This is a genomic window from Mesorhizobium sp. M0830, from assembly GCF_040319965.1.
Lineage (GTDB): Bacteria > Pseudomonadota > Alphaproteobacteria > Rhizobiales > Rhizobiaceae > Mesorhizobium.
This window is the reverse complement of sequence record NZ_JAMYOR010000004.1, coordinates 111691-167281: the sequence shown is the minus strand read 5'-3', so window position 1 is coordinate 167281 and position 55591 is coordinate 111691. Positions and strand designations below refer to the sequence as shown.

The window sequence follows — 55591 nt, the reverse complement described above, 5'->3', positions numbered from 1 at the left end:
ATCAGGCATCGGCCTGCCAGGCATGGGGGCCGGCATGTCGACGTCGCTCTCCGCGCAGGGTGATTATGGCAACGGGCTGCTGGTGCTGGACGAACTCAGCGGCGCCATCAACGAAGCGGCGGTGTCCGGCGACGTCAATGTCGACGTGAAGGACGGCGTGCCGCATCTGGCCGGAGCGCTGGTGCTCGACGAACTTGATCTCGATCCGATGGCGGTGGCGCTGTTTGGCGATTCCGCCTTTCTTGCCGACAAGGAAGGGGCCGATAAGGGTGGGGCGTGGCCGGCCACGCCGATCAGCCAGAAATCCAGCCTGCCGTTCACCGCCGATCTCGATCTGACGACGGCAGCCCTTGCCGCCGGTCGGTTCGCCACTGCGTATGATGCCGCCTTTTCGCTCAAGCTCGACCAGGAAGGTATTCGCGTTTCGGATCTCAAGGCGAAATTGCTGGGTGGCGCGCTGACCGGCCTGTTCGAGCTGAAGAACAATGACGGTACCGGACTTTTCACCGGGCAGATGAAATTGGCCGGCGCCGATCTTGCGACCATGCTGCCGGATGCCGGCATCAGCGGCAATGGTGATTTCTCGACGGCGCTGTCAAGCAGCGGCAAATCGGTCGAAGGGATGGTGGCCGCCTTGTCCGGCTCCGGTACGGCGGCGTTGAGGGGCTTGCAGGTCGCCGGCGTCAATCCCGATGCGTTCAGTGCATTCCTCGCCAAGGCGGATGCGATCGGTCGCGATATCGATGCGGCCAAGACCGCCGGCTTCGCGCCTGAAATCGCCGCCGACGGCAGTTTTGCCGCCAAGGACACCGATGTCGCCTTCACGGTTGCTGGCGGTATGCTCAGGGCGCCGCCGGTCAACCTCGAGAATCCGGCAGCGACCTTGTCCGCCGACATTGAGGCCGATCTCAATACCAGCAAGATTTCCGCCAAGGGGACGATCGCCTATCGGCCGGGCGATGAAGCCCTGGTCGGCTCCGAGCCGACGGTGAATTTCACCGCCGAGGGGCCCCTCGGCGCGGTGAAACGAGAGTTCGACAGCGAGCCGCTGGCGCAGTTCCTGACCCAGCGCGCGCTGGAAAGGGAGCAGCAGCGTGTCGAGGCGATGCAGGCCGAATTGCTCGAAAAGCAGCGGCTGCGGCGCGAGGTACGCTACTACGCGGCGCTGCAGGATGAGCGTGACAAGGCCGCCGAGGAATTGCGCAAGCAGGAGGAAGCAGCGCGGCTTAAGGCCGAGGCTGAGGCGAAGGCCGAAGCGGATGCGCAGGCGAAAGCCGAGGCCGACGCCAAGGCCCAGGCTGAAGCGGATGCGCAAGCGAAAGCCGAGGCCGACGCCAAGGCCCAGGCTGAAGCGGATGCGAAGGCGAAGGCGGATGCCGACGCGAAGGCCGCGGCCGAACAGCAGGCTGCCGACGAGGCCGCCAAGGCGCAGGCCGATCAGGAGCGGCAGAAGGCGGAAGAGGCGATGCGCATTGCCTCGCCGCAGGAGAAGGCAAGGCTCGAGGCTAAACGCAACGCCGCACAGGCTCCGAAGGTGGAGCGTGCGCCGCTGCCGGAGGCTCGCGACAACCCGCCGCCGGCCAAGCCGAAGTCCAATCCGTTCACCATCGACAATCTGCTGAAGTCGCTGCAGTAGGCAGCAGGAGGCTTTTCCCGTCCTGGGATAGTCTCAGAGAACGAGCAGTTCGGCGCAGTCGGTGACATAGCGGGCGTGGCGGAAATCTCGGACGGTCAAGAGTTTGCCGTCCTGCCAGGCCAGCAGGATGAAATAGGATGGCCGCGCCGCTGGATCATCGCTGTCGCGGACGAGGGCTGCCGGCCTGCCCTCGATAAAGCCCGCCACGAAACGCCAATCCTGCACCTGGGAATAGTTGTGGAAGTAGGTGCCGACCTCCTGGCGACCATTCAGCCGCGTCCTTGCCACCAGCTCCAGCCGCACCTCATCGGCCAGCATGTCGCGCACGGCGTCGAAATCGCGGGCGTTGAACCGATCGATGTAAGCATCGAGCAGCAGACGCTCTGCGCCGCTCAATCTCGGAACAGGGCGGTCGTCCGGTTCGTCCGCAAGATGGCGCAGCCGATGACGACCACGATGCAGCGCCGCCTTTATGGCGGGGATGCTGGTGTCGAGCGTGGCGCTGATCTCCTGCAGTGAATAGCCCAGAACGTCCATCATGATGACGCTGCTTCGCTGCGTGACGGGAAGGCGCATGAAGGTATGAAGGCCGGCCGCCGCGGCCTGACGGGCGGCAGTGGGGTTTGCCGGATCGACGATCATGTCCAGGTCCTCATCGGAAAAAGACTTTTCACGGGCTCGCCGGCGCAGGAAGTCGAGCGCCGTATTGTGGGCGATGCGGAACAGCCAGCCCTCCGGATTGGCGATCGGGCCGGTATTCGGCAGCGCCTCGAATGCCTTGGCCAGGGTTTCCTGCACCACGTCTTCACCGTCGATGACTGAGCCCGTCATGCGGGCGCAGTAGCGGTGCAGCTTTGGACGCAGTTCGCCGAACAGGCGGCTGAAGACTTCGCGTTGTTGGACGTCAATGGTGATGTTCATGCGTACCGTGTTCCACCTACTGGTCGAGCATACGGTAGCTGCCCACAACAGTCATTTCCTCGCTGTGTGGACGCTCGATGCAGCGATCCCTGATGCCAATCTGAAAGGCCTCGAATGCCGCCAGCCCGGTGATGATATCGGCATGGGCCTCGGTTTCCGTCTCGACCAGATGGACAAAGGTCCCGTCGTCGGAACGCCATGTCATGTAGCGAACGCCGTCCGGCGATTTTTCCCGCAGCTCATGGAATACGCCCTTGACCAGCCGTTCATTCTCGTCGGCCCGTTCCGGTTTCGTCTTGTAGCGTATCAGGAGGCGTTTCATCGCAGTTGTTCCTCTTCGTTGCCCCATGCTCATGTCCGAGACGTTGCGGCGAAGCCAAAGGATTCCGGGTGACGGGAAAATAGCTCTTTCCGTGCATCTGGGCTTCACGCCCGATCGAGCAGCCGCCTCAACATCGGTTCGATGCGCGACAGCTCGTCGAGATGTGCCGCCGATAGCTCGGCCAGACAATCGTCGGCGCGCTCGGTCAGCTGCAGCAGCACGCGGCGATGATCGTCCTTGTCCTGATTTCTAGCGACCAGCCCTGCCTCGCAAAGGCGGTTGACCAGCTCGACGGCGCTATGATGGCGAGTGCGCAAGCGTTCGGCCAGATCGCCAACCGTCACCGGCCCGCCGCCGGGGAAACCCTTGATTGCCAGCAGCGCCTGATGCTGGCGCGGAGTCAGGCCGGCGCCTTCCGCCTGGATTTGGCTGAATTCGAGAAAGCGGCGGATCAGGTATCGAAACTCGGAAAGCCGCTGGTAGTCGGCCTGGCTGATGGCGGGGCGTGGTTTTTGTGGCGGCGACATATTCAGACATGTGTTCGTTTTCCGACGAAAACTCAAACGGATTTCGGGCGAAACCGGCTTGAACAAATATATCGTGTTACGATACATAGCCACCGACAAACCCCGGCTGGCCTTTTCGACCGTGCCGCAACCACGTACGGCCCGCAGCCAGGAAGCAAAGCCCGCCATGAAGATCCACCACTCGAATCCGGAGCATCTGCGTGATTTCACGACTGATGCCAGGGTGCTGCTTGTTGCTGCCATTGCGGTGGTCGTGGCGACGGCCGGACTGGTTGCCGGTATCGCGCTTTTGAAGCTGATCCGGCTGGCCACCAACATCGCCTATTTCGGCCAGTTCACGCTCGCCGACCTGAAACTCGAAGACACGCCGCTGGGCTATGCCTCCATCATCGTCCCGGTGATCGGCGCGCTGATCATCGGCCTGATGGCGCGCTTCGGCAGCGAGAAAATCCGCGGTCACGGCATTCCCGAGGCTATCGAGGCGATCCTGCTCGGGCGTTCCAGGCTCGATGCCAAAGTGGCGATCCTGAAGCCATTGTCGTCGGCGATTTCGATCGGCTCCGGCGGGCCCTTTGGCGCCGAGGGTCCGATCATCATGACAGGCGGAGCGATCGGCTCGCTGATCGCGCAGATGCTGCCGGTAAGCGATACCGAACGCAAGACGCTGCTGGTTGCAGGTGCGGCGGCGGGAATGACCACGGTCTTCGGGACACCGATCGCCGCCATCATGCTGGCAGTTGAACTGCTGCTTTTCGAATGGACCCCGCGCAGCTTTATTCCGGTGGCGGTCGCGGCAATCATTGCCCAGGTCGAGCGCACCATGCTGCATCTGCCCGGACCGATCTTTCCATTTCAGGGCGGCATGGAGGTATCCTTTGTCGGCCTTGCCGGCTGGGTGGCGATCGGCATCGCGGCAGGCCTGCTGTCGGGACTGCTGACGCAGATGGTCTACGCTTGCGAGGACGGCTTCCAGAAGCTGCCCATCCACTGGATGTGGTGGCCGATGCTGGGTGGTCTGGTGGTCGGCATAGGCGGGCTGATCGAGCCGCACGCGCTCGGCGTCGGCTATGACAACATCACTGACATGCTGGACGGCCGCACGATCGCGACCGCGGCATTCCTCCTTCTGGTGGTGAAGGCCATCATCTGGTCGGTTGCGCTCGGCTCGGGAACGTCGGGAGGCGTGCTGGCGCCGCTGCTGATCATGGGCGGGGCGATGGGGGCGGTGCTGGCCGGCGTTCTGCCCGCGGCGGATCCGGGCTTCTGGGCACTGCTGGCGATGGCCGCCACCATGGGCGGCACGATGCGCGCGCCGTTGACAGCCACCTTCTTTGCCGTCGAACTGACCGGCAATACGCATATACTGGTGCCGCTGATCGCGGCTTGCGCCGCGGCGCACGCCGTCACCGTGCTTTTGATGAAGCGGTCGATCCTGACCGAGAAGATTGCCAGAAGGGGACACCATCTGGTTCGCGAATACCGTGTCGATCCGTTCGCCTTGACCAGAGTGCGCGAGGTGATGACATCTGAGGTCGAAAGCGTGCCGGCGACGATGACGCTGCATGGCGCCGCAGCCTTCCTGACCGCGCCGGAAACACGGCATCCGAGTTTTCCGGTGGTCGATGAGAACGGCCATGTGCTGGGTCTCATCGATCCGCCGGCGATCTTGCGCTGGAGACGCGCCGGCACGCACCGCACCACGACGCTTGGCGAGTTGTTGGCCGGCAGCAAGGTGACGCTGGCCTATCCGGACGAGTATCTCGAAGGCCTTTCCGACAAGCTGCTGATGGCCAATGTGTCCCATCTGCCGGTCGTTACCCGTGAAGGCCTGCGACTGGTCGGTTATGTCGGTTGGAAGGATCTGATGCGCGTGCGGTCGAGGAAGCAGGCTGAAGAGCGTGACCGCTCGACCTTGCTAGGCTTCGGCACAAAGCGCGGCAAAAAGGAAGCGACGATCGAGGGCCTCTAGGAACTCGTTCCGCGTTTCACCCACTCGAGCACATAAAGCCTCAGCGCCGAGGACAGGTTGGTGTCGCGAGGCCGCGTCTCGTCGACTTCGGCAACAAGAGCGGCGAGCGTCAATTGCCGCGTGGCCGCGATCGCGACGAGGTCGTCATAGAAGGGTTTTTCGAGCGAATAGCTGGTGCGGTGACCGCGAATGGTCACCGAGCGCTTTTCGACCGCGCTCACTGCGGAGCGCTCATTGCTCGCTTTCGCCGCCAGATGGCTCGCGGCGGTGACCAGCGACGAATTTCTCGGCCTGGTCGGCGACTAGGTGGTCGCGTTGCTTCTCACCTTTGGAGCGGCCGTATAACACCCGGTTCTGTTCGGCGATCCGCACCTTTTCGTCCCGCGCCCTCTGCTTGCGGGCCTGGCGGAGATTGACGATGTCGGCCATGGCGTTAACTGCGGGCTTATTTCTTGCGGAAGGCGTCGAGCGAGACCACTTCGGCGCCCTTGGTGGCGGCGTCCGCCGCCGCGGGCTTCTTCTCCGCCTCGGCGGCAGCCTTCTTTTCGGCCTTCGGCTTTTTCTCGGAGACGATGGTCAGCGGCTCGGGTGTCGGTGTTGCCGGTTCCTCGTCGGGCTGAGCATCAGTCTTGACGTCGAATTCGAGCTCGAAATTGACCGAGGGATCGTAGAAGCCGCGCACGGCCGAGAACGGGATTTCGAGTTTCTCAGGCACGTCGGAGAAGGACAGGCCGACCTCGAAGCCGGTGTCGGTCACCTTCAGGTCCCAATACTGGAACTGGATGACGATGGTCATCTGCTCGGGATAGCGCTCGCGCAGACGCGATGACACGCGCACGCCCGGCGCACCGGTCAGGAAGGTGATGAAGAAGTGGTGATTGCCGGGGAGGCCAGTACGCGCGACTTCGGCCAGGACCTTGCGCATGACGCCGCGCAACGCCTCCTGGGCCAGAATGTCATAGCGAATGTGGTCGTCGGCCATGTGACGGTCGGGTTCCGTTGAATCGTCCGCATAGCTGTAATCAAGCTTTAGGGCGGCGTAAACCTGATATAGACCGCCACCGCGCCGATAGGAGGACTATTGCCAACGATTTGATCGCTCAGGCGCTGGCGAGCGCGGTCTGCTTTTCAATCGATGTCGTGGCGCGGCGCTTGCCAAAGGCGCGCAGGAAGGTGCGCACGCCATTTGTCGCGGATTGCACCACTTCATCCTCGCGCGGCGAGCCGCCAAGCATGAAGGTCGTCTGCAGTTCGGCATTGACGAGGCCAAGGAACTGGCGTGCCGCCACATCGGGGTCCTCGATCGCGAGGTAACCGCCATAGGCGAGGCGGGCAAAGCGGGCGGCGATCGCCGGCCATGTCCTGCCCGGTCCCTGTTCGCGCCACTCTGCAAACAGTTCGGGATAGCGCTCACCTTCGGTCTGGATCAGCTTGCGCAGGAATTTTCCGTCACGGCTGCAGATGCAGTTCTGGTTCAAGCGAACGGCAAAGCCAATCAGATCCGCTTCGAGATCCTTGGGCTGATCGGGGAAGGTAGCGATGGTGGCGAAGATGCCGGCATTGCAGCGTTCGGTCAGATCACGAACCACCGCGACGAACAATTTCTCCTTGTCACCATGATGATTGTAGATGGTCTGGCGCGAGACGCCGGCTTCGGCTGCGATCAGATCGATGTTGGCGCCGGCGAACCCTTCGCGGCAAAACACGGCAGCCGCGGAATCGACGATCGACAGGCGCTTGGCCTCATGGCCGCGTGGCGGGAAAGTGTCAGGAGAGACGTGCAGCTTCATAAAAATCTATATAGAGGTGATTGACGAATTAGACAATACTGTCTAAATTTGTGGACATAAAATGAAGAGATTTCGCCCGCAGAGACGAACAAAATTCGCTCTTGAGGTGTCGGAATCTCATGGGGATGGAACGTCCTAGGTTAGACGTCGCCCGCGGCGGCAAGCAGTCTTGAAAGAAGCCCTTATCATGAGTCCCAAATTCCTCCGCATTGCGGTCGTGCTCGGCCTGTTGTCCGCCATCGGCCCGTTCGCCATCGACATGTATCTGCCCGCATTGCCGTCGATCGGCGCCGATCTCAACGCCGGCACCGCTGCCGTACAGATGAGCCTGTTGATCTTCTTCCTGTCGATGGGCTTCGGCCAGATTGTCGTCGGGCCAATCTCAGACATGGTCGGCCGCAAGCTGCCGCTTTATGGCGGCCTTGCGCTGTTCATCGTTGGCGGCATCGGATCGGCCATGGCGCCGAACATCGAATGGCTGATCGCTTTCCGCTTCCTGCAGGGGCTTGGCGCGAGTGCCGGCATGGCGGTGCCGCGCGCCATCGTGCGCGACCTGCATACCGGCAACGAGGCCGCCAAGCTGATGTCCTTGCTGATGCTGGTGTTTTCGGTGTCGCCGATCCTGGCGCCGCTGACCGGCAGCCAGATCATCGAGAATTTCGGCTGGCGCGCCGTGTTCTGGACGGTGACGGGTGCGGCACTGCTGGCCACCATCCTTTTGGCAACCTCGCTCAAGGAGACGCGGCCGGCGGAAGAACGCGTCGGTTCCTCCTTCGGCACCGCGCTTGCCGGCTACCGCTTCCTGATGGGCGACCGCAACTTCCTTGGCCTTGTGGCGATCGCCGGCTTCGGCATTGCGAGCTTCTTCGTCTATCTGTCGAGTTCGTCCTTCATCCTGATCGACCATTACGGGCTGTCGCCTTCGGTCTACAGCGTGTTCTTCTCGATCAATGCGGTCGCCTTCATCGGCATGTCGCAGCTGACGGGATTGCTGGCCCAGCGGTTCGGGCTGCGGCGCGTGGTGCGTGTCGCGGTGACCGGCTATGCCACGACGATGGTGGTGCTGTTTGCGGTGATGGCGACCGGCGTCGACCGGCTCGACGTGATGGCGGCACTGCTGTTCATCGGCTACGGCTTCCTCGGTCTGGTCATCCCGACCACCTCGGTGCTGGCCATGGAAGAACATGGCGAGATCGCCGGCACGGCTTCGGCGCTGATGGGCACGCTGCACTTCGCCATCGGCGCGCTCGCCATGGGCGTTGCCGGCGTGTTCTTCGACGGCACGCCGCTGCCGATGGTGGCCGGTATCACGCTATGCGCGGTGATCTCGTTCACACTGGCCAAAGTCACGCTCGGCCGTTCGCGCGAAGCAGCCCAGGCCCCGGCGGAATAGGCAAGCGCAAAAGCATGAAAAAGGCCGGGTTCGTCCGGCCTTTTTCATGCCCGCGGGCCAGCTACGCCGTGGATGAAGCGGACACGCTCCTCAACCGGAAGCTGCCGTTGCGCGTGACGCAGAATTGAAGGAGGAGGGGAGAAGTGGAGGTTTCTGTTGCCAGGTACCTCCGAACCCCGCCTAGAAGTGCGAACCCCTAGGGCTTGAATTGAAGCTATCGCACCGCTTACGCGGCGAGACGTGCTTCCGCATAGTTGTCATTTGCAACTACAGGTTTAGCCCGATAACGGTGGTACTATGCCGGGCAAAAGTACGATCTTTACACCTTCGTCGATCCTATTTCGCCCCCAGCAAAAACCGCTCTGTCGCCAACAGCGGCTTTTGGTGGAGGCGCCGGGTACCGCCCCCGGGTCCGAACGGCTTATTTCATCGCCCATTTATCGCCATAGTCGGTCAAGCCGACAAACTGAATATAGGGGCCCATCGCGAGAAATGAAAGGCCGCAATGGCACTTTGTCCCGTGTCAAACCGCGTCTCCAAAGGGTTGACTTGGGCGCGGTCTCCACCGAAGCTTTGCTATGGTGAGGAGTTATCGACCTAGCGCACACGTTGCAGCAGCGCGCCACAACCCTCATCGATCGGATCCGTGGCGCCGACGAGGGGAATTTTGATGGCCGACTATCTTGCAGACGTGAAGAAATACGACGTTGGCGCCAGTGCGGATGCGGTCGAAAAGATCGTAAAGCATCTGGGGATTGCGCTCAGGAACCGCGATTCCTCGCTGGTGTCCTGCACCGACCCGATGGAGCTTGGGCGCGTCAGGGACAACTGGGTCGCCAAGAAACTCGGCATCAGCGACGCGGCGAAGGCCGATGCGGCAATCGAAAAGACCTGCAAGGCAATGTCTGCCGACAACACCAAAAGCCGGGTGACTTTCTACTACCTGGTTGCGAAGGATTTGGGCAAGCTCGGCTCCCTCTGACGATCGCGCGTCAATTTGCGGAGGCTGGCGCGAGCCTTGCGCCAGCCGATGATGTTGTTGGGGACTGGCGACCTTCGGGCAGGATTTGCGCTGCTTTCTGGTGTTCGGCCGCCTGTCCATCAGCTATGATGGCTCGACAACCGAATCGAGCCGGAACCGATGCGCCAGTATCTCGACCTCCTGCAGCACGTGCTGGATAACGGTGCCGATCGAGGCGACCGTACCGGCACCGGAACGCGCTCCGTCTTCGGCTACCAGATGCGTTTCGATCTGGCGCGCGGTTTTCCCGTCACCACCACCAAGAAGCTGCATCTCAAGTCGATCATCCATGAACTTCTGTGGTTCCTGGCCGGCGACACCAACATCAAATACCTGACCGACCATGGCGTTTCGATCTGGGACGAGTGGGCCGACGAGAATGGCGACCTCGGCCCCGTCTACGGCAAGCAATGGCGCTCCTGGCCGGACGGCCATGGTGGCTCGATCGACCAGATTGCAAACCTTCTCAAGGAGATACGCAAAAACCCTCAATCGCGGCGGCTGATCGTTTCGGCATGGAATCCAGCCGAGGTGGAAGCGATGGCGCTGCCGCCCTGTCACTGCCTGTTCCAGTTCTACGTCTCGGAAGGGCGGCTTTCCTGCCAGCTTTATCAACGGTCGGCCGATATCTTCCTCGGCGTGCCGTTCAACATCGCTTCCTACGCCTTGCTGACGCTTATGGTGGCGCAAGTGACCGGGCTGAAACCCGGCGATTTCGTCCATACGCTTGGTGACGCGCACCTCTATTCCAACCATTTCGAGCAGGCGCGCGAACAGCTGCGGCGCACGCCGAGGGCGTTGCCGACGATGTGGATCAATCCAGAGGTGAAGGACCTCTTCGCCTTCCGCTTCGAGGATTTCCGGCTGGAAAACTACGTCGCCGACGCGTCGATCAAGGCGCCGATCGCGGTCTAAACCCCTGCGCTTTACTCAACCCTGAAATCAGGCGCCGATCAGTCGATGCTGGCCATCACGTCCGACGCGTTGTCCACCGACGGGCTCTTTGGTGATCGAGCGGTGACGATGGCGCCGCCAATGTCGATCCCGGGATGCGAAGTGGTGCTGCCGGGCCTTCCTTTGTTATATTCATGCGGATATATCGGTGGGCGGGCTTCGAGCAGATCGGATTCGAACCAGGGAGAACTTTCCATGACGCGCAAAGGTTTTGGACTGAGGGCGATCGCCATCGGCGGTCTTGCGGCGACGTTGATGGCCGTTCCGGCAGCACATGCGGAAGACAAGGTGGTGGTGTTTGCCGCGGCCAGCCTCAAGGAGGCGCTCGATGCGGTGAACAAGGCCTGCGAGGCCGATGTCGGCGAGGCGGCGACGGTCTCCTATGCCGCAAGCTCGGCGCTTGCCAAGCAGATCGAGAGCGAGGCACCAGCCGACGTCTTCATCTCGGCCGACCTCGACTGGATGAAATATCTCTCCGACAAGAAGCTGACCAAGCCGGACACCGAAGTAAAGCTGCTCGGCAACGAGATCGTGCTGGTGGCGCCGAAGGACTCAGCTGTTGAAACCAAGATCGAGAAAGGTTTTGACCTCGCCAAGCTGATCGGCGACGGCAGGCTCGCCATGGGCGACGTCAAAGCGGTGCCGGCCGGTAAGTACGGCAAGGCCGCGCTCGAATCGCTCGGCGTCTGGTCCTCGGTCGAGGGCAAGGTGGCGCAGGCCGAGAATGTGCGCGCGGCGCTCAAGCTGGTTTCAACAGGTGAGGCAGCCCTCGGCATCGTCTATGCCACCGACGCGCACGCCGAAAAGGGCGTCAAGGTGGTAGGCACCTTCCCGGGGGATTCGCATCCGCCGATCATCTATCCGGTTGCCCAGATCGCCGATTCGAAGGACAAGGATGCGCCGGCTTTCCTGAAATGCCTGCAGTCGCCGAAGGCCGGTAGGCTGTTCAAGGATCAGGGTTTTACCGTGCTCGCACCGAGCAACTGAGTTTCCAAGGGGCTTCATCTCGCAATATGAACTGGCTTCTGGACCTCACTCCCGACGAATGGAATGCGGTCCGGCTGTCGATCAAGGTAGCAACGGTGGCGATGCTCGCCAGCCTGCCGCCAGGCATATTGATCGCGCTGCTGCTTGCTCGAGGACAATTCTGGGGCAAGACCCTGGTCAACGGGCTGGTGCATCTGCCGCTGATCCTGCCGCCCGTGGTGACCGGCTATCTGCTGCTGCTGACCTTTGGCCGGCGCGGGCCGGCGGGCGCCTTCCTGGCCGACCATTTCGGCATTGTTTTCTCCTTTCGCTGGACGGGTGCGGCACTGGCTTGCGGCGTCATGGGCTTTCCCCTGATGGTGCGGGCGATCCGGCTGTCGATCGAGGCGGTGGACCGCAAGATGGAGGCGGCGGCGGGAACGCTCGGCGCCAACCCTCCCTGGGTCTTCGCAACCATTACTTTGCCGCTGATCCTGCCTGGGCTGATCGCCGGCGCCATCCTGTCCTTCGCCAAGGCGATGGGCGAGTTCGGCGCGACCATCACCTTCGTCTCCAACATTCCCAACGAGACGCAGACATTGCCGTCGGCGATCTACACCTTCACTCAGGTGCCGGGCGGCGATGAAGGGGCGCTGCGGCTGACGCTGATTTCCATCGTCATTTCCATGGCCGCTCTGGTGGCTTCGGAAGTGCTGGCGCGGCGTGTCGGCCGGCGGATGGACATCGAATGAGCGTTCTCGTCGATATCGGCCATCGGCTGGGCGGATTTGCCATCGACGCCCGCTTCGAAAGCGCAGGGCGGCTGACAGCACTGTTCGGACCGTCGGGGTCGGGCAAGACGACGCTGATCAACATGATCGCCGGGCTGATCCAGCCCGACAAGGCACGCATCGAGGTCGACGGCCGCGTGCTGGTCGACACCAATGCTGGCATCTTCGTGCCGAAGCACAAGCGCCGCATCGGCGTGGTTTTCCAGGATGCGCGGCTGTTTCCGCATATGAGTGTTGCCGGCAATCTGCGTTACGGCCGCTGGTTCACGCCGCCAGCGGAGCGCTATGCCGATATGGATGCCGTCATCGACCTGCTTGGCATCGGCCCGCTCATGAACAGGCGACCGGCAAAGCTCTCGGGCGGCGAGAAGCAGCGTGTGGCAATCGGCCGGGCGCTGCTTGCCAGCCCTGGATTGCTGCTCATGGACGAGCCGCTGGCCTCGCTCGACGAGGCGCGCAAGGCCGAGATCCTGCCCTATATCGAACGGCTGCGCGACGAGACGAAAATCCCGATCGTCTATGTCAGCCACTCGGTCGCCGAGGTGGCGCGGCTGGCAAGCGACGTGGTGATGCTGGCGCAAGGCCATGTCATCGCCAGCGGTCCGACCGAGGCAGTCATGCAAAGGCTCGACCTGTTGCCGGCGGAAGAACGCGGCGAGGGGGGCGCCGTGCTGGACACCAGGGTGCTGCGTCACGACGAGACTTTCGGCATGACCGTGCTCGGATCGGCGGCTGGTGAGATCCGTGTGCCACGGCTGGCGATGAAGGCGGGGGCGGCTGTGCGCATCCGCATACGCGCCCGCGATGTGATGATCGCCACCGAACATCCGGCAGGGCTCAGCGCGCTCAACATCCTGCCGGGAACCATTACCGCGATAAGCTCCGGCGAGAGCCCGGCGGTCGACGTCGGCATCGACTGCAACGGCGCAACCGTGCTTGCCCGCATCACCGAACAGTCGCGGCGGACGCTGAAGCTTCATCTCGGAGGCAAGGTTTTCGCGGTGGTCAAGACGGTGAGCTTCGACCGGGCCAGCACCAGCGCCGGCCTGCCCGGTGAGGCGGACGGATGATCGTCGCTATGTCTTTTTGGAATAGCGGTTTCGCCGGGAAGTCTCTAGTATGGGATTGGGCGTGACTGCGGAGGAGAAAAAATGCCGTCGTTGAGCTTGCGGATAAATCTCGATCCAGACGGGCGCATCGGACCGGGCAAGATCGAACTCCTGGAGCAGATCGCCGCCTTCGGCTCGATCTCGGCCGCCGCACGCGGCATGGAAATGTCCTACAAGCACGCTTGGGACCTGGTGGAGGACATGAACCGGGTATTCGGCAAGCCACTGGTGGCGGCACAGACCGGTGGCCGCAAGGGCGGCGGCGCGCAACTGACGGGCGCGGGGCTCGCCGTGGTCAGCCGCTTCCGCGCCATCGAGCGTGCGGCTTCGGCCGCTGCAGCGACACATATGGAGGCGTTACAGGCGGAGATTGATGCGGGTTAGGGGAGGGCAGTAGGCAGTAGGCACTAGTCCTGTTCACTAGGCTTGCGAAGCAGATAGGTGTCCATGATCCAGCCCTTTTTCCGGCGGGCTTCTTCGCGGGTTCTCTCAATCTCGGCGCCGACGTCACCGAGTCGGCCAGAGATGAGAATCTCGTCCGGCGTGCCGAGATAGGCGCCCCAATGGATGACAGCGTCCTTGTCTTCCAGCGTATTGAAGGCGCATTTGCCGTCAAGCAGGACGATTGTGCTGCCGGAATTGTCGGCCAAGCCTTCCTCGGTCAGGCGCCGGCCGGTGGTGATGAGGACGGAATCGCCGATCCGGTTCAGCGCCATTTTATGGCTGGCGGCGAGCGCCTGAATGGCGGTGATGCCGGGTACTACCTCAAGCTCGAACGCCACGTTACCTCGCAAGCGCACCCGCTCGAGGATGCGCAAGGCGCTGTCATAGAGCGAGGGATCGCCCCAGATCAGGAAGGCGCCGCAGCCATCCCCGGCAATCTCGTCGCGGATCAGGTCCTCGTAGATCGAGGCGATGGCTTCATGCCAGGCATCGACCGTCGAGCGATAGGAGGGGGCCGGCCCATCTTCTACTGGTCCATCTTCTGCTGGCAGGTCGCGCACCGGAACGTCGAATTCGACGCGGCGTGACTTGGGGTTGGTCACGAAGCGGTCGCAGATCTGGCGGCGCAGGTCGGCAAGGTCGTTCTTTTTCGCGCCCTTGTCGGGAATGAACAGCACGTCCGCCTGGTTCAGGCCTGATATGGCCTGCACGGTCATGTGGTCGGGATTGCCGGCGCCGATGCCGATAACGAGAAGCTTGCGCATGGAGCGAACTCCTGCCCGATCGGAACCTGTTAGTCCAGACCAATTGGGCTTACCCGCGGATACGGAAGGGCTTTGAAACGCCACGGTGAAACGGCTAGGGTCTGTAAGCATTCCAGCCGAGGAGGCTTTCATGTTGCGATATGTTCTGACCGCCGCGCTGGCCCTGCTGGCTGCGCCCGCATTCGCCAATGATTCAGTTGCCGAACTTGGCACTGGCGGCCTGATCCTGTCGCGCAGCGATGCCGTGGCGATGCAAAGCGAGGATCTTTTTATCTCGCCGGAAAAGGTGACGGTCGACTACGTCTTCCACAACAACACCGATCGGGATGTCGACGCCATCGTTGCCTTCCCGATGCCCGACATCGAAGGCGACCCCGAAGAGAGGCCGGCACTGCCCAACGATCAGAGCGACAATTTCCTCGGCTTTGAGGTGACGATCGATGGCGCGCCGGCAAAGCCGCAGCTCGAGCAGAAGGTGTTCGCGCTCGGCATCGACATCAGCGCCGATCTGAAGGCGCAGAACGTGCCGTTTTATCCTTTCGGCGACGCGGCGAAGGCGGCGCTGGCCAAGCTGCCTCAAGCGGTTACCGATGACTGGGTCAACCGCGGCATCATCATCGAGGACACCGGCGGCGACGGTGCGGAGGCGAAGAAGGTCTACACGCCATTCTGGCAATTGCGTTCGACCTATTGGTGGCGCTCAACCTTTCCGGCCAACAAGGACGTCCACGTTTCCCACCGTTACAAGCCGAGCGTCGGCGGCACCTCTTCGGTCAGCTTTTTCTACGACGGCAAGTTCCAGGGGCAGTACGCGACCTACAAGACGCGCTACTGCATGGACGACACGTTCGAGAACGCGGTGCGCAAGGCGGCCAAGGACGACGCCGACGGCTATTCAAAGTATTATGAAAATCGGATCGCCTATATCCTGACCACAGGCGGCAACTGGGCAGCGGGCTCGATCGGCAAGTTCAAACTGACGGTTGACAAGGGCAATCCGAGGGCCCTGGTCTCGTTCTGCGGCGACAATGTCAAAAAGGTCGGGCCGACGACATTCGAGATGACGGCGGATGATTTCGATCCAGAGCACGACATCGACATCCTTCTGCTCGAACCGTCGGATCGCAATGATGGGAACGCCAACTGATGCATGTCGCAATATACGTTGCCATTGCCGAGAACGGTGTGATCGGGCGAGACGGCGGGTTGCCCTGGCGTCTTTCCACCGATCTCAAGCGTTTCAAGGCCGATACGATGGGCAAACCCATCATCATGGGCCGCAAGACCTATGAAGGCATCGGCCGGCCGCTGCCCGGCAGGCTGAACATCGTGGTCACCCGCGACAAGGCCTGGCGCGCCGACGGCGTCGAGGTCGCGCACTCGCTCGAAGCCGCGATTCAGCTGGCAACGGTACGCGGCCGCTGCATGGCCGGGGTGGACGAGGTCTGTGTAATCGGCGGCGGCGAAATCTATAGCCAGGCGCTGCTGCTGGCCGACCGGCTGCATGTCACCCATATACTGGCAACGGTCGACGGCGATGCGCATTTCCCGCCGATCGATCCGGATTCCTGGCGCGTCGTCAGCTCCCAGGACGTTCCAGCCGGGGAAAAGGACAGTCACGCGACGCGCTATTCGGTTTACGAGCGCCGGCGCGCGAGACATTGAATGGCAAAAAGGGCATCGAAGGAAGACAAAGGGTCGCGACCGGACCAAATCGGACGAACTGACAGCGCATCGCGTTGAAAGCGCCTCGCGGCGTCCCTATAGAAGAACATACTGGATTTTGCGCCGAAATGCCGGCGCTTGAGGGAATTCCAAGCGAAAGGACATTTATGCCCTGGAACGATAAAAGTGGCGGTGGCGGCGGCCCATGGGGCGGCGGCGGCAATCAAGGACCCTGGGGGCAGGGACCAAAGGGACCGAGCGGCCCGCAGGGCTCGCCTCCCGATCTTGAAGACATCATCCGCCGCGGCCAGGACCGGCTGCGGCGCGCCCTGCCGGGTGGCGGCGGCGCAAGCCCGGCTATCTTCGCACTGATCGCGGCGGCACTCGTGGTGCTGTGGGCCTTCAAAGCGGTTTACACCGTGCAGCCCGACGAGGTCGCGGTCGAACTGCGCTTCGGTAAGCCGAAGGCCGAGCTGTCGCAGCCGGGCCTTCATTTCCATTGGTGGCCGCTCGAAACGGTCGAAACGGCCAAGATTTCCGAGCAACTTGTCGATATCGGCGGCGGCGGCGCGACGAGTGGCAACACCTCCGGGCTGATGCTCACCGGCGACCAGAACATCGTCAACGTGCAGTTCTCGGTGGCCTATCAGGTCTCCGACCCGAGGTCGTATCTGTTCGACGTGTCCGACCCCGACGGAATGCTGCGGCAGGTCGCCGAAAGCGCCATGCGCGAAGCCGTCGGCCGCCGGCCGGCGCAGGACATCTTCCGCGACGACCGCCAGGGCATCGCCGCCTCGGTGCGTGAAATCATCCAGACGACGCTGGACGGCTACAAGGCCGGTCTCAACGTCAACGCCGTCTCGATCGAGGATGCGGCACCGCCACGCGAAGTCGCCGATGCGTTCGACGAGGTGCAGCGCGCCGAACAGGACGAAGACAAGTTTGTCGAGCAGGCCAACCAATACTCCAACCAGAAGCTCGGCCAGGCGCGCGGCGAAGCCGCACAGGTCCGCGAAGACGCGGCCGCCTACAAGAACCGGGTCGTGCAAGAGGCTGAAGGTGAGGCACAGCGCTTCATCTCGGTCTATGACGAATATGCCAAGGCGCCCGACGTGACGCGCAAGCGCCTCTACCTGGAAACCATGGAGAGGGTTCTGAAGGATTCTAGCAAGGTGATCGTCGAGCAGGGCAACGGCCAAGGTGTCGTTCCCTATCTGCCGCTGCCGGCATTGCAGCCGAAGGCGCAGGCACCGGCCGCGCCTGGTGGCGTTACGGGAGGTAACCAATGATGGCCAACCGTCTTCCCGTCATCGTCGTCGCAGCGGCCGTCATCCTGTTCCTGCTCTATTCGTCGGTCTTCGTGGTCAATGCGCGCCAGCAGGCGCTTGTGCTCAGGTTCGGCGAGATCGTCGACGTCAAAAGCGAGCCGGGCATCTACTTCAAGGCGCCGTTCTCGTTCTTCGACGCCGATACGGTGCAACTGATCGAAAACCGGGTGCTGCGCTTTGATCTCGATAACATCCGTGTCCAGGTGTCGGGCGGCAAGTTCTATGAGGTCGACGCCTTCATCGCCTACCGCATCTCGGATCCGCGCGTCTTCCGCTCCGCTGTGTCCGGTCAGATCGAACTGGCCGAAGCTCGACTGAGGACGCGTCTCGACGCTGCCTTGCGCCGCGTCTACGGTCTGCGCGATTTCGAGGCCGCGCTCTCCGAACAGCGTGCCGTGATGATGCGCGAAGTCCGCGATCAGCTTAGGCCAGACGCCACGTCGCTCGGCCTGCAGATAGAAGATGTCCGCATTCGTCGCACCGATCTCACCGCCGAGGTTTCGCAACAAACCTACGACCGCATGAAGGCGGAACGTCTGGCTGAGGCTGCGCGGCTGAGGGCGCGGGGCAATGAAGCGGCACAACGCATCACGGCCCGCGCCGATCGCGAAGTGGTCGAGATCGTTGCCGAAGCTCAGAAAGAGTCGGAGATCCTGCGCGGCGAGGGCGAAGCCCAGCGCAGTGCCACCTTCGCGGGAGCGTATCAGCGCGATCCGGCGTTCTTCGACTTCTACCGGTCGATGAACGCATATGGAACGGCGCTGGACAACACCGGGACGACGATGGTGCTGTCGCCGAGTTCGGAGTTCTTCCGCTTCTTCCGCGATCCAGACGGCAAGGAGGCGCCGGCGAAGCCGGGGTCGGCTGCGCCAACCCCGCCGGCGACGGTACCTGCCGCACCGGCGGTACAGCCCAGCACCGGCCAGTAGCGGCCGGTGCAGGATTTTCTCGCCGCCATCGGCCTCGTCCTTGTCATAGAGGGTCTGGTCTATGGCGGCTTTCCCGGCCTTGCCAGGAGGCTTGCAACCGAAGTGCTGTCGCTGCCCGAGAATGCGTTGCGGATTGCCGGGCTGGCTGCGATCGCCATCGGCGTCGGGATCGTCTGGCTGGTGCGAGGTATATGAGGCCGGTGAGCTTCGATTTTCGGGATACTGGTTTCGATCCGCGATACGAGCCTCGATCCCGGGGATAACGGATGATTTATCCTCTGCCGATAGTCATAGCCGCAAACGTGCCGTATTTTTTGCCAACATGGCGCGACGCGGCGTTTTCGTCGAAGCGCTTTTCTTTTCAGGAATACCGGGAGGCTTCTCGATGACATCCAACATAATTTTGCGCGCGGCACGGCGGACGTTCATCGCGGGCGCTGCGGCACTTCTTGTCAGCGCCGTCGCTGTCCCGTCCTTCGTGACACCGACATTTGCCGCTGACGGACCTGCTTCGGTCGCCGATCTGGCGCAAGGCCTGCTCGGCGCGGTGGTCAACATCTCGACCTCGCAGACGGTGAAGGGTACCGAAGGTCCGGGTGCCGTGCCGATGCCGCAGCTGCCAGAGGGTTCGCCCTTCCAGGACTTCTTCGACGATTTCTTCAAGAACCGCGGCGGCGACAAGGACAATAGCGGGCAGAAAGTGCAGTCGCTGGGCTCCGGGTTCGTCGTCGATGCCGAGCAAGGCATCGTCGTCACCAACAACCACGTGATCGCCGACGCCGACGACATCGAAGTCAATTTCTCCGACGGCATTACCTTGAAGGCAACGCTGGTCGGCACCGACACCAAGACAGATGTCGCGGTGCTGAAGGTCGATCCGAAAGGACACAAGCTGACGGCGGTGAAGTTTGGCGATTCCACCAAGATGCGTGTCGGCGACTGGGTGATGGCGATCGGCAATCCGTTCGGCCTCGGCGGCACTGTGACGGTCGGTATCGTCTCGGCCCGCAACCGCGATATCAATTCCGGCCCCTATGACGACTTCATCCAGACCGATGCCGCGATCAATCGCGGCAATTCCGGCGGCCCGCTGTTCAACAGCGCCGGCGAGGTCATAGGCATCAACACCGCCATCATTTCGCCGTCCGGCGGCTCGATCGGCATCGGCTTCTCCATTCCCTCGCAGCTCGCCTCGGGCGTGGTCGACCAGTTGCGCCAGTTCGGCGAGACGCGGCGCGGTTGGCTCGGCGTGCGTATCCAGCCGGTGACCGACGACATCGCCGAGAGCCTCGGCATGGTGACTGCCAAGGGCGCGCTGGTTGCCGGCGTCATCAAGGGTGGTCCGGTCGACAATGGCACAGTTCAGGCCGGCGACGTCATCCTGAAATTCGACGGCAAGGACATTCATGAAATGCGCGATCTGCCGCGCGTCGTCGCCGAAAGCCCGGTCGGCAAGGCGGTCGACGTGCTGATTGTGCGCAAGGGCGTCGAGCAGACCGTGAAAGTGACGCTCGGGCGGCTCGAGGACGGCGAAAAGCTCGCCAGCGGCGAACAGGGTGGCAACACCGATCAGGACAAGAGTGAAAAGGCCCCGGCCGTTTCCACGGCCTCGGTGCTCGGGATGACGGTCGGCGAACTGAACGACGAGACGCGCAAGAAGTTCAGCATTGCGGGCGATGTTTCCGGCGTCGTCATCACCGACGTCACCAAGGACTCTGCTGCCGCCGAACGCGGTATCCAGCCGGGCGAAGTGATTACCGAGATCGCACAGGAATCGGTCGCTACGCCCAAGGATGTTATGGACCGGATCGGCGCCTTGAAGGAACAGGGACGCAAGAATGCGCTCTTGATGCTGGCGTCGAAGACCGGCGAGCTCAGGTTCGTCACGATCCGGATGGACTGAAGTCCGGAAGGATCCGGCAGAATTCTCATCTAGAATGGAAGGGCGGCTAGCGGGCCGCCCTTTTTCTTCTTTGCTCCCAAGCGGCGCGGGAGAGCCGGTAGAACACATGTCGCTTGAGCGCGGGCTGGCTTGCGGGAATGCCGGGGTGGTCGAAGTCGGCGGACGGGTCGGCGGTCATGCCGAGGCGCTCCATGACGGCCGTGGAGCGGCGGTTGTTCCCGACGGCAAAGGAGACGATCTCGCCAAGGCCGAGCGTTTCGAAGCCGTAGTCCAGCCAGGCTTCCGAGGCCTCGGTGACATAGCCCTTGCCCCAGTATTCGGGCGCCAGCCGCCAGCCGATCTCGATGGTACCCGCCGGCAGGAACGGCATATGGTCGGTTCCGGTGATGCCGACAAAGCCGATGCACTCACCGGTGGTGATGATCTCGGCGGCGGCAAAGCCATAGCCGTCGCGGTCGATCACGCCTCGCAACTCGTCCATCTTGGCATCCGTGGCGGCGCGGTCGTGGCGGAACGGAAAGAATTCCATCACCTGTTCGTCGGAGTTGATCCGGTGGAACAGTTCACGGTCGCGATCCTCCCAGTTGCGCAGGATCAGGCGCTCGGTACGCATTGGTTTCATTGCACAAACTCTTCCTGCCTGTAGCCTTGCAAATAGAGCAATGCGGTCAGGTCGCCATGGTCGATGCGAACCTTTGCCTGTGCCGCCACTATTGGCTTGGCATGCAGCGCGACACCAGTGCCGGCCAGGCGGATCATGTCGAGATCGTTGGCGCCGTCGCCTACGGCGATGGCGTCGGCAGGCGTCAGGCCGAGGCGCGCTGAAATTTCGAGCAGCGCCTCGGCCTTGGCGGCGCGGCCGAGGATTGGCTCGCCGACCAGCCCGGTGAAGTGGCCATCCTGTTCGAGCAGGCGATTGGCGCGATTCTCGTGGAAGCCAAGCATGGCCGCGATTCGCGTCGTGAAGACCTCGAAGCCGCCGGACACGAGTGCCGTCCAGGCGCCGTTGGCGCGCATGGTCTGAACCAGCGCGCGGCCGCCCGAGGCCAGCGTCAGACGATTGGCGACGATGCGGTCGACCACGGCGGCGTCGAGGGCTTTCAGCAGTGCCACTCGCTCGCGCAGAGCCGGTTCGAAAGCGATCTCGCCGTTCATCGATCGCGCGGTGATGGTGGCGACACGGTCCTTGACGCCGATCTCGTCGGCCAGCTCGTCGATGCATTCCTGGTCGATCATGGTTGAGTCCATGTCGGCCATGAGGATCTTTTTGCGGCGGGTCTCGGCCTGCTGGACGATCACGTCGACCGCCTCGGTGGCGAGTGCCGTGCGCAATGCGGCAGTCGTGTCGGCGGCGTCAGCAATCTCAGGCAGCACAAGATCGCAGGCAATTCCTTCGGCAAGCCAGACAACAGCGCTTGCGCCGACTGACCGTGACGCCATATTCGCAAGCGACAGCGACAAGGCGCGGTCAGCGGGATGGGAAACAAGCGTGGCGATGAGCGGCATGGAACATTCCGGCGAACATGCGGACGAGGGCCGCGTGAAGAACGCGATCCTGATAGCCGGGCCGACCGCCAGCGGCAAGTCGGCGCTGGCGCTCGATCTGGCCGAGCGCAAGGACGGCGTGATCGTCAATGCCGATTCCATGCAGGGCTATTCGGTGCTCGATGTGCTGACCGCCCGGCCGGAGGCGGCCGACCTCGCCCGCGCGCCGCATTTTCTCTACGGCCATGTCCACCCGGCCACAGCCTATTCCACCGGCGCATGGCTGCGCGACGTGATGAAGCTGATCGACGACGGTGCGCTTTCCGAACGGCCCGCAATTTTTGTCGGCGGTACCGGGCTCTACTTCCGCGCGTTGGCCGAGGGCATTTCGGAAATGCCCGATATTCCGCAGCGGATTCGGGACCGCTGGCGCTACGAACGTAAGGAGCAGGGCGCCGTCAAGCTGCACAGCCTGCTGCTGCGCGAGGATTCGGCGGCCGCCATGATGCTCAAGCCAACCGATAGCCAGCGCATCGTGCGGGCATTGGAGGTGCTCGACGCATCGGGCCGTTCGATCCGGGAATGGCAGGCAGAACGCGGCCTTCCACTCATAGACAGGGAGACCGCGCATTTCTTCGTGATCGAGCCGGACCGGGCGGCGCTGGTCGACCGCATCGAAAAACGCTTCGACCAGATGTTGGACAAGGGCGCGCTGGACGAGGTCAAACGGCTATCGGCGCTTGGCCTCGATCCCCAGTTGCCGGCAATGAAGGCGATTGGCGTTCGTGAACTGCTGGCCGCGATGGCCGGAGAGATTGGCTTTCCCGAGGCGATCGAACGCGCCAAGATTGCCACCAGGCAATATTCCAAGCGGCAAACGACCTGGTTCAGGCATCAACTGGGGCCGGAATGGCTGAGATTGCGCCCCGGTGATGATCTGGAAACCACGATCTGATTGGCTGTTTCAATTGCAACCTAAAAAGTTTATCTGCAAGGATAGGTTCTCGTTGCGGTTGTCCCAATTAACCCTCCGTAAGCCCTCCCATGCCATAAGGTCAGTGGGGTACTTTTCCAGCGGGGAGCAGATGCGTTTCCACAAGGCGGAATCAGCATTTTTCGTCTTTATCTTCGTGATCCTGGCCGCCGGCCTGGTGACGCTGCATGCCTATGGCCTTCTGCAATCCTTCGCCACCGAGTTGCATACGGCTTCGGGTCTGAACAAGGTCATTTATCTCAACAAGCTTTTGTTCGCGACCGGTGTGCTTTTGGCCACCGCGCTGTTCTTCGGCATTTTCTTCATCTACCCGCTGATCCGAAAACAGGCGACAGAAGAAGGCAAGCTACGTGCCATGACGGTCTCGCTCAGCGCGCGCTCGGAAACTTTCGAGCATGCGGCGCTGACCGACGGCCTGACCGGCATGCAGAACCGGCGCTATTTCGATGACGCGCTGAAGGAGTATCTCGAGGAGTTCCGGCGCATCGAAAAACCAGTCGGGCTGATGATCCTGGATCTCGATCATTTCAAGCAGGTCAACGATACTCACGGCCATGATGTCGGCGACGAGGTGCTCAAGGCCGTCGCGAACTGTCTCAAGGATATGACACGCTACCACGACGTGGTGGCGCGTTTGGGTGGCGAGGAGTTCGCCGTGGTCACGCCCAACATGGATGCCGACCTTCTGGGCAAGTTTGCCGAGCGGATCCGCAAGGCGATCGCCAACATGTCGGTGCTGTCGGGCAATGTCCGCCTCAAGATCACCACCAGCGTCGGGCTTGCCGTCTGGGACCGCAACGAAACGGCGGAGGAGTTCTATCGCCGCGCAGACCGCCAGCTCTATGAGGCGAAGAGGCAAGGCCGCAACCGCGTCTGCGCCTAGAATCCCGAAGAAGAATTCATGAGGCCGGTCGCCTGACGCGGCTTTCTCGACTTCCGGTGCTCACGGACTAAATGTCCGTTCCGCTCCGGCTTCTCAAAAGCCACATCATGCAACTCGGCCTGATGAATTCTCTTTCGGGATTTACCCAGGCATGCCAACGAAGCTGAGCCCTGGAACCTTGGCGCCGTTCTCACTCAACCGGCAGAACAGCAGAGCCCGCAGGCTCAGTCGTTTTGCGGGCGCAGGCCGAAGGTCGCGGGCTTGAGACCGTAGCGCATGTCGAAATCGTCGTCCGATGACGCGCGAGTGGTGGGTGGCTTGCGGTAGTCGGGATCGCCAGCCTGGCGGCCTGAATCGACGACTTCCGCGAAGGCCATCGCCTGCTGCGTTGGTTTCGGCACGTTGCGCAGTCGTTCGACGATTGCCACCAGATCGACATCGTCGCCTGACTTCGCAGAGGCGGCCTGTTCGCGCTTGGCCGTGCCCGGGAGCAATTCGCTCGGCAGTTTTTCGAACTTCAGCCGCATGGTCGACGCCACGCCTTCGCCGAAGGCGATGGCTTCGCGCTGGCCCATGGAGGACAAGAAGGCAAGCGTCGAGGCGGAAGAGTCGGCAATCGCCGAACGGATGATCGCCTGGTCCTGCTCATTGGCAAGCCGCATGGCGAAGAAGGTCGAGCATTGCGACAGGATGGTCGGGTCGAGCTCGCCCGGGCGCTGGGTGACGACGCCAAGATAGCAGCCATATTTGCGGCCTTCCTTGGCGATGCGCGACAGCGCGTGCCTGGTCGGCGCGAAGCCGAGGCGCGGATCGGCCGGCATGTAGCGGTGCGCTTCTTCGCACAAAAACAGAAGCTGCAGCTTGCCTTCGCTCCACAAAGCGAGATCGAAGGCCAGGCGCGCCAGAACCGAGCAGACGGAATTGACCACTTCGGACGGCATGCCGGCCATCTCGAAGCAGGTCACCGGGCGGCCATGATGCGGCACGCGGAAGATGTTGCCGATCGTTTCGTGGATGGTGTCCTCGATCAGGCGCGAGTTGAACATGAAGCGGTAGCGCGGGTCGGCCGCCGCCGATTCGATACGCGTCTTCAGCGATTTGAGCGTCGGGCGATCGGCCTTGCTTTCGAGCATGCCCATGCGCTCGTCGATCTGCTTGAGGAGGTCGGCGATCCGGTAAGGCACCGGCGTATCGGCGGTCAGCGCATCGTTGCCGCGCCGCAGATAGGCGCCGGAATTCGGATTGCGGTAAAGGTTCTTGGCGGTCGGGATGAGGTCGCGCAACGCATCGATTTCTTCCGGCTCCGTCTCGCGGCCACGGAACAGCACCTCGGCGAATTCTTCCAGCGTGAACATCCAGAACGGAAGATCCAAGGTTTTGGAATCGACCCTGACACAATATTCGGGCAGCGACGCCGCGAACTCATTGTGCGGGTCGAGGATCAGGATGCGCAGATCGGGTCGCGCCGCGATCGATTTGCGCAGCAGCAGCGAGACGGCGGTGGACTTGCCGACACCGGTGGTGCCGACAATGGCGAAGTGACGCGCCAGCGTATCGTCGATGGCGATGTGGGCGGCAATAGCTTCGTCCTGTGCGAGCGTACCGATGGTGATCGAATGACGCCCGGCGAGGTCATAGACAGCCTGCAGGTCACGGGTGCGGATGCGGTGCGCGACGGCGCCGATATGTGGGTAGGTGGTAATGCCACGGTCGAAGACCGGCTCGCCGCCGGGCTCTGCTGCATCACGTACTTCGCCGATCAGCTCGATGCTGACCTCGATGGCGTTCTGGCCCTCATTGCTCCAGGCGCGATCCGACTTGCCGATCCCGTAGACCAGGCCGACGGTTCGCGTGGGCCCGAGATTGATGGAAATCATCTTGCCGACCGTCCACAGGCCGGTCACCGCGCCGTCGACATCGTCCGCATAGGCGCTGATGGTCGCGCGTGCGCCGTCGCACTGCACGACATTGCCCAGGATGCGCCTGTCGTTCTGCTCGGCGTCGCGGCGCTCCTGCGATGTCGGTTCTCCAACAGAAGCTGCGCGTTCGACATACATGGACAGGCCAATCCCCATTTCCCCTGGAGCATCGAGCCTACAGGAATGGGGTTAAGGCCCGATGAGGTCGGATGGTGTAGAGAGGCTTAATGGCCGCATGAAAATTGTCGCGAGGCACCTCTTTTGCGACGCCAATATTTCGCTATAGTAGACGTATGGATGATATAGCGAACGACATTTCCTCGACGATCGGCCGAAGGATACACGCCGAAAGGGTCATGCGGGACTGGTCCCTGGCCGAGCTTGCGGAGCGTTCCGGCGTCTCGAAGGCGATGCTGAGCACGATCGAGCGCGGCAAGACCAGTCCGACGGCGGCCCTTCTCGTGCGTATCGCGGCGGCCTTCGGCCTGACGCTGTCGACCTTGATCGCGCGCGCGGAATTGCAAGGCGGCGGGCTGCTGCGCGAGGCCGACCAACCGGTGTGGCGCGACCCTGATACCGGCTATGTCAGACGGCACCTGTCGCCGGCTGGCGACATGCCGTTCGAACTCATCAGGGTGCAGCTGCCGGCGGGCGCCAAAGTCAGCTTTCCGGCCGCTTCCTACGCCTTCATCAAGCAGCAGATATGGCTGATTTCCGGGCGGCTCGAATTCGTCGAAGGTGAGACGGTGCACCGGCTTGAGCCAGGCGATTGCCTGGCGCTCGGGCCGCCGTCTGACTGCACCTTCCATGCCCTGGAACGCGGTGCCGACTATCTCGTCGCGTTGGTCAGGGCCTGAAATCATGGCCACGAGACCAAAGCGCTCCCACAATGGGGGGCCGCCTCTTGATGAGTACAAGGGCCCGCCATGGGGCAAGGGCGACCCCTATATCTTCCTTGCCTGGCAGGCCGCCCATGCCAAGGCATGGAAGGCGCCGAGCCGCGAGGTCATGCTGCTGCGCATGGACAAGGCCGAGCGGCTGGGCCTGACCTATGAGGAGTACACGCTCGAAATTCTCGAGCGTGGGCGGCATCTCGGGCACGAAGACGCCGAACGCATCAGCGCCATCAAGGCGGCGCGAAAGCGACGCCGCGTGCGCCACCTGGACTGACGGCAATGTGCCACGCCTATCGCAAACCACAGGACCTCATAAGCATGAACTCCATCGAGATCGGAACCCTGACCCCGACTGCCGAGACGCAAGACAAGCTGGCCGAATTGCTGGTCGCGACGGTGGCGGCCGGCGGATCGGTAAGCTTCATGCATCCGCTGGCGCCGCAGGCAGCCAGGGCATTCTGGGAGAAATCGCTAGCCGCGGCGGAAAGAGGGGAAAGAGCCGTGCTTGGCGCCTGGGACGGCGGGGTCCTGGTCGGCACAGTAACCCTGCTGCTCGACTGCCCGCCCAACCAGCCGCACCGGGCCGAGATCGCCAAGCTGATGACACGCGTCGACTACCGGGGCAGGGGTGTGGGAACGCGCCTGATGCGGGCGGCCGAGAGCCTTGCCGTCGAGAAGGGGCGGACGCTGCTGGTTCTCGATACGGCCGCTGACGAGGGCGCTTCAGGGCTCTACGAAAAGCTCGGCTTCACGCTGACCGGCGAGATACCGGACTATGCCCTGAAGCCACATGGCGGGCTGACGGGCACGCTCATCTACTGGAAGCGTATCGGGCAAATCTCGTAAGGTCATCCAATCGAGGAAGGAGGCAGGGTGCAAGCCGTGCCCCCTTCATGATGCTCAACTGGAATGGCGGTCGATTAGCCCTTGTGGTGGACCTGCTGCAGGCCGTAGACCGGCGTCGCGATGCCTTCGTGCCGCGCCTTCAACTGCAGCGACAGGAACTGCGAATAGTGGCGTGACTGGTGCAAATTGCCGCCATGGAACCATAGCGCTTCCTGTTGCGTCGGCTTCCACATGTTACGCAACTCGCCTTCCCACGGGCCGGGATCCTTGGTGGTGTTCGAGCCGAGGCCCCAGCATTTACCAACCTTGTCGGCGACGTCCCTGGAGATCAGATCGGCGGCCCAGCCGTTCATCGAGCCGTAGCCGGTGGCATAGACGATGAGGTCCGCGGGCAGTTCCGACCCGTCGCTGAGCAGAACCGAATGCTGCTTGATCTCTTCAACATCGACGCCGCTCTTCAGCTTGATCGAACCATCGATGATCAGTTGTGAGGCGCCGACATCGATATAGTAGCCAGAGCCGCGCCTCAGGTACTTCATGAACAGGCCGGATTCGTCGTCGCCCCAGTCAAGCATGAAACCGGCGTTTTTCAGTCCCTCGTAGAACGCCGCGTCGCGTTTCTTCATCTCGGCATAGGCCGGGATCTGGAACTCGTGCAGAATCTTGTAGGGCAGCGAAGCAAAGATCAGGTCGGCCTTGGCCGTGGTGATGCCGTTCTGGACCGCCTGCTCCGAATAGAGCGAACCCAGCCCGATTTCCATCAACGTGTCGGACCTGGAGATGTGGGTGGTCGAGCGCTGCACCATGGTGACGTCGGCGCCGGCTTCCCAAAGTGCCGCGGCGATGTCATGGGCGGAATTGTTGGATCCGATGACAACCGCCTTTTTGCCGACATAGGCGTCGGGCCCGGGATGCTTCGAGGAGTGATGCTGATCCCCCTTGAAGGTCTCCATGCCCTTGAATTTCGGCAGATTGGCCTTGCCGGACTGTCCGGTCGCCAGCACCAGTTGCTTCGGCCTCAGCGTGATGTCCTTGCCGTCGCGGTGGACGACGACGGTCCATTCCTTCTTCTTGTCATCATAGGAAGCGCTTTTGGCCTCGGTCGAGGACCAGTAATTCAGCTCCATCACCTTGGTGTACATTTCCAGCCAGTCGCCGATCTTGTCCTTGGGCGAGAAGACCGGCCAGTTCTTCGGGAAATCGATATAGGGCAGATGGTCGTACCAGACCGGGTCATGCAGGCAGAGCGACTTGTAGCGCTTGCGCCAGCTGTCGCCGGCGCGCTCGTTCTTCTCGATGATGATCGTCGGCACGCCCAGTTGCCGCAGCCGCGCGCCGAGCGCGATGCCGCCCTGGCCGCCGCCGATGATGACCGTATAGGGCTGCGTCTTGAAGCCGAGTTCGGCGGCCTCCTTTTCGCGCTCTTCCTTCCATGTCGGACGGTTCTTGCCCGAGCCATGTTTGGCGCCCATCGGCCGCGCGAAGCCCGCCGGCTCCTCGTGGCCCTTCAGCTCGACCATCGTGGTCAGCAGCGTCCAGATCTTGCCGTTCTTCAGCCTGACATGACCGAAACCGCGTGCAACTTCCGTCTCGAAGCTGATCCAGCCCTCGATCAGCCCGCCGCTCTCGGTCGCATCCTCGCCGTTGGCGATGGCAAAGTGTGACGGCTTGGTTTTCGACAGCTGGCTTTTCAGCATGTCGCGGACCTGGTCGCGGCCTTCCATGGTCTTGATGTTCCAGGTGAAGGTGACGAGGTCGCGCCAATAGCAATCCTCCTGAAAGCAATCGATCGCTTTCTCGATGTCATTGGCGGCCAGGGCGGCGCCGAATTGATCGAGCAGGTCGGACAGTTTCTTGTTTGAGGCCTTATCGAGCATCAGGGTTCCTCCCGTGAAATCCAGATCGTCATGATGGCTCAGCCCGACGTGCCGGCCGAACAATCAAGTATCGGCAAAGATAGTGGCCCTCGTCACGCCCCACCATAGTTTTCAGCGGTTTCAATGGCTTACCCGGAAATTGAGATCACCAAGCGGTTTTGGAACACCCAGCTGTTGGGAACGGACGCTCCGATTCCGAACGTCGGGGACAATGCCACGCCGGTCGCGCAAAATTGATGGTCATATGCCGCAATGCGGTCACCGGGGCTGACGACAACCGATCGGTGAGAAGCCGGGAAGCGGTGGCGGGCAACAGGGCGGTTCCCGGGGATTTTCTGGATGCGGAACTCTGGAGCCCGTTATGCAAGCATTTTCAGTTCATTCTATCGGCCGGCGCGGACGCGCCGCTGCCATGGCTCTGGTCATGGCCATGAGCGCGACCTTGACCAGCCCGCTGGTACTGCCCGGAACTCAGGCTCACGCGGCGGAAATTTCCGTTACCATCCGCGAAAGGCTTTCAAACTATGGCGGATGGCGAACCTCCGCGCGCTTCGGCGATGTCTGGGTTCCGACAGTCCGTACCGAATGGCGGCCCTACACCGAAGGTCACTGGGTCTGGACCGACGACGGCTGGTACTGGCAATCCACCGAGCCGTTTGGCGATGTCGTCTATCACTACGGCCGTTGGGCCTATGATCCAGATTTCGGCTGGGTGTGGATAGCCGGCGATCAATGGGCACCAGCCTGGGTGGTCTGGCGCCAGGGCGGCAACGATGTCGGCTGGGCGCCGGCGCCGCCCGATGTCGACGTCGCCTTCGACGATGCCTGGTGGTGTTTCGTGCCGGTGGCGGCGATCGGCGCGGTCGATCTGGTCAGGGTGGTGCGGCCGGTTCAGGAAAACGTCGTCATCGTACGCAACACGACGATCATCAATCAGACTGTCGTGGTCAACAACGCGCCGCGTGTGCGGCTCGGCAATCAGGTCGTTGCGATCAATGCCGGGCCCAGGCTGCAGCAATTGCCGAAGCCCGTCATCGAATCGATCAGGGCGGCAAAAGTGGTTCCGCCCCGCAAAGGGGTGTTTGCCAGTGCAAGGCTCGATGCTTCCAAGGGCGCGGAGATCAAGAGGCTGGCAGGCAATGGAACGCCCGTCACCACGGCACCCAATGGAAACGGGCAAACTGTGGTGGGCCATGGCTCCAAGACGTCGATCGGCGACAAGGCCCTTTCTCCGGCCGCGCTGGCAGCGGGCAATCCGGGCGCCACCGTGCGCAAGCGCATGGTCGCCGGCAACGGTGCGAAGGCCGATGCGCTCAAGGCCCATGCCGACAAAACCTCCGGCAATGGGCGCATCGTTGTAAAATCGCCGCCCAACCCGGCTTCGTCCAAGTCGGTTTCTAGCCAGCGCCTGACACGCGGGGCCGGGCCGCAAAGGCCGCACCAGCAGGCACTGGCCATGCGCATGTCCCAGCACCATGGTCCGGCCAAGGCGGCGCCTCACCGTCCACCGGCAAAGATGCAGGCCAGGAAGGTGTCCAAATGCGATCCGCGCGTTTCCCGCTGCAAGGCGCCGGGCTGATCACCGCAATCGCGCCGGCACACTGCACGTCCCGGCGCGATTTTTCCCGTTGACAGGCTGCCTTTCCCGCCCTTAGTGTCCGCCACCATGAAAACGGCACTCATTCTCGTAGGAAAGCGCATGGGCAAGGCGGTGTAACCGCCGGGCGAAACCCCCCATGCGCAGACACAGGCTCCCTCGGGAGCCTTTTTTATTGCCTGAAACACGACTAAACGACCAGCAATCGCCTGACGGCGGACAGTACGGGACAAGACCGATGAGCAACGGAAAGAACGAGCGGCGCGAGATGACAGGCGCCGAAATGGTGGTGCAGGCGCTGAAGGACAATGGCGTCAAGCACGTCTTCGGCTATCCGGGTGGCGCTGTCCTTCCGATCTATGATGAGATCTTTCAACAGGACGAGGTCGAGCACATCCTGGTGCGCCACGAGCAAGGTGCCGGCCATGCGGCTGAAGGCTATGCGCGTTCGACCGGCAAGGCCGGCGTGATGCTGGTGACCTCCGGCCCCGGCGCCACCAATGCGGTGACGCCGCTGCAGGACGCCTTGATGGATTCGATCCCGCTGGTCTGCCTGACCGGGCAGGTGCCGACCTCGCTGATCGGCTCCGACGCTTTTCAGGAATGCGATACGGTCGGCATCACGCGCCCCTGCACCAAGCACAACTGGCTGGTGAAGGACGTCAACGAACTCGCCGCGACCATCCACGAGGCTTTCCATGTCGCGACCACCGGCCGCCCCGGTCCGGTCGTCGTCGACATCCCGAAGGATGTGCAGTTCGCCAAGGGATTCTACGTCCCGCCGCAGATCGCGCCGCGCACCAGCTACCAGCCGAAGGTCCAGGGCGACCTGGACAAGATCAAGGCGGCGGTCGAGCTGATGGCCGGCGCCAAGAAGCCGATCATCTATAGCGGCGGCGGCGTCATCAACTCCGGCCCGGAAGCAAGCCATCTGCTGCGCGAGCTGGTCGATCTCACCGGTTTTCCGATCACCTCGACGCTGATGGGCCTCGGCGCCTATCCGGCATCGGGCAAGAACTGGATGGGCATGCTGGGCATGCACGGCACCTATGAAGCCAACATGGCCATGCATGATTGCGACGTGATGATCTGCATCGGCGCTCGGTTCGACGACCGTATCACCGGGCGGCTGACCGCGTTTTCGCCGAACTCGAAGAAGATCCACATCGACATCGATCCGTCGTCGATCAACAAGAATGTCCACACCGAGGTGCCGATCATCGGCGACGTCGGCCGGGTGCTGGAGGACATGGTGCGGCTGTGGCGGGCGAGCGCCAAGGCCGACAAGAAGGCGCTCTATCCCTGGTGGGAGCAGATCGCCAAATGGCGTGCGCGCGACTCGCTCGCCTACAAGATGAACAACGACGTGATCATGCCGCAATACGCCATCGAGCGGCTCTACGAACTGACCAAGGGCATGGACACCTACATCACCACCGAGGTCGGCCAGCACCAGATGTGGGCGGCGCAGCACTATCATTTCGAGAAGCCGAACCGCTGGATGACGTCAGGCGGGCTGGGCACTATGGGTTACGGCCTGCCGGCGGCACTCGGCGTGCAGATCGCGCATCCCGACGCGTTGGTCATCGACATCGCCGGCGATGCCTCGGTGCAGATGACGATGCAGGAGATGAGCGCCGCCGTGCAGCACGACGCGCCGATCAAGATCTTCATCTTGAACAACCAGTATATGGGCATGGTGCGGCAGTGGCAGCAGCTGCTGCACGGCAATCGCCTGTCCCATTCCTATACCGAGGCAATGCCGGACTTCGTCAAGCTGGCGGAGGCCTATGGCGGTCACGGCATCCGTTGCGAGAGGCCGGGTGAGTTGGACGATGCGATCAAGGAGATGATCTCGGTCAGGAAGCCGGTGCTGTTCGATTGCCGCGTGGCGACGCTCGCCAACTGCTTCCCGATGATCCCCTCGGGCAAGGCGCACAACGAGATGCTGCTGCCCGACGAGGCGACCGACGAGGCGGTGGCCAACGCCATCGACGCCAGGGGCAGGGAACTGGTGTAGCCAGCAGAACCGGGGCAGGGCTGTCGCTAGAAGCCGTGCGCAAACAGAGAATTAGATCCAAGAGCTTGAAATCGAGATTCATGTCATGAACGCACAGCTACAGCCGACCGGTTCCGCTTATTTCATCGCCAAGGAAACCGAAAAGCCGGAAAACCACACGCTCTCCGTGCTGGTCGACAACGAGCCGGGCGTGCTTGCCCGGGTCATCGGCCTGTTTTCAGGGCGCGGCTACAACATCGAGAGCCTGACCGTCTCCGAGACCGAACATGAGAAGCACTTGTCGCGCATCACCATCGTGACGCGCGGCACGCCGCATGTGCTGGAGCAGATCAAGCATCAGCTGGAGCGCATCGTGCCGGTGCACCGCGTCGTCGATCTAACCGTGCGTTCGCACGAATCCGGCCAGGAGCGGCCGCTGGAGCGCGAACTGGCGCTGGTCAAGGTGGCCGGCACCGGCGAGGCCCGCGTCGAGGCACTGCGGCTGGCCGACGCGTTCCGCGCCAGCGTCATCGACGCCAACACCGAGCATTTCATCTTCGAGATCACCGGCAAGGGCTCCAAAATCGACCAGTTCATCGCCATCATGAAGCCGCTCGGCCTGGTCGAAATCTGCCGCACCGGCGTGGCGGCGTTGAACCGCGGCCCACAGGCGATGTAAGCCCGCCGCATCGACAGTTTCGGCGGGGGCCTGGTTCGACCAGGAGCCGGCCGCTGGCCTTTGCGCTGCCCTCACGAAGCGACAATAATGCTGACATATCTGGGAGGATATCATGTCGCTTGACGCATTCCTTGCCCTGCTTGTCTACGCTTTCGTAACCTCGATCACGCCGGGGCCGAACAACCTCATGCTTCTGGCATCGGGAGTGAATTTCGGCCTCGTCAGATCGGTTCCACACATGCTGGGCATCAGCATCGGTTTTCTGGTGCTGCTGGTCGCCGTGGGTCTTGGCCTGGGTGCGGTGCTTACGGCTTTCCCGGCGTTGCACACCGGATTGAAGATCGCCGGCGGTGTCTATCTGCTCTATCTCGCCTGGAAGATCGCCATGTCGCGCTCGCTCAACGGCAAGGGCGAGGTGAAGGCGCGGCCGATGCGCTTCGTCGATGCGGCGGCGTTCCAGTGGGTCAATCCCAAGGCATGGGTGATGGCGATCACCGCCATGGCCGTCTACGCCAATCCTGAGCGTCCATTCCTGTCGGTTGATCGCCGTGGCCTTCACCGTCGTCAATCTGCCAAGCGTCTCCGTGTGGGCGGGGTTCGGCACCGCGCTGCGCGGTTTCCTGTCGGATCCGGTGCGGTTGAAATGGTTCAACATCTCCATGGGCGTGCTCTTGGCGGCGACGCTTTGGCCGATGCTTGGATAGGTCGTGGGGCGCACCATCTGATCGTTACGAAACGGGATCCGGACTCTCGGATTGAGAGCCAAGCCGTGTTGCACATCCATTGTGCAGTGCACATTAAATCTTCGTAATGCCGTGTTTTGGCCCTTTTCCGACAAAGGCGTGACCTATCTATTCGGCGAAATCGCGGCAATGAGCCGTGAGTTGCGCTAGAATACGACCACCTGGCTATGGCGTGTCGGACAGAGAGGGCCTTTTGTCGATGCGTGGAAAAGTCATTCTTTCATTGCTTGCGGTCGCCTGTGTCGGCGCGGCCTGGCTCTATCTGTCTCCGGACACGCTGAGCAGAGTTCAGCAACTTACCGGCGCAAAGCAGGTCGCGGCGGCGGACAAACCGGCAACCGACAAGCCGACGGCGGGGGACAAGTCGGCAGGTGGCGGCAGTGGCGCCCGCTCGGCCTCGATCCTCTCGGCCGTCGCCTCCACCGCCGATTTCCCGATCCGGCGCTATGCGATCGGTTTCGTCTCCTCTCCGGCGGTCGTCAGCATCAATGCGCGGGTATCCAGCCAGATCGTCTCGATCGACGTCAGGGACGGGCAGATGGTCAGGGTTGGCGACGTTCTGTTTTCGCTCGATGACCGGGCGCTGAAGGCGCAACTGGCCAAGGATCAGGCGGCGCTCGCCAAGGACCAGGCGATGCTCGCCAGCTCCCAGTCGGATCTCCAGCGCGCCAAGGATCTGGTCGCCAAGCAGGCCGGCACGCAGCAGACCTATGACCAGGCAGTCGCTGCGGCGAAGGCTGCCGCGGCGACTGTCGATGCCGACAAGGCGACGATCGACGCCGACAACGTCCAGCTTGGCTTTGCCACGATCACGGCGCCGATTGCCGGCAGGCTGGGTGCGGTCAACGTCACCGTCGGCGACCTCGTCACCACCAGCAATGGCAACAGCAGCACGGCCACTCCGCTGGTGACCATCACCCAGATGGACCCGCTGCAGGTCAACTTCAATCTTCCTGAGAGCAACCTGGCGCTGCTGCACAAGGCACTCGCAAATCCGCAGCAAGGGGCAGTGACGCTGACCAAGGACGGCGACCCGACGCCGATCGGCAAGGGCACGCTCGATTTCGTTGATTCAAGCGTCGACACCGCGTCGGGCACGATCGCCACACGGGCAAGCATTCCGAATGCCGATCTTTCGCTATGGCCGGGGCAGTATGTGAATGTCGTGCTCGACGCCGGCATCATGCCGCGGATGACCTCCGTTCCCACGGTAGCGGTCCAGCCTAGCCAGAAGGGGCCGTTCGTCTATGTCGTCAAGCCCGACAACACCGTCGAAATGCGCCCGGTGCAGGTGGCGCTGACCGAGGGCGAGAACAGCGCCATCAGCCAAGGGCTGAAAAGCGGTGAGAAAGTTGTCACCGAAGGCCAGACAAAGCTGAAGGACGGCGCCGCTGTGCATGAGGGCAACGCTGCGGCGGGTGCTGCCGCGCCCAAGGTGGCCGAGGCGGCCAAGGCCGGCGAGGCAGCCCGATGATCTCCGAATTTTGCATACGCCGGCCTGTCGCCACCCTTCTGATGTCGTTCGCCCTCGTGCTGGGCGGTCTGTTCGCTTACAAATTCCTGCCGGTGGCAGCACTTCCGAGTGCCGAATTCCCGGTGGTCAACGTCTCGGCTTCGCTGCCCGGCGCCTCTCCGGAAACCATGGCCACATCGGTGGCGACGCCCCTGATCAAGCAGTTCGCCACCATAGCCGGCATCGATTCGATCTCGACCAGCAACTCGCTTGGCTCGACCTCGATCGCCATCCAGTTCGTGCTTAACCGGGACATCGACGCCGCCGCCGCTGACGTGCAGGCGGCGATCGCGCGCACGCAAAGATCCCTGCCGCCGCAGATGACGTCGCCGCCGAGCTATCGCAAAGTCAATCCGGCCGACGCGCCCATTCTTTTGATGTCGCTGGTCAGCGACACGGTTCCACTGACCGATCTCGATGCTTTCGCGGAAAACGTCATCTCGCCGTCGCTGTCGACCATCGACGGGGTGGCTCAAGTTTCGATCTTCGGCCAGCAGAAATACGCCGTGCGCATCCAGATCGACCCGACCGCGCTTGCCGCGCGCGGCATCTCGATCGATCAGCTGCAGGCGGCGATCGCGTCCGCCAACAGCAACACGCCGCTCGGCGTGCTCCAGAACGACAAGCAGCAGCTCACGATCACCGCCAACACGCAGCTCAATGACGCGGCCGGTTTCTCCAACATCATCATCGCCACCAAAAACGGTCACCCGGTGCGGCTGGGCGAGGTGACCCGCGTCGTCGATTCGGTGCAGACGACCACGACCGCAAGTTGGTACGATGGCACCCGCGCGATCATCATGGCGGTGCAGCGCCAGCCCGACGCCAATACGGTCGACGTCGTCGACAAGGTCAAGGCGATGCTGCCGTCCTTCCAGGACCAGATGCCGGGCGCTGCCTCGATCAAGCTGCTCAACGATCGCTCGACCTCGATCCGCCAGGCCGTCGACGACGTGCAGTTCACGCTGCTGTTGACCATAGCGCTGGTGGTGATGGTGATCTTCGTGTTCCTGCGCCGGGTGACGGCAACCATCATCCCGGCCGTGGCGGTGCCGATTTCGCTGATTGCCACGCTTGGCGCGATGTTCCTGTTCGGCTTTTCCATCGACAACATATCGCTGATGGGCCTGACGCTGGCGGTCGGCCTTGTCGTCGACGACGCTATCGTGATGCTGGAAAACATCTTCCGCCACATGGAGGAGGATGGATTGTCGGCCTTCGATGCGTCGCTGAAGGGCGCGCGCGAAATCGGCTTCACCATCATCTCGATCTCGATCTCGCTGGTGGCCGTGTTCATCCCGGTGCTGCTGATGGGCGGCGTTATCGGCCGCATCTTCAACGAGTTCGCCGTCGTGGTGACGGTCGCCATACTGGCGTCGATGTTCGTATCGCTGACGCTGACGCCGATGCTGTGCTCGCGCCTGTTGTCGGTCAGCAAGGCGGACCGCGACAGGCATGGCCCTGGCCATAAACGGGACCTCGTTACACGCGGCTACGACCGGATCTTGAGTTTCTGCCTGAGGCACACCTTCCTGGTGTTCCTCGTCTTCATGGGAACCGCGGCAGCCTCGGTGTGGCTGATCGAGGCCTCGCCGAAGGGCTTCTTCCCGCAAGAGGATATCGGCCAGATATCGGTGACCACCATCGCGCGCCAGGACATCTCGTTCGACGCCATGTCCAAGCTGCAAGGGCAGGTCGCCAGCGTCTTCTCGCATTCGCCCTATGTCGACCATGTGGCGTGGTCGGCGGGGAGCGGCAACAATGCGCTCAACCAGGGGCAACTCTTCGTCCAGCTCAAGGGCAAGGACCAGCGTCCCGATATCGACAAGGTGCTTTCGGATCTGCGCAAGCAACTGGCCGGCGTGGCGGGTATCGAGGCCTACATGCAACCGGTGCAGAACCTGAGGCTGGGCGCACGGTCGTCGGCCAGCGCCTACCAGCTCGTGGTTCAAGGGCTCGATACCGGGCTGACCGACACCTGGGCGCAGAAACTGAATGACGCGATGGCGGCCGACCATACGAACTTCACCGATGTCACCAGCGACCTGCAGAACAATGCACTGCAGGCGACGCTGGTGGTGGACCGCGATAAGGCCGCGCAGCTCGGCATCGATACCGCCACGCTGCGCTCCGCCCTCTATGGCGGCTTCGGCACCGACCAGATTTCAACGATCTTCGGTTCGGCCGACAGCTACGAAGTCGTCACAGAGCTCGATCCCAAGATCGAATGGTCGCCGGAGCGGATGCTCGCCATCCAGATGAGGACGGCGAGCGGCAGTCTGGTTCCGCTTGGTGCCTTCGCCCGGGTCGATCGCACGGCAGGCGCCCTGACCGTCAACCAGCTCGGCCAGCTTCCGGCGGTGACCATCTCCTATAACCTGCCGCAGGGCGTGGCGCTGGGTGACAGCGTAGCGCGCATCGACGCGCTCAAAGAGCAGATCGGCATGCCGACGGCGGTCTCGACCACGTTTGCCGGCACGGCCAAGACCTTCCAGGACTCACTAGCCAACCAGGGTCTTCTGGTCGGCGGCGCGATCCTGACCATCTATATCGTGCTCGGCATCCTGTACGAGAGCTTCATCCACCCGCTCACGATTCTCACCGGCCTGCCGTCGGCTGTGCTGGGTGCCGTCGTTGCCTTGCGCTTCGCCGGCATGGATCTGTCTGTCATCGCGGTGATCGGCATCCTGATGCTGATCGGCATCGTCAAGAAGAACGGCATCATGATGGTCGACGTCGCGCTCGAGCTCCGACGTGATGGCATGTCCGCGAAGGAATCCATCCACAAGGCCTGCCTGATGCGGTTCAGGCCGATCATGATGACGACGCTGGCGGCACTGATGGGAACCTTCCCGATCGCGCTGGGCACCGGCGCCAGCGCCGAGTTGCGCCAGCCGCTAGGCGTTGCCGTTGTCGGTGGTTTGCTCGCCTCGCAGGCGCTGACCCTGTTCGTGACCCCGGTGATCTATGTCTACATGGAGAATTTCTCGGGCTGGCTGGTCGGGCTTTGGTCGAAGCGCAAGGGCGATCGGAGCGCGGTCGAAGACGTCGACCAGCCCTCGCCACTCGATGCCAAGCAGGAAATGCTGCCCGAACCGCAGCGGGCGGCCGCCGAATGATGTAGCAGGGCCAGCGCCATGTGCCGCTGGCCCAAGGCGTTGCGCTTGCGGTGGCATCACGGGAAACGCAATTTGTCGCCATGTCCCACGACCATGACCACGACAACGAACTCGATCCGTTTGCCGCCCGCGTGCGCGCGCTGGAAACCATCCTCACTCAAAAGGGGCTGGTCGATCCGGCGGCGATCGACGTCATCGTCGACACCTATGAAACAAAAATCGGGCCGCGCAACGGCGCCAGGGTAGTGGCCAGGGCCTGGGCCGACGCGGACTTTGCCGACTGGCTGAAACGCGATGCGACGGCGGCGATCGGATCGCTCGGTTATGCCGGCCGTCAGGGCGAACATATGCAGGCTGTCTTCAACACCGAGGAGACGCATAACCTCGTCGTCTGCACGCTGTGCTCCTGCTATCCGTGGTCGGTGCTCGGCCTGCCGCCGGTCTGGTACAAGGCGCCGCCCTATCGGTCGCGCGCCGTCATCGATCCGCGCGGGGTGCTGGAGGAATTCGGGCTGACGGTGCCGACGGCCAAGAAGATCCGCGTCTGGGATTCGACCGCGGAGCTGCGCTATCTCGTCGTGCCGATGCGGCCTGCGGGCACCGACGGCTGGAGCGAGGAACAGCTGGCGGACCTGGTGAGCCGCGACGCGATGATCGGCACCGGCCTGGCGAGACAGCCGGCATGAACGGGCCGCAGGATCTCGGCGGACAGATGGGGTTCGGCCCGGTCGCGCCCGAAAAGGACGAGCCGTATTTTCATGCCGCCTGGGAAAGGCGGGCGCTCGGCGTGACGCTGACTGCCGGCGCCATGGGCGCGTGGAATATCGACGAGAGCCGGCATGCACGGGAATCGCTGCATCCGGCCGACTATTATGCCTCCAGCTACTACGAGATCTGGATCAAGGCGCTGGAGATCCTGCTCAAGCGCCATGGCTTCGTCAGCGAGCGCGACCTGGCCGAGGGCCGGGCGGTCGATCCGGCGGCAACACCAAAAAGAGTGCTGAAGGCGGAAAACGTGCCCGCAGTGCTGGCCAAGGGCGGTCCTTGCGACCGGCCGGTGGCGCAAGCGGCGCGGTTCAAGGCCGGCGATGCCGTGCGGACCAAGAACTTCAACCCGACCGGCCACACGCGGCTGCCGCGCTACGCACGCGGCAAGCATGGAACGATCGAGGCGGTGCGCGGCGGGTTTGTGTTTCCCGACAGCAACGCGCATGGGCACGGCGAAAACCCGCAATGGGTCTACACCGTGGTTTTCGACGGGTTGGAGATTTGGGGCGAGGGGGCCGACCCGACACTGAGCGTGTCGATCGACGCCTGGGAGAGCTATCTTGAGCCGGCGTGACGGCGTCGTCGCAGATCTGCCACCGGGGATCGATGCCCCGGTGTTTGCCGAGCCATGGCAGGCCGAAGCCTTCGCCATGACGGTGGCGCTGCACGACAAGGGTGTGTTTTCGTGGAGCGAATGGGCGCAGGCGCTGTCGGCGCAAGTTAAGGACCCAGGTGCCGCGGCTGACGGCCATGACTATTACGAACATTGGCTGGCAGCGCTGGAGGGCTTGCTTGCGTCCAAGGGGCTGGCCGCCAAGGCGGATGTAGACGCGATGGCCGAGGCCTGGGAACGCGCCGCGCATGCCACCCCGCACGGCAAGCCGATCCTGCTTGAGAACGATCCCGGCCCGGCCCGATAGGGTCGTGGCGGCCCGACCCGATAGGTCGGCAACCCGTCCCAAGGACGTCGAGCTAGATCGTGCGTTCTCTTTACGTTCTGATTTGCCCCTGATAGCCTGATCCTGTCGGTGGCACTGAGGCGCCCGACCCGTCGATGGTGGTGATGGCTGTCTTGTCTTTCCCTTGCGAATCCGGTCTCTCGCGCTGATGGAATTCTCTCCCCAACAGGACGAGGCGCTGCAAGCGGTTGCTCGCTGGCTGAAGACCGGAAAGCCGCAGCTGTTCCGGCTGTTTGGCTATGCCGGCACCGGCAAGACGACGCTGGCACGTTATTTCGCCGAACATGTCGACGGCCAGGTACAGTTCGCCGCCTTCACCGGCAAGGCCGCACAGGTTCTGCGCTCCAAGGGCGCGGTCAATGCGCGCACCATCCATTCGCTGATCTACAGGCCGAAAGGCGAGGAATCGGTGTCGGACGAGGTCACCGGCAAGACCTCGATGTCGCCGACCTTCTCGCTCAACCGGCAGAGCCCGATCTCGCGGGCGAAATTGGTCGTCATCGACGAATGCTCGATGGTCGACGAGCAGCTTGGCCGCGACCTGATGAGTTTCGGCACGCCGATCCTGGTGCTCGGTGACCCCGGCCAGTTGCCGCCGATCTCGGGTGGCGGCTTCTTCACCGATCACGAGCCGGATTTCCTGCTCACCGAAATTCACCGGCAGGCGCGCGACAATCCGATCCTGCGGCTGGCGCTCGACGTGCGCGAGGGCCGTGAGTTCATGCGTGGCGACTACGGCACGGCGCAGGTCATCGGCAAGGAAGACGTCACCCAGGAGCTGGTGCTGAAGGCCGACCAGGTTCTGGTCGGCACTAACCGAACCCGGCGCCGCTACAATCAGCGACTGCGCGAGCTCAAAGGCTTCAATGCCGAGTATCCGCAGGCCGGCGACAAGCTGGTCTGCCTGCGCAACGATCCGGCCAAGGGTCTGCTCAACGGCTCGCTGTGGAAGGTGATGACCTCGTCGCGCGAGACGGTGAAGCCAGGCATCAATCTGCTGGTTTCGCCGGAAGAGGACGATCCGGATCGCGGCGTCGCCAAGATCAAGTTGCTCAAGGCGGCTTTCGAGGATCCCGACGCCGATATCCCCTGGCAGCAGAAGAAGCGATTCGACGATTTCGACTATGGCTACGCGCTGACCGTGCACAAGGCACAGGGCTCGCAGTGGAACGAGATCGTGCTGTTCGATGAAAGCTGGGCCTTCAAGGAAACCCGCCAGCGCTGGCTCTACACGGCCATCACGCGGGCGGCGGAGCGGCTGACGATCGTCAGGTAGAGGCGGCGGGACGCTGTCGTTCCCCGACAGGCCGCGCAGCAAGCCATTGCCAGGCCGCGGCTTCGTCCTCGATCTTGAAGTGCCTGAATTCGATCGGCGGCGAGGACGGCAGAAAGCGTTGCGCGTCCGCTATCCAATCCGGTTCGCCTATCGTCGCGCAACGTCCGACATGTTCCAATGCATGGATGGCGCCCTGCTTGAGGGTCTCGTCCGCGATATCGGCCCAGTCGACGCCCTCATGGTCGATGAGGCGCACCAGCACGTCGATGCGCTGGTGGAGGGCATAGGCAGCCTCCAGCAAGCCGAAAAGGTTTTCGCCGTCGGCCGCGGAGACGTGCCCGACGACATCGATGGCGAAAAGGTCATCACGAGTGGTCTCGACACGGCGAATGGCCGGCACGGCATCGAGAAAATTCATGGGTGCGTCCTTTCCCGGACTCATTCATCAGGCTCCTGGAACACCCGAAACCCCCAGTCTGTTCCCACCGAAGGCATTACTGTTCCCGTCAAACGCTTTATAGGTGGCGCATCGAATGATTTCCGAGGCCATCGCCATGCCCGCAAAACTCTCCGTCAATCTCAATGCCATCGCCATGCTGCGCAACCGGCGCGACCTGCCGTGGCCCAGCGTCACCGGCCTCGGCCGCATTGCGCTCCTGGCCGGGGCGCATGGGCTGACTGTGCATCCGCGCCCCGACGAGCGGCACACAAGACACTCCGACCTGCCCGAGATCCGGTCGCTGATCGACGACGAGTTTCCGCGCGCCGAATTCAACATAGAGGGCTATCCGACCGAGGAGTTCCTGGCACTTGTGGAAAAGCATCAGCCCGAACAGGTGACACTGGTGCCGGACGATCCGGCCCAGGCAACCTCCGACCACGGCTGGAACTTCGCGGCCCAGGCTGCGTTCCTTACTCCGGTCGTCAAACGCCTGAAAAAGGGAGGCTTTCGCGTGTCGCTGTTTGCCGATCCGGACCCCGATTGCGTGGCTGCCGCGCGCGATACCGGGACCGATCGTATCGAGCTCTACACGGGTCCGTATGGAAGCTGTCATTCGGATTCCGCCAAGGCGGCCAAGGAATTGGAAAGGTTGGGAAAAACCGCCGATGCAGCGCTTGCTGCCGGGCTTCAGGTCAATGCCGGGCATGATCTGGTGGTTAGCAATCTGCCTGCGCTTGCCAAGCGCATTCCGGCATTGGCCGAAGTGTCGATCGGACACGGGTTGACAGCCGACGCGTTGGAGTATGGCATGGCCGGCACGGTGGGGCGATTTCTCAAGGCCTGCGGGTGGTAGCGATGGCAGCTTCGCGCGACAGACATGGCAGCCATTACCCGACGGCACTTGATATTGCATCGCAGCAAGCGTAGAGCACCGCGCGCTTATCGGAGTGTCGTCCATGGCCCTTACCAATGCTGGTACTGAGGCAGAACCCGTCGAACAATCAAGCCATCCAGAGGTCGAACAGCACAGCACCAAGGTCCTGATGCTGGGCGCGCTCGGTATCGTCTATGGTGATATTGGCACCAGCCCGATCTACGCCTTTCGCGAAGCTTTGCACGCCTCGTCCGGCGGCGATGTCGCCGATCGTGGCGACATCCTTGGTGTGTTGTCGCTGATTATCTGGTCGCTCACGATTACGGTTACAGTAAAATATATCATGTTCGTGCTGCGCGCCGACAACCGTGGCGAGGGCGGCGTGCTGTCCCTGATGGCGCTGGCGCGCGGCAGCTTCCCGACGCGCTCGGCGATCATTCTCGCCATCGGCATCGTCGGGGCCTCTCTGTTTTTCGGCGATGCCGTCATCACGCCGGCCATCTCGGTCCTTTCGGCGGTCGAGGGCATGAATGTCGTCACGCCTGCCTTCCAGCCTTATGTGGTACCGCTGACGTTGGTTATCCTGGCCATATTGTTCGCGGTGCAGCGGTTCGGCACGGGTGGTGTTGGCTTGGTGTTCGGCCCGGTAACCGCCGTGTGGTTCCTCGCCATTGGCCTTTCCGGCCTCAATCACATCATCGCCGACCCGGAAATCCTGTGGGCGGTGAGCCCGCACCATATCGTCGCCTTTCTGATCAATTCGCCCGACGTTGCCTTCGTCACCGTCGGCGCCGTCTTCCTTGCCGTCACCGGCGCCGAGGCGCTCTATGCCGATCTCGGTCATTTCGGCCGCAAACCGATCGTGCTCGCCTGGCTGGCGATCGTGTTCCCTTGTCTGCTGCTCAACTATGCCGGGCAGGGCGCCTTCGTGCTGGCCAACGGCGGAGTCGTCGGCCATCCATTCTTCGAGATGAACGGGGGTTGGACGCTGATCCCGATGGTGGTGCTGGCGACCGCTGCGACGGTGATCGCCAGCCAGGCGGTCATATCAGGCGCTTTCTCGCTGACCCGGCAGGCGGTGCAGCTCAACATGCTGCCGCGCCTGGAAATCCTGCACACGTCGGAAAAGCAGTCCGGCCAGATCTACATGCCGCGCGTCAATCTGTTGCTGGCGCTGGTGGTGATGATGCTTGTCGTCGGCTTCGGCGAGTCCAGCAGGCTGGCCTCGGCCTATGGCATCTCGGTGACCGGCAACATGCTGGTGACGACGACCCTGCTCTTCGTGATCATGACGCGTATCTGGAAATGGAACCTCTGGCCGGCAATCGCGCTGACGGCGCTGTTCATGTTCATCGATATCGGCTTCTTTGCCTCCAACATCGTCAAGGTATTCGAGGGCGGTTGGGCCTCGTTGGCGGTGGCCTTCGCTATCATCATGGCCATGTGGACCTGGGTGCGCGGCAGTCGCTATCTGTTCGACAAGACCCGCCGCAACGAAATCCCGCTCGATTTCCTCGCCGGCAATCTGTTGAAGAAGAAACCTCAGCTGGTGTCCGGCACCGCCGTGTTCCTGACCAGCGATCCGCTCAGCGCGCCAACCGCGCTGATGCACAGCCTAAAGCACTACAAGGTGCTGCACGAGCAGAACGTCATCCTCTCGGTGGTGACGGCGCCTCAGCCGGTGGTGCCCGACAGCGACCGGGTCAAGATGGAGACGGTCAACGAGCTGTTCATGCGGGTGACGCTGACCTTCGGCTATATGGAGCAGCCCAACATCCCGCGTGCGCTGGCGATCTGCCGCAAGCAGGGCTGGAAGTTCGACATCATGACGACGTCGTTCTTCCTGTCGCGGCGCTCGCTCAAGGCCTCGCCCAATTCAGGCATGCCGGTGTGGCAGGACCGGTTGTTCATCGGCCTGGCGCGCACGGCGGCCGATGCGACGGAGTATTTCCAGATCCCGACCGGCCGTGTGGTGGAAATCGGAACCCAAGTAGCGATCTAGACAGGCGATTGGCAAACGGGCTGTGCCTGACAGCACAGCCCTGCCATACCGGCGAAAATGCCGCCTCAGCCCGCCAATGCGGTTTTGTTCGCCTCGAGAAATTGCTTCAACGTCTTTGGCGTCCTGCCGGAAAGCGTCTCGATCGCGTCGGTCACAATGGCGATGCGGCCTGCGCGCGTGTTTGCGTCGAACGACACGACGACGTCAGCGAAATCCTCGGGAACGCCTGCTGCCTTCACCCCTTCCGTCAAGGCTTCATCCGGAACCTGCACGACATTGAGCGGCTTTCCGGTGACCTCGCTCACCAGGGCGGCGATTTCGGCCGTGGTGTAGGCGTGCGGGCCGGTCAACGTGTAGGTCTTGCTTTCGTTCGAGGCGCCGGCGAGGCCGGCGGCAATCGCTGCTGCCATGTCATCGCGTGCGCCGTGCGCAATGCGGCCTTCGCCGGCGGACGTATACCAGTGTCCAGAGGCGATCGCGTGCGGCAGGGCCATGAACAGGTTCTCCTGGTACCAGCCGTTGCGGAAGATCGTGTAGGGGATGCCACTCGCCTTGATCGCCTGCTCGGTGCCGTAGTGGTCGCCGGCAAACAGGACCGGCGACACCGGCTCCGGATTGGGCATCGACGTGTAGAGCAGATGCGAAACGCCGGCGTTCTTGGCCGCTGCGACTGCATTTTCGTGCTGCCTCAGGCGCTTGCCGCTTTTGAGATCGAGATCGCCGGTCGAGATGATCAGCACCTTGTCGGCACCCTTGAATGCGGTTTCCAGCGAGGCCGCGTCGTTGAAATCGGCGGCCCTGACGACAACGCCGCGCGCCGCTAGATCGGCCCCGTTTTCTGGATTGCGTGTGGTGGCGATGATCTTTGCCGGCGGAACTTTGTGCGTGTCCAAGAGATAGTTGATGACGCCGCGGCCAAGCTGGCCGGAGGCGCCGGTGACGAGAAGGGTTTCGGTCATGGGGGATCCTGACGTTGCGCCCGCAAGGGCGGATCGAGTGATGGTCTCGGAAAGAGACCAGCGCTAAAATAGGAATTGACCCACCGCCGTAAAGAAGGCAGTTTTTCGGGAGGTAGGCACAGGCAGGGAACCAGCCATGGACGGCAAGGTCATCAATCTGAAATCGAAGATGGAGGTCTACAAGGCCATCTCCGGCGGCGGCAATTTCGCCAATTGTCCAGTTCGCGATGTCATCCAGGGCGTCAGCGGCAAATGGAGATCGCTGCTGATGATGGCGCTGGCTGAAAGACCCTATCGCTTTGGCGAGTTGAGGCGCCTGGTGCCCGATATTTCGCAACGCATGCTGACCCAGACGCTGCACGATTTGCAGCGCGATGGCTATGTCCATCGTGAGGTGTTCCCGACCAAACCACCGAGTGTTGAATACAGCCTGACCGATCTCGGGCGCTCGATGTTCGGCGCCTTTCATCAATTGATTCTGTGGGCCGAACTCAACCACGATGCGGTGCGAACAGCGCGCGCCGATTTTGATGCCGCCCAAGGTTGAGCCGGTCCGTCAGCCGGAGAAAGCCCGATCCGCAACCTGATTTCGTCCGGCCGCTGAAGGATTGTCCCGGCCATTCGGCTTTCCTCGCCTCGATGGTGGCTGGAACCGTGATCGATCCGTTCAGGCGGATCGGGCTTGCAGAGGCGAAGTGGCCGGATCGCTTCGGCCAATGAGGCTCGAAAGGTACGATCCCTTTGCCTGCAGGAACGCACCCAGGCCCCGCGGGTAGTCCGGTGCCACGGCGTGCTTGATCGACGCCCGTTCACTCAATGCCTTGCGCCAGGCCCGGACGAGCGGCTTGCCCTCCAGGATGCCGAAATCGCCGATCCGGTCGAAGGCATCGAAGTAACGGAAGATCGGGCCGTAGACGGCATCGACGAGCGAAAAGCGCTCACCCGCGAACCATGGTCCGTTCCGTATGCATTCCGCCAACTCGGCCTCAACACGATCGAACATCGCTGACAATGAACCGGACTCGGCAAGGAAGCCGGCCTCGGTCGAGGCTGAATAGAACCGGCCGATGGCGTTAAGGGTTGCCGAGCCGAATTCGATCCAGGCACGATGCCGGGCGCGGGTATAGGGGTCGGCGGGGTGGAGAGGATTGGCCTGCGTCTCTTCGAGGAATTCGAGGATGACCGCGGATTCGAAGATCACCGTTTCCTCGCCATTTCGCTGCGCGCGCAGCAGCGGCACCTTGCCGAGCGGCGAGATTGCCTTGAACCAGTCCGGCTTATTGGCGAGGTCGATATCGACGCGTTCGAACGGCACGCCCTTTTCAGCCAGTGAAATCGCGGCGCGCTGCACATAGGGGCAGAGATGATGGCTGACGAGGATGAGTTTATTGGCCATTTCGCTCTCCCCAATTTCGGTGAGTTTCCAGATTTCGTGTTTCATAGGATTGGCTTTCCATAGTTAATGCTATTGCATCTATGTAGATGCGCATGCATTGATCGTCAAGCTTGATGCAATTGCATCTATTGCCTATGCTGGACCATGACCGAAAGGACCATGCCCTCGCCCGAAGCCATCAAGGCCTGGGCCCGCCTGATGCGCGTTTCGCGCCAGCTGATGGAAAGCGCTGAAGAGGCGTTGAAGGCCGCTGGCGTGCCGCCGCTTGCCTGGTATGACGTGCTGCATGAGCTCGCCGAGGCGGGCGAGGGCGGGCTGCGACCGTTTCAACTGATCGAGCGCACACTGTTCGCGCAATACAACATTTCGCGGCTGCTGGCGCGGCTCGAGGCCGATGGACTTGTCGAGAAGCTGCCGGTGGCCGATGACGGTCGCGGCCAGACCATCCGCATCACTCCCAAGGGCCGCGAGACGCGGCGCCAGATGTGGGCTGTCTACGGACGGTCGATCGCCGAACTGGTCGGCGCCAAACTCTCGGCCGATGAGTTGACCATGGTCTCAGCACTGCTCGGACGGTTGCGTCATCCGCCCGCCGCGGACTGATGCCACGGCGGCGAGCCGGCTTGGCGAGATCAGGCCAGATGGCTGCCCCAGAGAAACGCCAGCGTCGCCAGCACGCCAAGTGCGGTACGAACCAGATGCAGATTGCCCCATTTGACGATCAGGGACCTGGCTTGCGGATTGGCGGCGCCTGCGTCCATCGCCTCCAGCACCCTGTTGGTCGGCATCATGGCGATCAGCGTCCACGGCCAGGGCAGGATGATCGACACGGCGCCAACCAGAAAGGCGAGACCGCCGGCCTGCCACCAGGCAACCAGACCGAGAACGCAGGCGACAATGGCAATCGACGCCTGCATGGCGGCGCCGCGTTTGTAGGAAGGCTGCCATTCCTGCAGCAGCGCCTTGTCATCGAGACGAAGCCGCGCCGGTTGCTCGGCGACGCTGACATAGATCGCAGCGCCGGAGAACGCGGCGGCAACCGTCAAGGCAAGCAACCCGATCAGCATCTTCTTTCCCGCGCAAGCCGTCCGGCGCTGATGCCGTCCAGACAGAAATAGGGCTTGCAAGGCTCAAAACAATACGCCATAGATTAGGCGAACCGTAACGTACGGTACGGCTGGTCGGGGATAACCGGTCAGCCTTGCCTTTGAGAGAAGAGCGTGTTGCACATCCTACCCGAGATCGACAACAGCCAAGCGCTGACAGAGCGGCAGAAGGCCGTTCTCGACGCGGCGTTGCGGCTGCTGGTCGAGGAGGGCGATCAGCTGACCATGACCGCCGTGGCGCGCCGTGCGAGTTGCTCCAAGGAAACGCTCTACAAATGGTTCGGCGATCGTGACGGGTTGCTGACGGCGACAGTGCAGTGGCAGGCCTCGAAAGTGCGGGTGGCGCCGGTCGACGGCAAGGGGCTCGATCTGGCCTCGCTGACGGCAAGCCTGGAACGCTTTGCTTCCGACTGGCTGAAGGTAATTTCGAGCGACACCTCGATCGCGCTCAATCGTGTGGCGGTCGGCCATGCCGGATCGGGAAAGGACAATCTCGGCGCCGTGGTGCTGGAGAATGGCCGTTTTGCGCTGGCCAAGCGGTTGAAGCCTGTCCTTGAGGCCGGTCGCCAGGCCGGGTGGCTCGACTTCGCGGATGCCGAAACGGCGTTCCGCACCTTTTTCGGGCTGGTCGCCCGTGACGTGCAGATACGTCTGCTGCTCGGCGACCGGCTGGAATTGACTGAGGCGGCGATCGGCGGCGATGCCGCGCGGGCGACGCAGCAGTTTCTCGCTCTTTTCGGAGCAAAAACCGGCCGCAAGGCTGATTCATAAAAACGGGAAGGAAGACAAAATGCGCGTCTATTACGATCGTGATGCCGATCTCAACCTGATCAAGGGCAAGAAGGTCGCCATCATCGGCTATGGCAGCCAGGGCAGGGCGCATGCGCTCAACCTCAAGGATTCCGGCGCCAAGGAGATCGCAATCGGCCTCAAGGCCGGCTCGGCGACCGCCAAGAAGGTGGAGGCCGACGGGCTCAAGGTGATGAGCGTGGCTGACGCCGCCAAATGGGCCGACCTGATGATGATGGCAACGCCTGACGAACTGCAGGCCGACATCTACAAGAACGAGATCGCGCCGAACATCCGCGACGGCGCCGCGATCGCCTTCGCGCACGGCCTCAACGTGCATTTCGGCCTGATCGAGCCGAAGTCGACGGTCGACGTCGTCATGATCGCGCCCAAGGGTCCCGGCCATACAGTGCGCGGCGAATACCAGAAGGGCGGCGGCGTGCCCTGCCTGGTCGCCGTCAACCAGGACGCTTCGGGCAATGCGCTCGACCTGGCGCTGTCCTACGCCTGCGGCGTCGGTGGTGGCCGTTCGGGCATCATCGAGACCAATTTCCGCGAGGAATGCGAGACCGATCTGTTCGGCGAGCAGGTCGTGCTGTGCGGCGGCCTGGTCGAGCTGATCCGCGCCGGCTTCGAGACGCTGGTGGAAGCCGGCTACGCGCCGGAGATGGCCTATTTCGAGTGCCTGCACGAGGTCAAGCTGATCGTCGACCTGATCTATGAAGGCGGCATCGCCAACATGAACTACTCGATCTCGAACACCGCCGAATGGGGCGAATACGTCTCGGGTCCGCGTATCATCACCGCCGAGACCAAGGCCGAGATGAAGCGCGTGCTGAAGGACATCCAGACCGGCAAGTTCACGTCGGAGTGGATGCAGGAATACCGCGCTGGCATGTCACGCTTCAAGGGCATCCGCCGCATGAACGACAGCCATCAGATCGAGGAAGTCGGCGCCAAGCTGCGCGCGATGATGCCCTGGATTTCGAAGAACAAGCTGGTCGACAAGGCGAAAAACTAAGCGAGATCAGCACATACAGCTGGAATCTGAAACGGCGCCTCGTGGCGCCGTTTCCTTATTCTGCCGGTAGGTCGGCTGCAGCTCAGCTATAGGGCGAGTAGCACTGCTGGCGCGGGCCGCTATAAGGCTGGAACGTGTTGTCGTAGGCGCGATACGACCGATAACGGTTGTAGCACCATTGGACATGGGCGCTCGAAAGCCGTCCTGCGCGGTAATAATGGCGCGGCGCCGGCCTGACATAGTACCTGTCATAGTAGTTGTAGTTGTTGTACATGCTGCCGAGGCCGAGCCCCAGCCCAAGGCCCAGGATTGCGGCCGCTCCATCATCGTAATAGCGGCCGCCGCGATAATGGTGGCGACCGTGGCGCCAACGCCAGTCATCTCCGCCATTCCAGTTGCCGCGGTTCCATCCATTCCAGTTGCCGCGGTCCCAGTTGTCACGGTTCCAGTGGCGACGCCCATCATGGCGGCGCCACCTCCAATTATCACTGTAGAACGGACGGTTGTTGCCGCCCGCCCATTCCTCGCGGACCGGGGTGACCGCCGGTGCCGCGGTGCTGGTGGGAATCGACAGTGTCGGCTGTATGATCGGGCCGGCAGCGGACGGTGCCGTGGTGCCGGAGAGGATACTGAGCGCTACCAGTCCTGATGTTATCGTGGACGAAAAGAGCGAATTCATTGCACTCTCCAAGAGATACAGGCCCCACGCCTACCCGAGGAATGGGCCTAATGTGGATGTTTGCATCTGAACGGCGGATGAACGGAAAGGTTCCGGTCAACCACGGCGCGAATGCCCCCAGGACCAACCGGTCTGCCTAGGTGGTCCTGCAACCTTGTTTTCTGCAGCACTTGCGGGCAAAGGTCATGGCATGTCGCTGCGCCTTGCCACTTTCAATGTCGAGAACCTGATGAACAGGTTCGATTTTTCCGGCTATCGCAACCAGCTCAACGAAGATCGAACGTTGGCGCTGTTCGATATCCAGAGCGAGGCGGAATACAAGATGCTGGAGCAGGCAAGCGCCATCGCCCAGTCCGACGACACGCGCCAGTTGACGGCACTGGCGATCGCGGCCACCCGCGCCGACATCGTCTGCATGCAGGAGGTCGACAATATCGAGGCGCTGAAGGCCTTCGAATACGGTTACCTGTTCAAGATGGTGGGACAAGGCTACCGGCAGAAATACATCACGTCGGGCAATGATTCGCGCGGCATCGACGTTGCCGTGATGATGCGCAACGAAACCGCGCACGGCCAGCCGATCGAATTCGTGCGCATGACCAGCCACGCCTATGTCACCTACGAGCAGTTCGGGCTGCACACGCCGGAGTTGGCGGCACTTGGCAACCAGGCCAATGAGCGCATCTTCCGGCGCGATTGCCTGGAAATCGACATCACGGTGGGCGGCGTGCCGCTGACGCTCTATCTCGTGCACTTCAAGTCGATGGGCTCGCCGCGCAACGGGTTTGACGGGCGTGAGGCGACGATGCCGGTTCGCATCGCCGAGGCGCAGGCCGTGCGGCGGATCATCGAGGAGCGCTTCGGCAAGGACCATGCCGCCGACAAGCGCTGGGCGATCTGTGGCGACATGAATGACTACCGGCAACGCGTAATGGTCGCCGGCGATGCGATCGACGGCTACCGCTTCGAGGTGGTCGACGAGAGCCTATCCTGCATCAACGTGCTGACGGCGGGCGGCTTCTGCGAAAATGTCGTCGAGCGGCGGCCCGAGATAGACCGCTGGAGTTTTTATCACACACGCGGACCGGAAGAGCGGCATCTGTGCCAGCTTGACTATATCCTGCTGTCGAAGGGGCTCGCCGCCAGCAACGCTACGGCTGTTCCCGACATCATCCGCAACGGCCAGCCCTGGCGCACGATTTTCCCACCCGGCCAGGAGGTGGATCGCTTTCCGCGCGCCGGCTGGGATCGGCCGAAGGCGTCGGACCATTGTCCGGTGGCCATCACCCTGGACATCGTTTGATACGCCCATGAGTTTCGACCTGCCGCGCAATGTCATCCTGCCGGTCGACGCCGTCGACGTCAGGCTCGATCCCCGCCCGCATCCCTTCGCCTGGGACAATGCAGAGGCCATCGCCGAGAACTGGCAGCGCGAAATCGCCGCCAATCCGGCGCTGTTCGACGGCATAGTGGTGCTGCTGTCGCAACTCGCGTACCGCGACAACCGTCTCGTCGGCCGCTGCCATGCGGTCAATTACTCGACGTTCCTGCTGTGGCGAAAACGGCGCAAGAATTCGGGCGCCGAGCATGCTTATGCCCATGCCATGCTGGTGGCCGGCGACAATGCGCTCGTGGCGATCCGCATGGGAATTCACACGGTCAATGCCGGCCACGTCTATTTCGCCGCCGGCTCGTTCGAGCCGCTCGATTTTCGCGATGGGCTGGTCGATGTCGATTTCAACATGATCCGCGAGGTGCGCGAGGAAACCGGACTCGACCTGTCGAATGCCGAACGCGGCAAGCGCTACCACGCCCTGTCGACCAACAGCGGAACGGTGATCTTCCGCCGCTATCACGCGACGGCGCCCGCCGATGAGATCGCGCGCCGCATCTCCGCCTTCGTCGCCACCGAAATCGATCCGGAGATCGAGGGACCGGTGATCATCCGTGATGCCGCCGACCTGCCGAAAGGGCTGTCGCCGCACATGAAGCCGCTGATCGATTGGCATTTTGCCAGTAAGGATTAACGGGGCGTCTTGTCCTGCGCCGCCTTGCGATCGTTGCGGGCGGCGACGAAGAAGAGGATAAAGCCGATGCCCAGCAAGCCGCCCATCGCCATCCCCATGGTCTGGCCGACGACTGCCTGGAAGTCTGGTGTGACGCGGTCGGGATTGGCCATGCCGTAGCGGGCGAGATACCACCAGATGCCTGCAAGAGCGGCCTCGATGATGACCATCACCAGGATCAGCCGCCTTCTGGCTCATCCGCTATTCCTCCACCCAGGGTGAATTGCCCTAGCATCGCGAATGGTGCGACGACAGTGGCGGGGCGGGGTGGGAACTTCGAAGCCTGTGCAAAACCGGACCGGGCGCGGGGTGCCTTCCGATCGGGTTGCCCTATTCGTGCCTTAGCGCATCGATCGGATCGAGCCTGGCGCCGCGTAGCGCCGGGAAGAAGCCGAAGACCATGCCGATCAGCGCCGAGAAGCCGACGGCGAGCAGGATGACCGCCGGGCTTGGCGCGAACGGGATGGTCAGCGTCACCGCGGCGAGGCCGGCCAGCGCCAGGCCGATCAGGATGCCGATGATGCCGCCAAGCAGCGACAGCACCGTCGCCTCGACCAGGAACTGGATGAGGATGTGCTTTTCATGCGCGCCGATGGCCAGCCTGATGCCGATCTCGCGTGTACGCTCGGTGACCGAGACCAGCATGATGTTCATGATGCCGATGCCGCCGACCAGCAGGCTGACGCCGGCGACAGCACCCAGCATGCCGGTCATGGTGGTTGTGGCGCTGGCCATGGCGTCGGCGATCTGGGTCATGTCACGGATGGCGAAATCGCTCTCGCGGTCCGGCGTGATGCGGCGCGCGTCGCGCAAAATATCCTCGACGCGCGGCTGCAACTCGCTGGTCGGCGTGCGGTCGTCGGCGGCGATGTAGATGTTGTCGATGTCACGGTTGCCTGCGATGCGACGCTGATAGGCATGCAGCGGCATCAGGACGACGTTGTCCTGATCCTGCCCGAAGCCGGTATAGCCCTTGGGCTCGAGCAGGCCGACGATCTTGCAGGAGGTGCGGTTGACGCGGATGATCTCGCCCTCGGGGTCGCCGGCGCCGAAGAATTGCTGGCGCACTGTCTCGCCGATCAGGCATACGCCGGTGCCCGAGCGGGTCTCGGAATCGCTGAACGGCCGGCCGGACACCAGCTTCCAGTCGCGCGCGTCGAGATAGGCACTGTCGGTGCCGGTGACGCCCGAGGTCAGGCTCTCGGTGCCGAAGATGACACGTACCTGCTTTTGCGAGGCCGGCGAAATGGCGCGCGCACCGGTCAGATGCGCCACCAGCGCCGCCAGGTCCTTTTCGGCCAGCGGACGCACCACCTGGTCGAGCCCACCCGGGCCTCCGGGGCCGGCCGGACGGCCGGAGCGGACGACCAGCAGATTGCTGCCGAGCTTGGAGATGTCGGCCTTGACCTTTTCGGTGGTGCCAGAGCCGATGGTCAGCATCGCGATAACGGCGGCAACGCCGATGACGATACCGAGCAAGGTCAGGAATGAGCGCAGCACGTTGCGACGGATCGAGCGGAGCGAGAGACGGACGGTTTCCCAGATCATGGTTGTGCCACCTCGATCTTCATGGTGTCGGAGGCGACATGCCCGTCGAGGAAGCGAATTGTGCGTTCGGCATAGCCGGCGACGTCGGCCTCGTGGGTGACCATGGCGATGGTCAGGCCAAGCTCCTTGTTCAGCCGGGTCAGCAATTCCATGATCTCGTGCGTACGTGCGGTGTCGAGATTGCCGGTCGGCTCGTCGGCGACGAGCAGCGTCGGGCGGGTGACGATGGCGCGGGCGATCGCCACGCGCTGCTGCTGGCCACCGGAGAGCTCGGCCGGCGTGTGGTGCTCGCGGCCGACAAGGCCGACCTCTGCCAACGCCTGCATGGCAAGGTCGCGGCGTTCGCGAGCGGCGACGCCGCGATAGATCAGCGGCAGTTCGACATTTTCCGCCGCCGTGGTGCGGGCCAGCAGATTGTAGCCTTGGAAGACGAAGCCGACATAGAGATTGCGCAGCATGGCGCGGCGGTTGCGGTCGAGCCGGCCGGCATCGATTCCCATGAAGGAATAGGTTCCGGCCGTCGGCGTGTCGAGGCAGCCGATGATGTTCATCGCCGTCGACTTGCCGGAGCCGGACGGCCCCATGATGGCGACGAATTCACCGCGGCGGATGGCAAGGTCGACGCCGGCCAGCGCATGCACCCTGGCCTCGCCCTGGCCATAGCTTTTCCAGACCTTGTCGAAGGTGATGAGGGTCGCGCCCACGGCCACGGTGTCAGCTCCGC

The 55591-nt window shown here is 62.7% G+C and carries 58 protein-coding genes, 1 other RNA gene and 1 pseudogene (2 of these 60 running past the window's edge); 38 read left to right on the top strand and 22 right to left on the bottom strand.

Annotated features, from left to right (window positions below):
- Nucleotides 1-1636, top strand: partial view of an AsmA family protein gene (locus tag NKI20_RS04650; protein WP_352828694.1) — the final stretch only. The gene continues 2345 nt to the left of window position 1, outside the view; 1636 of the gene's 3981 nt are visible here — the last part of the coding sequence; its start codon lies beyond the left edge, outside the window; the stop codon is at nt 1634-1636.
- 33 nt (nt 1637-1669) lie between these two features.
- Here NKI20_RS04650 and NKI20_RS04645 read toward each other — a convergent pair whose 3' ends face one another.
- The 3 genes from NKI20_RS04645 to NKI20_RS04635 form a co-directional block, all read right to left on the bottom strand.
- The gene (locus NKI20_RS04645; protein WP_352603049.1) at nt 1670-2557 is read right to left on the bottom strand and encodes a sigma-70 family RNA polymerase sigma factor; all 888 of its coding nucleotides are present in this window, start codon (nt 2555-2557) and stop codon (nt 1670-1672) included.
- A gap of 16 nt (nt 2558-2573) precedes the next feature.
- The gene (locus NKI20_RS04640) at nt 2574-2879 is read right to left on the bottom strand and encodes a hypothetical protein (RefSeq protein WP_352603047.1); all 306 of its coding nucleotides are present in this window, start codon (nt 2877-2879) and stop codon (nt 2574-2576) included.
- Nucleotides 2880-2983: 104 nt separating this feature from the next.
- Nucleotides 2984-3406, bottom strand: coding sequence for a MarR family winged helix-turn-helix transcriptional regulator (locus NKI20_RS04635; protein WP_352727651.1), 423 nt, complete (start codon nt 3404-3406; stop codon nt 2984-2986).
- 166 nt (nt 3407-3572) lie between these two features.
- Here NKI20_RS04635 and NKI20_RS04630 point away from each other — a divergent pair, with 166 nt between their 5' ends.
- Nucleotides 3573-5375 carry a chloride channel protein gene (locus tag NKI20_RS04630; protein ID WP_352828691.1) on the top strand — a complete coding sequence of 601 codons (1803 nt, stop codon included), beginning with the start codon at nt 3573-3575 and terminating at the stop codon, nt 5373-5375.
- Here the strand turns inward: NKI20_RS04630 and NKI20_RS04625 are convergent.
- The 4 genes from NKI20_RS04625 to NKI20_RS04610 all read right to left on the bottom strand — a co-directional run bounded on the left by NKI20_RS04625 (nt 5372) and on the right by NKI20_RS04610 (nt 7165).
- Nucleotides 5372-5596: a ribbon-helix-helix domain-containing protein gene (locus tag NKI20_RS04625; RefSeq protein WP_023757060.1), complete on the bottom strand. Its 225-nt coding sequence runs from the start codon at nt 5594-5596 to the stop codon at nt 5372-5374. The genes NKI20_RS04630 and NKI20_RS04625 overlap by 4 nt on opposite strands.
- 10 nt (nt 5597-5606) lie before the next feature.
- A complete protein-coding gene (locus NKI20_RS04620; protein WP_023757061.1) occupies nt 5607-5804 on the bottom strand; it encodes a DUF4169 family protein in 198 nt (65 codons plus the stop codon).
- A gap of 16 nt (nt 5805-5820) precedes the next feature.
- A complete protein-coding gene (locus tag NKI20_RS04615) occupies nt 5821-6357 on the bottom strand; it encodes an SspB family protein (protein WP_023757062.1) in 537 nt (178 codons plus the stop codon).
- Nucleotides 6358-6475: 118 nt separating this feature from the next.
- Complete coding sequence (locus NKI20_RS04610; RefSeq protein ID WP_352828687.1) at nt 6476-7165, bottom strand: TetR/AcrR family transcriptional regulator; 690 nt, start codon at nt 7163-7165, stop codon at nt 6476-6478.
- A gap of 187 nt (nt 7166-7352) precedes the next feature.
- On the opposite strand from NKI20_RS04610, the gene NKI20_RS04605 reads away from it, so the two are divergent.
- Nucleotides 7353-8558, top strand: a complete 1206-nt coding sequence (locus NKI20_RS04605) for a multidrug effflux MFS transporter (RefSeq protein ID WP_352828684.1) — start codon at nt 7353-7355, stop codon at nt 8556-8558.
- A gap of 142 nt (nt 8559-8700) precedes the next feature.
- Here the strand turns inward: NKI20_RS04605 and ssrA are convergent.
- Nucleotides 8701-9060, bottom strand: a transfer-messenger RNA (tmRNA) gene (gene ssrA / locus NKI20_RS04600).
- Between the two features lie 168 nt (nt 9061-9228).
- On the opposite strand from ssrA, the gene NKI20_RS04595 reads away from it, so the two are divergent.
- The 6 genes from NKI20_RS04595 to NKI20_RS04570 all read left to right on the top strand — a co-directional run bounded on the left by NKI20_RS04595 (nt 9229) and on the right by NKI20_RS04570 (nt 13783).
- Complete coding sequence (locus NKI20_RS04595) at nt 9229-9540, top strand: DUF2853 family protein (protein ID WP_352828681.1); 312 nt, start codon at nt 9229-9231, stop codon at nt 9538-9540.
- 159 nt (nt 9541-9699) lie between these two features.
- Nucleotides 9700-10494, top strand: a complete 795-nt coding sequence (locus NKI20_RS04590; RefSeq protein ID WP_109668127.1) for a thymidylate synthase — start codon at nt 9700-9702, stop codon at nt 10492-10494.
- 234 nt (nt 10495-10728) lie between these two features.
- Nucleotides 10729-11520 (top strand): molybdate ABC transporter substrate-binding protein, encoded by a 792-nt coding sequence (gene modA / locus NKI20_RS04585; protein ID WP_352828679.1) that lies wholly within the window; start codon nt 10729-10731, stop codon nt 11518-11520.
- A gap of 26 nt (nt 11521-11546) precedes the next feature.
- A complete protein-coding gene (gene modB / locus NKI20_RS04580) occupies nt 11547-12251 on the top strand; it encodes a molybdate ABC transporter permease subunit (RefSeq protein WP_352603027.1) in 705 nt (234 codons plus the stop codon).
- Nucleotides 12248-13360, top strand: coding sequence for a molybdenum ABC transporter ATP-binding protein (gene modC / locus NKI20_RS04575; protein WP_352603025.1), 1113 nt, complete (start codon nt 12248-12250; stop codon nt 13358-13360). Before modB ends, modC begins: the two co-directional genes overlap by 4 nt.
- Before the next feature lie 81 nt (nt 13361-13441).
- Complete coding sequence (locus NKI20_RS04570) at nt 13442-13783, top strand: winged helix-turn-helix domain-containing protein (RefSeq protein ID WP_023757072.1); 342 nt, start codon at nt 13442-13444, stop codon at nt 13781-13783.
- A gap of 23 nt (nt 13784-13806) precedes the next feature.
- Here the strand turns inward: NKI20_RS04570 and cobF are convergent, their stop codons facing one another.
- Nucleotides 13807-14607, bottom strand: coding sequence for a precorrin-6A synthase (deacetylating) (gene cobF / locus NKI20_RS04565; RefSeq protein ID WP_352603024.1), 801 nt, complete (start codon nt 14605-14607; stop codon nt 13807-13809).
- A gap of 130 nt (nt 14608-14737) precedes the next feature.
- Between cobF and NKI20_RS04560 the strand changes: the two genes are divergently transcribed.
- From NKI20_RS04560 to NKI20_RS04535, 6 genes are all read left to right on the top strand, one after another.
- Entirely contained in the window at nt 14738-15754 is a 1017-nt protein-coding gene (locus NKI20_RS04560) for a DUF4424 domain-containing protein (protein ID WP_352603022.1), read from the top strand.
- Nucleotides 15754-16272, top strand: a complete 519-nt coding sequence (locus tag NKI20_RS04555; protein WP_352603020.1) for a dihydrofolate reductase — start codon at nt 15754-15756, stop codon at nt 16270-16272. Before NKI20_RS04560 ends, NKI20_RS04555 begins: the two co-directional genes overlap by 1 nt.
- A gap of 167 nt (nt 16273-16439) precedes the next feature.
- Nucleotides 16440-17561, top strand: a complete 1122-nt coding sequence (gene hflK, locus NKI20_RS04550; protein WP_352727665.1) for an FtsH protease activity modulator HflK — start codon at nt 16440-16442, stop codon at nt 17559-17561.
- Nucleotides 17561-18529: a protease modulator HflC gene (gene hflC, locus NKI20_RS04545; RefSeq protein WP_352828779.1), complete on the top strand. Its 969-nt coding sequence runs from the start codon at nt 17561-17563 to the stop codon at nt 18527-18529. The genes hflK and hflC overlap by 1 nt, the downstream gene beginning before the upstream one ends.
- Nucleotides 18530-18535: 6 nt before the next feature.
- Nucleotides 18536-18724: a DUF2065 domain-containing protein gene (locus tag NKI20_RS04540; RefSeq protein WP_023757078.1), complete on the top strand. Its 189-nt coding sequence runs from the start codon at nt 18536-18538 to the stop codon at nt 18722-18724.
- A 190-nt stretch (nt 18725-18914) separates the two neighbouring features.
- Entirely contained in the window at nt 18915-20432 is a 1518-nt protein-coding gene (locus NKI20_RS04535) for a DegQ family serine endoprotease (protein ID WP_023757079.1), read from the top strand.
- 46 nt (nt 20433-20478) lie between these two features.
- Here NKI20_RS04535 and NKI20_RS04530 read toward each other — a convergent pair whose 3' ends face one another.
- Entirely contained in the window at nt 20479-21054 is a 576-nt protein-coding gene (locus NKI20_RS04530) for a GNAT family N-acetyltransferase (protein WP_352828670.1), read from the bottom strand.
- A complete protein-coding gene (serB, locus tag NKI20_RS04525) occupies nt 21051-21938 on the bottom strand; it encodes a phosphoserine phosphatase SerB (protein ID WP_352828667.1) in 888 nt (295 codons plus the stop codon). The genes NKI20_RS04530 and serB overlap by 4 nt, the downstream gene beginning before the upstream one ends.
- Here serB and miaA point away from each other — a divergent pair.
- Complete coding sequence (miaA, locus tag NKI20_RS04520) at nt 21928-22872, top strand: tRNA (adenosine(37)-N6)-dimethylallyltransferase MiaA (RefSeq protein WP_352828664.1); 945 nt, start codon at nt 21928-21930, stop codon at nt 22870-22872. The two genes, serB and miaA, sit on opposite strands and share 11 nt — an antisense overlap.
- A 130-nt stretch (nt 22873-23002) precedes the next feature.
- On the top strand, nt 23003-23794 hold the full coding sequence (locus NKI20_RS04515) for a GGDEF domain-containing protein (RefSeq protein ID WP_023757082.1): 792 nt from the start codon (nt 23003-23005) through the stop codon (nt 23792-23794).
- Nucleotides 23795-24018: 224 nt separating this feature from the next.
- Here NKI20_RS04515 and NKI20_RS04510 read toward each other — a convergent pair whose 3' ends face one another.
- Nucleotides 24019-25851, bottom strand: a complete 1833-nt coding sequence (locus tag NKI20_RS04510; RefSeq protein ID WP_352828661.1) for an ATP-binding protein — start codon at nt 25849-25851, stop codon at nt 24019-24021.
- A gap of 155 nt (nt 25852-26006) precedes the next feature.
- Here NKI20_RS04510 and NKI20_RS04505 point away from each other — a divergent pair, with 155 nt between their 5' ends.
- The 3 genes from NKI20_RS04505 to NKI20_RS04495 are packed head-to-tail and all read left to right on the top strand — an operon-like array spanning nt 26007 to nt 27455.
- On the top strand, nt 26007-26570 hold the full coding sequence (locus NKI20_RS04505; RefSeq protein WP_352828658.1) for a helix-turn-helix domain-containing protein: 564 nt from the start codon (nt 26007-26009) through the stop codon (nt 26568-26570).
- A gap of 4 nt (nt 26571-26574) precedes the next feature.
- Nucleotides 26575-26883 carry a hypothetical protein gene (locus tag NKI20_RS04500; RefSeq protein ID WP_352603006.1) on the top strand — a complete coding sequence of 103 codons (309 nt, stop codon included), beginning with the start codon at nt 26575-26577 and terminating at the stop codon, nt 26881-26883.
- 44 nt (nt 26884-26927) lie between these two features.
- Nucleotides 26928-27455: a GNAT family N-acetyltransferase gene (locus NKI20_RS04495; protein WP_352828655.1), complete on the top strand. Its 528-nt coding sequence runs from the start codon at nt 26928-26930 to the stop codon at nt 27453-27455.
- Nucleotides 27456-27529: 74 nt separating this feature from the next.
- Here NKI20_RS04495 and NKI20_RS04490 read toward each other — a convergent pair whose 3' ends face one another.
- The gene (locus NKI20_RS04490; protein ID WP_352828652.1) at nt 27530-29332 is read right to left on the bottom strand and encodes an NAD(P)-binding domain-containing protein; all 1803 of its coding nucleotides are present in this window, start codon (nt 29330-29332) and stop codon (nt 27530-27532) included.
- 361 nt (nt 29333-29693) lie between these two features.
- On the opposite strand from NKI20_RS04490, the gene NKI20_RS04485 reads away from it, so the two are divergent.
- From NKI20_RS04485 to NKI20_RS04440, 10 genes and pseudogenes are all read left to right on the top strand, one after another.
- The gene (locus NKI20_RS04485) at nt 29694-30911 is read left to right on the top strand and encodes a DUF6600 domain-containing protein (RefSeq protein ID WP_352828650.1); all 1218 of its coding nucleotides are present in this window, start codon (nt 29694-29696) and stop codon (nt 30909-30911) included.
- Nucleotides 30912-31167: 256 nt separating this feature from the next.
- Nucleotides 31168-32949, top strand: coding sequence for an acetolactate synthase 3 large subunit (locus NKI20_RS04480; protein ID WP_352828648.1), 1782 nt, complete (start codon nt 31168-31170; stop codon nt 32947-32949).
- Between the two features lie 85 nt (nt 32950-33034).
- Nucleotides 33035-33607 carry an acetolactate synthase small subunit gene (gene ilvN / locus NKI20_RS04475; RefSeq protein WP_023757090.1) on the top strand — a complete coding sequence of 191 codons (573 nt, stop codon included), beginning with the start codon at nt 33035-33037 and terminating at the stop codon, nt 33605-33607.
- 112 nt (nt 33608-33719) lie between these two features.
- Nucleotides 33720-34311 (top strand): annotated as a pseudogene (locus NKI20_RS04470) (LysE family translocator).
- Nucleotides 34312-34549: 238 nt separating this feature from the next.
- Complete coding sequence (locus NKI20_RS04465; RefSeq protein ID WP_352828646.1) at nt 34550-35824, top strand: efflux RND transporter periplasmic adaptor subunit; 1275 nt, start codon at nt 34550-34552, stop codon at nt 35822-35824.
- Complete coding sequence (locus NKI20_RS04460) at nt 35821-38982, top strand: efflux RND transporter permease subunit (protein ID WP_352828643.1); 3162 nt, start codon at nt 35821-35823, stop codon at nt 38980-38982. The genes NKI20_RS04465 and NKI20_RS04460 overlap by 4 nt, the downstream gene beginning before the upstream one ends.
- A gap of 80 nt (nt 38983-39062) precedes the next feature.
- A complete protein-coding gene (gene nthA / locus NKI20_RS04455) occupies nt 39063-39668 on the top strand; it encodes a nitrile hydratase subunit alpha (protein WP_352828640.1) in 606 nt (201 codons plus the stop codon).
- Nucleotides 39665-40324 (top strand): nitrile hydratase subunit beta, encoded by a 660-nt coding sequence (gene nthB, locus NKI20_RS04450; RefSeq protein WP_023757096.1) that lies wholly within the window; start codon nt 39665-39667, stop codon nt 40322-40324. Before nthA ends, nthB begins: the two co-directional genes overlap by 4 nt.
- Nucleotides 40311-40670, top strand: coding sequence for a nitrile hydratase accessory protein (locus tag NKI20_RS04445; protein WP_352828637.1), 360 nt, complete (start codon nt 40311-40313; stop codon nt 40668-40670). Before nthB ends, NKI20_RS04445 begins: the two co-directional genes overlap by 14 nt.
- A 187-nt stretch (nt 40671-40857) precedes the next feature.
- Nucleotides 40858-41985, top strand: coding sequence for an ATP-dependent DNA helicase (locus NKI20_RS04440; RefSeq protein ID WP_023757098.1), 1128 nt, complete (start codon nt 40858-40860; stop codon nt 41983-41985).
- Here the strand turns inward: NKI20_RS04440 and NKI20_RS04435 are convergent.
- Nucleotides 41978-42403, bottom strand: a complete 426-nt coding sequence (locus NKI20_RS04435; protein WP_352828776.1) for a SpoIIAA family protein — start codon at nt 42401-42403, stop codon at nt 41978-41980. The genes NKI20_RS04440 and NKI20_RS04435 overlap by 8 nt on opposite strands.
- A gap of 136 nt (nt 42404-42539) precedes the next feature.
- Between NKI20_RS04435 and NKI20_RS04430 the strand changes: the two genes are divergently transcribed.
- Both NKI20_RS04430 and NKI20_RS04425 read left to right on the top strand, forming a co-directional pair.
- Nucleotides 42540-43280 carry a pyridoxine 5'-phosphate synthase gene (locus NKI20_RS04430; RefSeq protein ID WP_352727772.1) on the top strand — a complete coding sequence of 247 codons (741 nt, stop codon included), beginning with the start codon at nt 42540-42542 and terminating at the stop codon, nt 43278-43280.
- Nucleotides 43281-43383: 103 nt separating this feature from the next.
- Nucleotides 43384-45303 carry a potassium transporter Kup gene (locus tag NKI20_RS04425; protein WP_352828634.1) on the top strand — a complete coding sequence of 640 codons (1920 nt, stop codon included), beginning with the start codon at nt 43384-43386 and terminating at the stop codon, nt 45301-45303.
- A gap of 65 nt (nt 45304-45368) precedes the next feature.
- Here NKI20_RS04425 and NKI20_RS04420 read toward each other — a convergent pair whose 3' ends face one another.
- Entirely contained in the window at nt 45369-46262 is an 894-nt protein-coding gene (locus NKI20_RS04420) for an SDR family oxidoreductase (protein WP_352602982.1), read from the bottom strand.
- Nucleotides 46263-46398: 136 nt separating this feature from the next.
- Between NKI20_RS04420 and NKI20_RS04415 the strand changes: the two genes are divergently transcribed.
- A complete protein-coding gene (locus tag NKI20_RS04415; protein ID WP_023757103.1) occupies nt 46399-46809 on the top strand; it encodes a winged helix-turn-helix transcriptional regulator in 411 nt (136 codons plus the stop codon).
- Nucleotides 46810-46929: 120 nt separating this feature from the next.
- On the opposite strand, the gene NKI20_RS04410 is transcribed toward NKI20_RS04415, so the two are convergent.
- A complete protein-coding gene (locus NKI20_RS04410; protein ID WP_352727689.1) occupies nt 46930-47658 on the bottom strand; it encodes a glutathione S-transferase family protein in 729 nt (242 codons plus the stop codon).
- 144 nt (nt 47659-47802) lie between these two features.
- Between NKI20_RS04410 and NKI20_RS04405 the strand changes: the two genes are divergently transcribed.
- Nucleotides 47803-48261 carry a MarR family winged helix-turn-helix transcriptional regulator gene (locus NKI20_RS04405; protein ID WP_352828630.1) on the top strand — a complete coding sequence of 153 codons (459 nt, stop codon included), beginning with the start codon at nt 47803-47805 and terminating at the stop codon, nt 48259-48261.
- 29 nt (nt 48262-48290) lie between these two features.
- Here NKI20_RS04405 and NKI20_RS04400 read toward each other — a convergent pair whose 3' ends face one another.
- Nucleotides 48291-48725 (bottom strand): anthrone oxygenase family protein, encoded by a 435-nt coding sequence (locus tag NKI20_RS04400; protein WP_502898034.1) that lies wholly within the window; start codon nt 48723-48725, stop codon nt 48291-48293.
- 153 nt (nt 48726-48878) lie between these two features.
- Here NKI20_RS04400 and NKI20_RS04395 point away from each other — a divergent pair, with 153 nt between their 5' ends.
- Nucleotides 48879-49535, top strand: a complete 657-nt coding sequence (locus tag NKI20_RS04395) for a TetR/AcrR family transcriptional regulator (protein ID WP_023757107.1) — start codon at nt 48879-48881, stop codon at nt 49533-49535.
- A gap of 19 nt (nt 49536-49554) precedes the next feature.
- Nucleotides 49555-50574: a ketol-acid reductoisomerase gene (gene ilvC / locus NKI20_RS04390; protein WP_023757108.1), complete on the top strand. Its 1020-nt coding sequence runs from the start codon at nt 49555-49557 to the stop codon at nt 50572-50574.
- 82 nt (nt 50575-50656) lie between these two features.
- Here the strand turns inward: ilvC and NKI20_RS04385 are convergent, their stop codons facing one another.
- Nucleotides 50657-51253, bottom strand: coding sequence for a BA14K family protein (locus NKI20_RS04385; RefSeq protein WP_023757109.1), 597 nt, complete (start codon nt 51251-51253; stop codon nt 50657-50659).
- Between the two features lie 190 nt (nt 51254-51443).
- On the opposite strand from NKI20_RS04385, the gene NKI20_RS04380 reads away from it, so the two are divergent.
- Together NKI20_RS04380 and NKI20_RS04375 are read left to right on the top strand one after the other, a co-directional pair.
- Nucleotides 51444-52556, top strand: a complete 1113-nt coding sequence (locus tag NKI20_RS04380; protein ID WP_352828625.1) for an endonuclease/exonuclease/phosphatase family protein — start codon at nt 51444-51446, stop codon at nt 52554-52556.
- Between the two features lie 7 nt (nt 52557-52563).
- A complete protein-coding gene (locus NKI20_RS04375; RefSeq protein ID WP_352828622.1) occupies nt 52564-53280 on the top strand; it encodes a hypothetical protein in 717 nt (238 codons plus the stop codon).
- On the opposite strand, the gene NKI20_RS04370 is transcribed toward NKI20_RS04375, so the two are convergent.
- From NKI20_RS04370 to NKI20_RS04355, 4 genes are all read right to left on the bottom strand, one after another.
- Nucleotides 53277-53489: a hypothetical protein gene (locus NKI20_RS04370; RefSeq protein ID WP_352828770.1), complete on the bottom strand. Its 213-nt coding sequence runs from the start codon at nt 53487-53489 to the stop codon at nt 53277-53279. The two genes, NKI20_RS04375 and NKI20_RS04370, sit on opposite strands and share 4 nt — an antisense overlap.
- 160 nt (nt 53490-53649) lie before the next feature.
- Complete coding sequence (locus tag NKI20_RS04365; RefSeq protein WP_352828619.1) at nt 53650-54867, bottom strand: ABC transporter permease; 1218 nt, start codon at nt 54865-54867, stop codon at nt 53650-53652.
- Nucleotides 54864-55577, bottom strand: a complete 714-nt coding sequence (locus NKI20_RS04360; RefSeq protein WP_352828616.1) for an ABC transporter ATP-binding protein — start codon at nt 55575-55577, stop codon at nt 54864-54866. Before NKI20_RS04360 ends, NKI20_RS04365 begins: the two co-directional genes overlap by 4 nt.
- 4 nt (nt 55578-55581) lie before the next feature.
- Nucleotides 55582-55591, bottom strand: partial view of an efflux RND transporter periplasmic adaptor subunit gene (locus NKI20_RS04355; protein WP_352828613.1) — the end only. 1283 nt of this gene lie beyond the right edge of the window; only the last 10 of its 1293 coding nucleotides appear in the window; its start codon lies off the right edge, out of view; it ends in the stop codon at nt 55582-55584.

Coding starts and splice junctions, on each gene's coding strand:
- NKI20_RS04500 (WP_352603006.1), top strand. CDS start 26,575: ATGGCCACGAGACCAAAGCGCTCCCACAATGGGGGGCCGCCTCTTGAT.
- NKI20_RS04605 (WP_352828684.1), top strand. CDS start 7,353: ATGAGTCCCAAATTCCTCCGCATTGCGGTCGTGCTCGGCCTGTTGTCC.
- NKI20_RS04435 (WP_352828776.1), bottom strand. CDS start 42,403: ATGAATTTTCTCGATGCCGTGCCGGCCATTCGCCGTGTCGAGACCACT.
- NKI20_RS04490 (WP_352828652.1), bottom strand. CDS start 29,332: ATGCTCGATAAGGCCTCAAACAAGAAACTGTCCGACCTGCTCGATCAA.
- modA (WP_352828679.1), top strand. CDS start 10,729: ATGACGCGCAAAGGTTTTGGACTGAGGGCGATCGCCATCGGCGGTCTT.
- miaA (WP_352828664.1), top strand. CDS start 21,928: ATGAGCGGCATGGAACATTCCGGCGAACATGCGGACGAGGGCCGCGTG.
- ilvN (WP_023757090.1), top strand. CDS start 33,035: ATGAACGCACAGCTACAGCCGACCGGTTCCGCTTATTTCATCGCCAAG.
- NKI20_RS04465 (WP_352828646.1), top strand. CDS start 34,550: ATGCGTGGAAAAGTCATTCTTTCATTGCTTGCGGTCGCCTGTGTCGGC.
- NKI20_RS04420 (WP_352602982.1), bottom strand. CDS start 46,262: ATGACCGAAACCCTTCTCGTCACCGGCGCCTCCGGCCAGCTTGGCCGC.
- NKI20_RS04610 (WP_352828687.1), bottom strand. CDS start 7,165: ATGAAGCTGCACGTCTCTCCTGACACTTTCCCGCCACGCGGCCATGAG.
- NKI20_RS04630 (WP_352828691.1), top strand. CDS start 3,573: ATGAAGATCCACCACTCGAATCCGGAGCATCTGCGTGATTTCACGACT.
- NKI20_RS04505 (WP_352828658.1), top strand. CDS start 26,007: ATGGATGATATAGCGAACGACATTTCCTCGACGATCGGCCGAAGGATA.
- NKI20_RS04645 (WP_352603049.1), bottom strand. CDS start 2,557: ATGAACATCACCATTGACGTCCAACAACGCGAAGTCTTCAGCCGCCTG.
- NKI20_RS04595 (WP_352828681.1), top strand. CDS start 9,229: ATGGCCGACTATCTTGCAGACGTGAAGAAATACGACGTTGGCGCCAGT.
- NKI20_RS04555 (WP_352603020.1), top strand. CDS start 15,754: ATGCATGTCGCAATATACGTTGCCATTGCCGAGAACGGTGTGATCGGG.
- NKI20_RS04640 (WP_352603047.1), bottom strand. CDS start 2,879: ATGAAACGCCTCCTGATACGCTACAAGACGAAACCGGAACGGGCCGAC.
- NKI20_RS04590 (WP_109668127.1), top strand. CDS start 9,700: ATGCGCCAGTATCTCGACCTCCTGCAGCACGTGCTGGATAACGGTGCC.
- NKI20_RS04480 (WP_352828648.1), top strand. CDS start 31,168: ATGAGCAACGGAAAGAACGAGCGGCGCGAGATGACAGGCGCCGAAATG.
- hflK (WP_352727665.1), top strand. CDS start 16,440: ATGCCCTGGAACGATAAAAGTGGCGGTGGCGGCGGCCCATGGGGCGGC.
- NKI20_RS04425 (WP_352828634.1), top strand. CDS start 43,384: ATGGCCCTTACCAATGCTGGTACTGAGGCAGAACCCGTCGAACAATCA.
- NKI20_RS04440 (WP_023757098.1), top strand. CDS start 40,858: ATGGAATTCTCTCCCCAACAGGACGAGGCGCTGCAAGCGGTTGCTCGC.
- NKI20_RS04400 (WP_502898034.1), bottom strand. CDS start 48,725: ATGCTGATCGGGTTGCTTGCCTTGACGGTTGCCGCCGCGTTCTCCGGC.
- NKI20_RS04405 (WP_352828630.1), top strand. CDS start 47,803: ATGACCGAAAGGACCATGCCCTCGCCCGAAGCCATCAAGGCCTGGGCC.
- serB (WP_352828667.1), bottom strand. CDS start 21,938: ATGCCGCTCATCGCCACGCTTGTTTCCCATCCCGCTGACCGCGCCTTG.
- NKI20_RS04570 (WP_023757072.1), top strand. CDS start 13,442: ATGCCGTCGTTGAGCTTGCGGATAAATCTCGATCCAGACGGGCGCATC.
- NKI20_RS04365 (WP_352828619.1), bottom strand. CDS start 54,867: ATGATCTGGGAAACCGTCCGTCTCTCGCTCCGCTCGATCCGTCGCAAC.
- ilvC (WP_023757108.1), top strand. CDS start 49,555: ATGCGCGTCTATTACGATCGTGATGCCGATCTCAACCTGATCAAGGGC.
- modC (WP_352603025.1), top strand. CDS start 12,248: ATGAGCGTTCTCGTCGATATCGGCCATCGGCTGGGCGGATTTGCCATC.
- NKI20_RS04615 (WP_023757062.1), bottom strand. CDS start 6,357: ATGGCCGACGACCACATTCGCTATGACATTCTGGCCCAGGAGGCGTTG.
- NKI20_RS04510 (WP_352828661.1), bottom strand. CDS start 25,851: ATGTATGTCGAACGCGCAGCTTCTGTTGGAGAACCGACATCGCAGGAG.
- NKI20_RS04380 (WP_352828625.1), top strand. CDS start 51,444: ATGTCGCTGCGCCTTGCCACTTTCAATGTCGAGAACCTGATGAACAGG.
- NKI20_RS04460 (WP_352828643.1), top strand. CDS start 35,821: ATGATCTCCGAATTTTGCATACGCCGGCCTGTCGCCACCCTTCTGATG.
- NKI20_RS04560 (WP_352603022.1), top strand. CDS start 14,738: ATGTTGCGATATGTTCTGACCGCCGCGCTGGCCCTGCTGGCTGCGCCC.
- NKI20_RS04495 (WP_352828655.1), top strand. CDS start 26,928: ATGAACTCCATCGAGATCGGAACCCTGACCCCGACTGCCGAGACGCAA.
- NKI20_RS04370 (WP_352828770.1), bottom strand. CDS start 53,489: ATGGTCATCATCGAGGCCGCTCTTGCAGGCATCTGGTGGTATCTCGCC.
- NKI20_RS04375 (WP_352828622.1), top strand. CDS start 52,564: ATGAGTTTCGACCTGCCGCGCAATGTCATCCTGCCGGTCGACGCCGTC.
- cobF (WP_352603024.1), bottom strand. CDS start 14,607: ATGCGCAAGCTTCTCGTTATCGGCATCGGCGCCGGCAATCCCGACCAC.
- NKI20_RS04430 (WP_352727772.1), top strand. CDS start 42,540: ATGCCCGCAAAACTCTCCGTCAATCTCAATGCCATCGCCATGCTGCGC.
- NKI20_RS04530 (WP_352828670.1), bottom strand. CDS start 21,054: ATGAAACCAATGCGTACCGAGCGCCTGATCCTGCGCAACTGGGAGGAT.
- NKI20_RS04635 (WP_352727651.1), bottom strand. CDS start 3,406: ATGTCGCCGCCACAAAAACCACGCCCCGCCATCAGCCAGGCCGACTAC.
- NKI20_RS04515 (WP_023757082.1), top strand. CDS start 23,003: ATGCGTTTCCACAAGGCGGAATCAGCATTTTTCGTCTTTATCTTCGTG.
- NKI20_RS04620 (WP_023757061.1), bottom strand. CDS start 5,804: ATGGCCGACATCGTCAATCTCCGCCAGGCCCGCAAGCAGAGGGCGCGG.
- nthB (WP_023757096.1), top strand. CDS start 39,665: ATGAACGGGCCGCAGGATCTCGGCGGACAGATGGGGTTCGGCCCGGTC.
- NKI20_RS04535 (WP_023757079.1), top strand. CDS start 18,915: ATGACATCCAACATAATTTTGCGCGCGGCACGGCGGACGTTCATCGCG.
- NKI20_RS04485 (WP_352828650.1), top strand. CDS start 29,694: ATGCAAGCATTTTCAGTTCATTCTATCGGCCGGCGCGGACGCGCCGCT.
- nthA (WP_352828640.1), top strand. CDS start 39,063: ATGTCCCACGACCATGACCACGACAACGAACTCGATCCGTTTGCCGCC.
- NKI20_RS04385 (WP_023757109.1), bottom strand. CDS start 51,253: ATGAATTCGCTCTTTTCGTCCACGATAACATCAGGACTGGTAGCGCTC.
- hflC (WP_352828779.1), top strand. CDS start 17,561: ATGGCCAACCGTCTTCCCGTCATCGTCGTCGCAGCGGCCGTCATCCTG.
- modB (WP_352603027.1), top strand. CDS start 11,547: ATGAACTGGCTTCTGGACCTCACTCCCGACGAATGGAATGCGGTCCGG.
- NKI20_RS04410 (WP_352727689.1), bottom strand. CDS start 47,658: ATGGCCAATAAACTCATCCTCGTCAGCCATCATCTCTGCCCCTATGTG.
- NKI20_RS04415 (WP_023757103.1), top strand. CDS start 46,399: ATGGACGGCAAGGTCATCAATCTGAAATCGAAGATGGAGGTCTACAAG.